At 43.6% G+C, this 57,671-nt stretch carries 50 protein-coding genes (2 of these 50 running past the window's edge); 44 read left to right on the top strand and 6 right to left on the bottom strand.

The window, feature by feature from the left end:
• A protein-coding gene (dnaK, locus tag V202x_RS14120; protein ID WP_145175947.1) for a molecular chaperone DnaK crosses the window boundary here: on the top strand, positions 1-1,427 show its 3' portion. It extends 484 nt beyond the left edge of the window; 1,427 of the gene's 1,911 nt are visible here — the last part of the coding sequence; its start codon lies off the left edge, out of view; it ends in the stop codon at positions 1,425-1,427.
• A 293-nt stretch (positions 1,428-1,720) separates the two neighbouring features.
• Positions 1,721-4,336, top strand: a complete 2,616-nt coding sequence (clpB, locus tag V202x_RS14115) for an ATP-dependent chaperone ClpB (protein WP_145175943.1) — start codon at positions 1,721-1,723, stop codon at positions 4,334-4,336.
• A 66-nt stretch (positions 4,337-4,402) separates the two neighbouring features.
• On the opposite strand, the gene V202x_RS14110 is transcribed toward clpB, so the two are convergent.
• A complete protein-coding gene (locus tag V202x_RS14110; RefSeq protein ID WP_145175940.1) occupies positions 4,403-4,789 on the bottom strand; it encodes a VOC family protein in 387 nt (128 codons plus the stop codon).
• Positions 4,790-4,876: 87 nt separating this feature from the next.
• On the bottom strand, positions 4,877-5,047 hold the full coding sequence (locus V202x_RS27475) for a DUF6800 family protein (protein ID WP_197992865.1): 171 nt from the start codon (positions 5,045-5,047) through the stop codon (positions 4,877-4,879).
• Positions 5,048-5,428: 381 nt separating this feature from the next.
• Here V202x_RS27475 and V202x_RS14105 point away from each other — a divergent pair, with 381 nt between their 5' ends.
• The gene (locus tag V202x_RS14105) at positions 5,429-6,457 is read left to right on the top strand and encodes a DUF6268 family outer membrane beta-barrel protein (protein WP_145175936.1); all 1,029 of its coding nucleotides are present in this window, start codon (positions 5,429-5,431) and stop codon (positions 6,455-6,457) included.
• Positions 6,458-6,460: 3 nt separating this feature from the next.
• On the opposite strand, the gene V202x_RS14100 is transcribed toward V202x_RS14105, so the two are convergent.
• Positions 6,461-7,564, bottom strand: coding sequence for a Gfo/Idh/MocA family protein (locus V202x_RS14100; protein WP_145175933.1), 1,104 nt, complete (start codon positions 7,562-7,564; stop codon positions 6,461-6,463).
• A 47-nt stretch (positions 7,565-7,611) separates the two neighbouring features.
• On the bottom strand, positions 7,612-8,880 hold the full coding sequence (locus tag V202x_RS14095; RefSeq protein WP_145175930.1) for a CCA tRNA nucleotidyltransferase: 1,269 nt from the start codon (positions 8,878-8,880) through the stop codon (positions 7,612-7,614).
• 257 nt (positions 8,881-9,137) lie between these two features.
• Between V202x_RS14095 and V202x_RS14090 the strand changes: the two genes are divergently transcribed.
• The 8 genes from V202x_RS14090 to hemA all read left to right on the top strand — a co-directional run bounded on the left by V202x_RS14090 (position 9,138) and on the right by hemA (position 19,505).
• Positions 9,138-9,542, top strand: a complete 405-nt coding sequence (locus tag V202x_RS14090; RefSeq protein ID WP_232098513.1) for a hypothetical protein — start codon at positions 9,138-9,140, stop codon at positions 9,540-9,542.
• Positions 9,543-9,807: 265 nt separating this feature from the next.
• Positions 9,808-10,470 carry a TetR/AcrR family transcriptional regulator gene (locus V202x_RS14085; RefSeq protein WP_145175927.1) on the top strand — a complete coding sequence of 221 codons (663 nt, stop codon included), beginning with the start codon at positions 9,808-9,810 and terminating at the stop codon, positions 10,468-10,470.
• 199 nt (positions 10,471-10,669) lie between these two features.
• Positions 10,670-12,112 (top strand): efflux RND transporter periplasmic adaptor subunit, encoded by a 1,443-nt coding sequence (locus V202x_RS14080; protein WP_197992864.1) that lies wholly within the window; start codon positions 10,670-10,672, stop codon positions 12,110-12,112.
• Positions 12,109-15,327: an efflux RND transporter permease subunit gene (locus V202x_RS14075; RefSeq protein ID WP_145175920.1), complete on the top strand. Its 3,219-nt coding sequence runs from the start codon at positions 12,109-12,111 to the stop codon at positions 15,325-15,327. The genes V202x_RS14080 and V202x_RS14075 overlap by 4 nt, the downstream gene beginning before the upstream one ends.
• Before the next feature lie 133 nt (positions 15,328-15,460).
• On the top strand, positions 15,461-15,841 hold the full coding sequence (gene panD, locus V202x_RS14070) for an aspartate 1-decarboxylase (RefSeq protein ID WP_145180586.1): 381 nt from the start codon (positions 15,461-15,463) through the stop codon (positions 15,839-15,841).
• Positions 15,842-16,166: 325 nt separating this feature from the next.
• Entirely contained in the window at positions 16,167-17,207 is a 1,041-nt protein-coding gene (locus V202x_RS14065; protein WP_145175917.1) for a sigma-54 interaction domain-containing protein, read from the top strand.
• Between the two features lie 112 nt (positions 17,208-17,319).
• Positions 17,320-18,228 carry a cytochrome c biogenesis protein CcsA gene (gene ccsA, locus V202x_RS14060; protein WP_145175914.1) on the top strand — a complete coding sequence of 303 codons (909 nt, stop codon included), beginning with the start codon at positions 17,320-17,322 and terminating at the stop codon, positions 18,226-18,228.
• Positions 18,225-19,505, top strand: a complete 1,281-nt coding sequence (gene hemA, locus V202x_RS14055) for a glutamyl-tRNA reductase (RefSeq protein ID WP_145175911.1) — start codon at positions 18,225-18,227, stop codon at positions 19,503-19,505. Before ccsA ends, hemA begins: the two co-directional genes overlap by 4 nt.
• A gap of 9 nt (positions 19,506-19,514) precedes the next feature.
• Here hemA and V202x_RS14050 read toward each other — a convergent pair whose 3' ends face one another.
• Positions 19,515-19,991: a hypothetical protein gene (locus V202x_RS14050; RefSeq protein ID WP_145175908.1), complete on the bottom strand. Its 477-nt coding sequence runs from the start codon at positions 19,989-19,991 to the stop codon at positions 19,515-19,517.
• A gap of 362 nt (positions 19,992-20,353) precedes the next feature.
• On the opposite strand from V202x_RS14050, the gene V202x_RS14045 reads away from it, so the two are divergent.
• Positions 20,354-23,401, top strand: coding sequence for a PVC-type heme-binding CxxCH protein (locus V202x_RS14045; protein ID WP_145175905.1), 3,048 nt, complete (start codon positions 20,354-20,356; stop codon positions 23,399-23,401).
• Positions 23,402-23,414: 13 nt separating this feature from the next.
• Here the strand turns inward: V202x_RS14045 and queA are convergent, their stop codons facing one another.
• Positions 23,415-24,470 carry a tRNA preQ1(34) S-adenosylmethionine ribosyltransferase-isomerase QueA gene (queA, locus tag V202x_RS14040; protein WP_145175902.1) on the bottom strand — a complete coding sequence of 352 codons (1,056 nt, stop codon included), beginning with the start codon at positions 24,468-24,470 and terminating at the stop codon, positions 23,415-23,417.
• A gap of 237 nt (positions 24,471-24,707) precedes the next feature.
• Between queA and V202x_RS14035 the strand changes: the two genes are divergently transcribed.
• The 32 genes from V202x_RS14035 to V202x_RS13880 form a co-directional block, all read left to right on the top strand.
• A complete protein-coding gene (locus V202x_RS14035) occupies positions 24,708-25,829 on the top strand; it encodes a glycosyltransferase (RefSeq protein WP_145175900.1) in 1,122 nt (373 codons plus the stop codon).
• A 200-nt stretch (positions 25,830-26,029) separates the two neighbouring features.
• Complete coding sequence (gene mraZ / locus V202x_RS14030) at positions 26,030-26,485, top strand: division/cell wall cluster transcriptional repressor MraZ (protein WP_145175897.1); 456 nt, start codon at positions 26,030-26,032, stop codon at positions 26,483-26,485.
• A gap of 621 nt (positions 26,486-27,106) precedes the next feature.
• Entirely contained in the window at positions 27,107-28,018 is a 912-nt protein-coding gene (gene rsmH / locus V202x_RS14025) for a 16S rRNA (cytosine(1402)-N(4))-methyltransferase RsmH (protein WP_232098512.1), read from the top strand.
• Positions 28,019-28,109: 91 nt separating this feature from the next.
• Positions 28,110-30,002 carry a LysM peptidoglycan-binding domain-containing protein gene (locus V202x_RS14020; RefSeq protein ID WP_145175889.1) on the top strand — a complete coding sequence of 631 codons (1,893 nt, stop codon included), beginning with the start codon at positions 28,110-28,112 and terminating at the stop codon, positions 30,000-30,002.
• A gap of 97 nt (positions 30,003-30,099) precedes the next feature.
• Positions 30,100-30,414 carry a hypothetical protein gene (locus tag V202x_RS14015; protein ID WP_145175886.1) on the top strand — a complete coding sequence of 105 codons (315 nt, stop codon included), beginning with the start codon at positions 30,100-30,102 and terminating at the stop codon, positions 30,412-30,414.
• A gap of 112 nt (positions 30,415-30,526) precedes the next feature.
• Entirely contained in the window at positions 30,527-32,311 is a 1,785-nt protein-coding gene (locus V202x_RS14010) for a peptidoglycan D,D-transpeptidase FtsI family protein (protein ID WP_145175883.1), read from the top strand.
• Positions 32,312-32,660: 349 nt separating this feature from the next.
• Positions 32,661-35,264, top strand: coding sequence for a tetratricopeptide repeat protein (locus V202x_RS14005; protein ID WP_145175880.1), 2,604 nt, complete (start codon positions 32,661-32,663; stop codon positions 35,262-35,264).
• Positions 35,265-35,423: 159 nt separating this feature from the next.
• Positions 35,424-35,810, top strand: coding sequence for a hypothetical protein (locus tag V202x_RS14000; RefSeq protein ID WP_197992863.1), 387 nt, complete (start codon positions 35,424-35,426; stop codon positions 35,808-35,810).
• Between the two features lie 57 nt (positions 35,811-35,867).
• Complete coding sequence (locus tag V202x_RS13995; protein WP_145175874.1) at positions 35,868-37,319, top strand: sigma-54-dependent transcriptional regulator; 1,452 nt, start codon at positions 35,868-35,870, stop codon at positions 37,317-37,319.
• A 39-nt stretch (positions 37,320-37,358) separates the two neighbouring features.
• Complete coding sequence (locus tag V202x_RS13990; protein WP_145175871.1) at positions 37,359-37,823, top strand: flagellar basal body rod protein FlgB; 465 nt, start codon at positions 37,359-37,361, stop codon at positions 37,821-37,823.
• Positions 37,824-37,877: 54 nt separating this feature from the next.
• Positions 37,878-38,291, top strand: coding sequence for a flagellar basal body rod protein FlgC (gene flgC / locus V202x_RS13985; RefSeq protein WP_145175868.1), 414 nt, complete (start codon positions 37,878-37,880; stop codon positions 38,289-38,291).
• Positions 38,292-38,352: 61 nt separating this feature from the next.
• Complete coding sequence (gene fliE / locus V202x_RS13980; protein ID WP_145175865.1) at positions 38,353-38,667, top strand: flagellar hook-basal body complex protein FliE; 315 nt, start codon at positions 38,353-38,355, stop codon at positions 38,665-38,667.
• A gap of 65 nt (positions 38,668-38,732) precedes the next feature.
• Positions 38,733-40,349, top strand: a complete 1,617-nt coding sequence (locus V202x_RS13975) for a hypothetical protein (RefSeq protein ID WP_145175862.1) — start codon at positions 38,733-38,735, stop codon at positions 40,347-40,349.
• A gap of 56 nt (positions 40,350-40,405) precedes the next feature.
• Positions 40,406-41,401 (top strand): flagellar motor switch protein FliG, encoded by a 996-nt coding sequence (gene fliG, locus V202x_RS13970; protein ID WP_145175859.1) that lies wholly within the window; start codon positions 40,406-40,408, stop codon positions 41,399-41,401.
• A gap of 139 nt (positions 41,402-41,540) precedes the next feature.
• Positions 41,541-42,203 (top strand): FliH/SctL family protein, encoded by a 663-nt coding sequence (locus tag V202x_RS13965; RefSeq protein WP_197992862.1) that lies wholly within the window; start codon positions 41,541-41,543, stop codon positions 42,201-42,203.
• 15 nt (positions 42,204-42,218) lie between these two features.
• The gene (locus tag V202x_RS13960) at positions 42,219-43,589 is read left to right on the top strand and encodes a FliI/YscN family ATPase (RefSeq protein ID WP_145175853.1); all 1,371 of its coding nucleotides are present in this window, start codon (positions 42,219-42,221) and stop codon (positions 43,587-43,589) included.
• Positions 43,590-43,643: 54 nt separating this feature from the next.
• Positions 43,644-44,096 carry a flagellar export protein FliJ gene (locus V202x_RS13955; RefSeq protein ID WP_145175850.1) on the top strand — a complete coding sequence of 151 codons (453 nt, stop codon included), beginning with the start codon at positions 43,644-43,646 and terminating at the stop codon, positions 44,094-44,096.
• Positions 44,093-44,743, top strand: coding sequence for a hypothetical protein (locus V202x_RS13950; RefSeq protein WP_145175847.1), 651 nt, complete (start codon positions 44,093-44,095; stop codon positions 44,741-44,743). The genes V202x_RS13955 and V202x_RS13950 overlap by 4 nt, the downstream gene beginning before the upstream one ends.
• A 200-nt stretch (positions 44,744-44,943) precedes the next feature.
• Positions 44,944-46,851 carry a flagellar hook-length control protein FliK gene (locus V202x_RS13945; RefSeq protein ID WP_145175843.1) on the top strand — a complete coding sequence of 636 codons (1,908 nt, stop codon included), beginning with the start codon at positions 44,944-44,946 and terminating at the stop codon, positions 46,849-46,851.
• A 30-nt stretch (positions 46,852-46,881) separates the two neighbouring features.
• Positions 46,882-47,313: a flagellar hook assembly protein FlgD gene (locus V202x_RS13940; protein ID WP_145175840.1), complete on the top strand. Its 432-nt coding sequence runs from the start codon at positions 46,882-46,884 to the stop codon at positions 47,311-47,313.
• 189 nt (positions 47,314-47,502) lie between these two features.
• Positions 47,503-49,194, top strand: a complete 1,692-nt coding sequence (locus tag V202x_RS13935; RefSeq protein ID WP_145175838.1) for a flagellar hook-basal body complex protein — start codon at positions 47,503-47,505, stop codon at positions 49,192-49,194.
• A gap of 66 nt (positions 49,195-49,260) precedes the next feature.
• Positions 49,261-49,455 carry a flagellar FlbD family protein gene (locus V202x_RS13930; RefSeq protein WP_145175835.1) on the top strand — a complete coding sequence of 65 codons (195 nt, stop codon included), beginning with the start codon at positions 49,261-49,263 and terminating at the stop codon, positions 49,453-49,455.
• Between the two features lie 90 nt (positions 49,456-49,545).
• Positions 49,546-50,328, top strand: a complete 783-nt coding sequence (locus tag V202x_RS13925; protein ID WP_144986864.1) for a motility protein A — start codon at positions 49,546-49,548, stop codon at positions 50,326-50,328.
• Positions 50,329-50,390: 62 nt separating this feature from the next.
• The gene (locus V202x_RS13920) at positions 50,391-51,119 is read left to right on the top strand and encodes a flagellar motor protein MotB (RefSeq protein ID WP_145175832.1); all 729 of its coding nucleotides are present in this window, start codon (positions 50,391-50,393) and stop codon (positions 51,117-51,119) included.
• Between the two features lie 160 nt (positions 51,120-51,279).
• Positions 51,280-51,825, top strand: a complete 546-nt coding sequence (locus V202x_RS13915) for a flagellar basal body-associated FliL family protein (protein WP_145175829.1) — start codon at positions 51,280-51,282, stop codon at positions 51,823-51,825.
• A 28-nt stretch (positions 51,826-51,853) separates the two neighbouring features.
• On the top strand, positions 51,854-52,576 hold the full coding sequence (gene fliN / locus V202x_RS27470) for a flagellar motor switch protein FliN (protein ID WP_197992861.1): 723 nt from the start codon (positions 51,854-51,856) through the stop codon (positions 52,574-52,576).
• A 61-nt stretch (positions 52,577-52,637) separates the two neighbouring features.
• Positions 52,638-53,534: a FliO/MopB family protein gene (locus V202x_RS13905; protein ID WP_197992860.1), complete on the top strand. Its 897-nt coding sequence runs from the start codon at positions 52,638-52,640 to the stop codon at positions 53,532-53,534.
• A complete protein-coding gene (gene fliP, locus V202x_RS13900) occupies positions 53,527-54,492 on the top strand; it encodes a flagellar type III secretion system pore protein FliP (protein ID WP_232098511.1) in 966 nt (321 codons plus the stop codon). The genes V202x_RS13905 and fliP overlap by 8 nt, the downstream gene beginning before the upstream one ends.
• Positions 54,493-54,542: 50 nt before the next feature.
• Complete coding sequence (fliQ, locus tag V202x_RS13895) at positions 54,543-54,809, top strand: flagellar biosynthesis protein FliQ (protein WP_145175821.1); 267 nt, start codon at positions 54,543-54,545, stop codon at positions 54,807-54,809.
• A gap of 38 nt (positions 54,810-54,847) precedes the next feature.
• Positions 54,848-55,837, top strand: coding sequence for a flagellar biosynthetic protein FliR (locus V202x_RS13890; RefSeq protein ID WP_145175818.1), 990 nt, complete (start codon positions 54,848-54,850; stop codon positions 55,835-55,837).
• A 22-nt stretch (positions 55,838-55,859) separates the two neighbouring features.
• Positions 55,860-56,939 carry a flagellar biosynthesis protein FlhB gene (gene flhB / locus V202x_RS13885; protein WP_145175815.1) on the top strand — a complete coding sequence of 360 codons (1,080 nt, stop codon included), beginning with the start codon at positions 55,860-55,862 and terminating at the stop codon, positions 56,937-56,939.
• Between the two features lie 223 nt (positions 56,940-57,162).
• Positions 57,163-57,671 carry the beginning of a PP2C family protein-serine/threonine phosphatase gene (locus V202x_RS13880; protein ID WP_145175811.1) on the top strand. 835 nt of this gene lie beyond the right edge of the window, so 509 of the gene's 1,344 nt are visible here — the first part of the coding sequence; its start codon is at positions 57,163-57,165; the stop codon falls past the right edge of the window.

Here is a 57,671-nt window from a genome sequence, read left to right as displayed (position 1 = left end):
TTTCTGGTTTGGAAGTTTCGCGAATTATCAATGAACCGACAGCCGCTGCACTGGCCTACGGTTTGGAAAAGAAGAACGACGAAAAAATTGTCGTGTTCGACTTTGGGGGTGGAACGTTTGACGTTTCCGTTCTGGAAGTCGGCGATGAAATCATTGAGACTCTGAGCACGAATGGTGATGGTCATCTGGGGGGGGACGACTTTGACGAAGAGTTGATCAATCATATTGCAGATGCGTTCAAGAAAGAGCAGGGAATAGATCTGCGAGATGATGCAATGGCATTACAACGTTTACGCGAAGCCGCTGAAAAAGCGAAGAAAGAATTGTCTTCTTCTCAATCAACAGACATTAATTTGCCTTTTATTACTGCAGATAGTTCAGGCGCAAAACACTTGCAAATGGCGATCACCCGTTCTGAGTTTGAGAAGTTGATTGATCCTCTTGTAGAGCGTTGTCGAAAGCCTGTTGAACAAGCAATGAAAGATGCAGGACTTGATTCGAGTCAAATCGATGAAGTTGTGTTGGTTGGTGGATCAACGCGTGTTCCCAAAGTTCAGGAATTCGTTAAGAAAATCTTTGGGAAAGAGCCACACAAGGGAGTGAATCCTGACGAAGTGGTTTCTATTGGCGCTGCTATTCAAGGTGGTATTATTTCTGGCGACGTCCAGGATGTTGTGCTGTTAGATGTCACTCCGCTGTCTTTGGGAATCGAAACCGAAGGGGGCGTAATGACGAAACTGGTTGAACGTAACACAACCATTCCTGTGACCAAGGACCAAGTATTTTCGACAGCAGCCGACAACCAAACTGCCGTTACAGTCCGCGTTTTCCAAGGAGAACGGCAGATGGCTACCGACAACCGTTTGTTGGGGCAGTTTAATCTGGAAGAAATTCCACCAGCACCTCGTGGAGTTCCACAGATTAAAGTGGTATTTGATATTGATGTAAATGGAATTTTAAATGTCTCGGCAAAAGATGTTGCTACAGGTAAGGAAACTTCTGTCAGGATTGAGCAGTCCAGTGGTTTGTCTGAAACCGAAATTGAAGAGATGCAGAAACAGGCAGAAGCCCACGCCGATGAAGATAAGAAAAAATTCGAGTTGGCTGAAGCCAAGAATAATGGGTCTCGACTGATTTATGAAGTAGAGAAACTGTTGAAAGAACACGCTGAGAAAATTGATGATTCTTCCAAGTCAGCGATTGAGGCATCAGTGAAAAAAGTGAACGATGCGATCGGTACTGAAGATGCAGCGGCAATCAACTCTGCCTGCGAGGAATTACAGCAGGCAACTCATGCTTTTACAGAGCAGATGTATAAAGAGAGTCAGGCTGCAGGAGCCGATAGTACTTCCGCCGAGGGCGGAGACGCTGCTGCTCCCGCTGAGGAAGAAGATGTAATTGATGCAGAATTTGAGAAAAAAGACTAGAACAGATTTCGTTTTAGTGCTTTACCGAGAACAGGAGGCGGGAGCTCAGGTTTTATTCTGAGTTCCCAACTTCTAAGTAAATAAGACTTTTTCTACTTAATATATTTTGTTTTACATAATAATTTTTTTGTAGTCATGTAGATTAGCAGGTTCATTTTTTCCCACCTCACTGGGCCTGTTCCTTAAACAAAAAACTAAATTCCTAAAAACATTACTTGTCAGCTGGTTATTCACAAAGATAATCCAAGCTGTTGAGTTGCTGCGCAATATTGGAAAAGAATTGGAGGAGCATTATGGCGTTTCGATTTGAAAAGTTGACTGTAAAAGCTCAAGAAGCAGTACAGCGTGCCCAACAAACGGCTGAAGATTTTGGCCAGCAGGAAATCAAGCCTTTGCATTTGCTCAAAGCGCTGTTGGACGAAGAGCAGGGCGTTGTGAAACCTCTGATTCAAAAGATTGGTGCCAATCTTCCTCAGCTTCAAAAAATGGTAGATGACGAAATTCAACGCTTGCCAAAAGTAACCGGAGCGATGACCCAGGTGGGGATTGGTCAGGCATTGCTTCAGGTCCTTCAAGCTGCTCAGGATCGTGCTGATCAGATGCAGGATGATTTTGTCTCGACAGAACATCTGCTGTTGGCTTTTACTACTGTAGATGATCAGGCAAAACGTCTTTTAGAATTAAATGGCATTGAAGAAGGCGATGTGTTGTCTGCTTTGCAGGCTGTGCGAGGTGGTCAACGAGTGACTGATCAAAGTCCCGAGGAAAAATACCAATCGCTGGAGCAATACGGTAAAGACCTTGTGGAACTGGCACGGCAGGGAAAAATCGATCCTGTGATTGGCCGCGATCAGGAAATTCGACGGGTCATTCAAATTTTATCCCGTCGTCGAAAAAATAATCCGGTTTTGATTGGTGAAGCGGGAGTTGGAAAAACAGCAATTGTTGAAGGGCTCGCACATCGTATTGTGATTGGCGATGTCCCCCAGAATCTTAAGAATAAACGGGTGATTGCTCTAGATATGGGGGCACTTATAGCGGGCACGAAATACCGTGGTGAATTTGAAGATCGTTTGAAGGCAGTTCTTAAAGAAATCGAACAGGCCAAAGGGGAGATCATCCTGTTTATTGATGAATTGCATACGGTTGTAGGAGCAGGGGCAGCAGAAGGGGGCGCGGATGCTTCCAATTTATTGAAACCGGCATTAGCGCGCGGAGAATTACATTGCGTGGGAGCCACGACTCTCGATGAATACCGCAAACATATCGAAAAAGACCCCGCTTTAGAGCGACGTTTTCAGCCGGTGATGGTACAGGAACCGACTGTGGAAGACACAATTTCCATCTTGCGTGGCTTAAAGGAACGCTACGAAACGCATCATGGAGTGCGCATTATGGATGATGCGTTAATCAATGCAGCGACATTATCGGACCGTTATATCAACGATCGTTTTCTACCCGATAAAGCCATCGACTTAGTGGATGAGGCAGCCAGCCATTTGCGGATGGAAATGGATTCGATGCCTGCTGAAATTGACGAGGCAACTCGTCAGTTAACTCGAATGCAAATTGAAGCGACGGCTCTGGCAACGGAAACGACGGCGGATAGTAAAGAGCGTCTGGAAGAATTAAGAAAACAGATCGCCGACCGTGAGGAGAGCGTCAATGCGCTAAAGACCCGTTGGGAAACCGAGAAGGAAGCCTTGTCTGGTTTACAGCCATTGAAGGAAGAGATTGATCGATTGAATACAGCTTATGAACAGGCATTTAATCGAGCGCAACAAACAAATTCCAATGAAGACTTTACAACTGCTTATAATGCAGAACAGGAGTTAAATACAGCGCGGAAACGCTTGTCAGAAATGGAAGAACGGGTTGCAGAACTCGGTGATGTCGGTGGCGAACGCTTGTTGCGCGAGGAAGTGACGCCGGAAGATATTGCCAAAGTGATCAGTATGTGGACCGGGATTCCCATTTCGAAAATGTTACAGGGAGAACGTGAAAAGTTATTGAGAATGGAAGAGGAAATCCATCAGCGTATGATCAATCAGAACGAAGCTGTTGAAGCGGTTTCCAATGCGGTCAGGCGTTCTCGTTCCGGCTTACAGGATCAGAATCGTCCCATCGGTTCATTTATGTTCCTGGGACCCACGGGAGTGGGAAAAACGGAATTATGTAAGGCACTTGCCGGATTTCTGTTTGATGACGAACGCAACATGATTCGTATCGATATGAGTGAATTCATGGAGAAACATTCCGTGGCAAGACTCATTGGTGCGCCTCCAGGATACGTCGGTTACGAAGAGGGGGGGCGATTGACGGAAGCGGTACGACGCCAGCCTTATTCTGTCATCTTGTTGGATGAAGTAGAGAAGGCCCACCGTGATGTGTTTAACATTCTCTTGCAATTACTCGATGATGGACGATTGACAGATAGCCATGGGCGAACTGTAGATTTCTCAAATACAATTGTTGTGATGACGTCTAACATTGGCAGTCAGACGATTATGGATTTATCTGGTAAGGAGGATGAGCAGTTGATCCATAACCGTGTGATGGATGCACTGCAGCGCGAGTTTCTACCTGAATTTTTAAATCGAATTGATGAAGCGATTGTCTTCCATCCGCTCGGACGTGAAGAAATTCGCCAGATTGTGGAATTACAATTAAAGAATTTAGCCGCTTTAGTGGAAGAGAATGGGTATACATTGGATGTGTCTGATGCCGCTAAAGATTTGTTAGCGGAAGAAGGTTATGACCCCACGTATGGAGCGCGTCCTTTAAAGCGTACGATTCAGCAGAATATCCAAAATGAACTTGCGAATAAGTTACTGTCGGGAGAATTTTCAGAAGGTGCCACAATCTATGTGAATGCTCATGAAGGATTGTACCTGTTCTCTGAAAAGTAACGGTTCATGATCAGTTCGATTATTATTTGAATCGTCGTTTTGTGGTGAGTCTCTTAAGCCACAACTTTATTCGTCAGTATTAGAATGTAACGCAAGACGATTTCCTTCGCTATCGAGAATGAGGGCTCGAAAGCCGTGCGGACCAATAGAGTGAATCGGTTCGATCACTTTTCCTCCCTTGGCTTCGGCCTGTGTTACTGCATCCCGAATGCGATGATCGACATTCATATAAACCAGGATCCCTTTGTCAGCAGAGATTGCCGATTCATCAAGGATCAGACAAGCACCATTGCCTTGTTCATGATCCAAAACGCCGAATCGAGTTTCATTGAATTGTTCGCAATGAACTTTTACGGAAAGAACTGCTGAATAAAATGCTGCAGCTCGATCAAGGTCAGCCACGGGTATATCGAACCAGACAGCTCGGTTGTGAGTTGAATTGAAGTCTGCCATTTCAATGATCCCCTCAGCGCAAGAAAAAATGACGCTCACTTCAATAAAACGAGCGTCTACTTCAATGATCGATTATAAGAAGGGATCTCAGGCAGATTCTTCTAATACAACAAAAGGGCTGATTTTGCGAACTTTTTCTTTGATCGCTTCTTTTTCCGCAGAGTCTTTTGCCTTGGCGAATTTTTCCCGAAGTTGTTTCAGTTTATGCTTCCGGATTCGACGTTGGGCCAGTTCGCGCCCCTTTTCAACACGTCCCATTTCTTGTGTATTCCTGGTAAAAATGAAAGTATGGTATTGGTCTTATGTATATGTTCTGTCTTCGTTAGCTGATTTTAACATCTATTGAAACAGGGGGCAACGATCAGAGCAGGGCATTTTTCAGAGTCCTTAAGAGAAGCGTATGCTCTGGATTCGGGTTGACCCATTTGTGTTTCCTTGATATTTCTTGCCTCTACATCTCTCTATTCTTTTGACCTCTCCCCATTAATTAATTCTGACATCTGCCCATGGTGGGTGAACTCCACCAGATAGAATCTACATACCTACTTCATTATTCATTTGGAAGACTCAGTTATGCCATTTCAGTCTTTGAGGGCTGTTTTTCTCCTGATAGTTACATCAGTGGTTGTATTGAGCAGTATGACTGGTCGTTTTGCTTATGCTCAGGGACGACTTTCTGAGTTGGGAGCAAAGAAAGCAACAAATCGTGAGTCTTATCGTCGTCACCAAACGATATTTGCACCGCGTGATCAGGATATCAAGCAAATCAGCCAGTCGCCTCAAGTTCCCGAAGTTTTAGATGCTGAAGCTCGTGAGGCGTTAGGAATTCCTCCCCAATTATTGGAATCCGATGATTCCTGGAGTGAGTCGGAAGATGAATGTCTCGAATGCGAAACGTTTGTGCCATTAATTTCTCATAAACGTGCCACGGCTAATGTGACCTGGTTACCTGGTACAGGTGATGATTTAGGAATTTTCAGCCTGAGTTTATCCGAAGCTTTGGAACTACCTCGTTATGAAGGATTCACCATCACACCCCGGTTTGGCGTGCATTATCTGGATGGTCCTGTACGAACTGATTTACCAGCCAGGGTCTACGATACCTCGGTTGCCTTTCGTTGGTTCAATAAATTCAACGAGAAATGGTCATATGAACTCGAAGTAGCACCTGGGGTTTATAGCGACTTTAAAAACGTGACGACTGATTCTCTCAGAATTACCGGAAGAGGGCTCGCCTATTATATGCACTCTCGTTCCAAACAGTTTGTGTTTGGGGTGGTTTATATCGATCGTGAAGATCTCAAATTATTACCTGCTGCCGGTATGATCATGTGGTTTAGTGAAGGATCACGTCTAGAGCTTATTTTTCCAAAACCCAAGTTCACTTATCGTATCGAGAAGAGTGAGGCGCGAGAACGTTGGTTGTATGTAGCTGGTGAATTTGGGGGTGGTTCGTGGGCGATTCGTCGCGCAGGAACGGCAGTTGATGACGTTGTGACATACAACGATCTAAGATTGATTGGCGGAATCGAGACAAAGCATACCAATGGAATGGTGAGCCAGTTTGAAATTGGTTATGTGTTTAATCGTAAGCTGGAATATTTATCGAACAACGGCAATTATGACATCTCTCCCACGGGGATGATTCGCTATCAACTCACATTCTGAAACTTATAAATCGCATTGAATGTCGATCCATGTGCGTTTCTCAAACGATTCCAGTACGGAGTCAGCGACAAGTTGAGCTGAAGCCCCATGATCAAATCCAGGGATGGCGTCCCGTTCTTCCACAATGGCTGATACAAATTCGTAGGCCAAATCGTAACGGAATACGGTACTGGGTACACCCTCATGTGGCTTGCGTGGACTGCCTTCAATAACCAGAAATTCATCCGGTACCGGAAGTTTTTCCATTGTTTGTCCAGGCTTACCGATCAAGATGTTATTGGGGTCTGTCAATTGATAGGCGGCGGAACCTTCGGAGCCATTTACTTCTGCCCATTCATAACCAAAACCATCATTGTGATAGCCTTTCATTAACGTACTCCCTTCCCAGACTCCAACTGCACCATTTTCGAATTGTCCTATTAAGGAAGACCAGTCATCAACTTCAGATGGTTCGCAAGGTTGACCTTCTGCAGTTTTGTCTCGCGGAACAAATTGCGCAACTGCACCACAAATGCTTTTAATCGGACCAAGTAAATCCTGGGCAAAGTCGATGCGGTGAATAGTCATATCAAACAGGTCACCTGCTCCGGCTAACTTTTTACTTTGTCGCCAGCCCCAACTTGACTCAGGCCAATCGAGAAAGCGTTGGCTACGGAAGTGACGGGGAGTCCCCAGTGCTCCTGATTCCACAAGATGTTTCACATAACGCATGGAAGGGGCAAAGCGATATGTGAATGCCGTCATATGTCGCAGGTTGGCATCGCGAGCGGCCCGATACATTTCAGCCGATTCTGTATAATTTAATCCTAAGGGCTTTTCACACATCACATGTTTTCCCCCTCGAATGCAAGCCATTGCGATTTCATGATGTGTAAAGTTGGGAGTGGCGATGATGACCGCGTCGATTTCAGGATCTTCAGCAATTTCTTCATACTTGGTAGAGGCTTTGGTTTTTCCCCAATCGGATTGGCGCTGTGCCAGTAGTTCTGAGTTAGGATCACAAATCGCAGCCAGTTCTGCTCGCGGATCGAGATCGATGCCGGGGACATGGTGATAATCAGAGACGGCACCAGCACCAATAATGCCGATACGAATGGAGTCTGTCATAAATACGCCTTTAGTGTGATGTTGATTTGAATTAGTAGAATGCTCGTTTAGTCCCGGTGCAATCGGGAAAGCAGGGCAAAGGCTTCCTCTTTTGTATGAATGATTTCATCTAGCTGCGCATCTTGAATTTTAGTGAGTAGTTCCTTGAATTCAGGACCTGATTTGATTCCAAACTCGATCAAGTCATTACCTGTGATGAGCGGAGGAGGATTCAAAACTTCGGTGGGTGTATGATCTCGATACTGACAACAAAATTCAAGGTCGTCCAGAGGTTGTTTTTGAGAAGTAAGATCCGCTTTGACCAGTTCAATCAGGTAGGGACAATTTTTATGAGCCAAAAGTCGTTTGAGTCGTGAGAGCTTGAATGATGGGGCGCTTTCCAGACTGTTTCGATGCTGAATCAACCAATAAATCAGAGAGGTTTCATGATTGGAAAAGCGAAGTCGTTTGCAAATATCATGAATGATATCGAGCTGATGGGTGCTATCTTCGTGAGGCAAATCCAACAATAAGGTAGCGAATGACAACTCAAAATTGATGAGTGTGAGACCTTTCAGACGAAGAAGCGTTTGGTCCCACAAGGGCTGTTTTTCTGAATCTTCCCATAAGGGAGCTAATTCAGGAATAATTGATTTTAACAATTCGGAACTCTGAACAAGTTCTATTGCATAACTGCGATTGGGGTGAAGCAGCATTTTTCTTAATTCACCGGAAATCCGTTCCGGGCTCACTACACAGATTTCATTCGCCATTGTTTGAATTGCTTCAAATGTGACCTGATCCAGACGAAACTGAAGTGTGGAAGCAAAACGAATCGCGCGTAGCAACCGAAGTTTATCTTCCTGCATCCGTTTCAGCGGATTTCCAATGGCACGAATGATTTGTTGATTAAGGTCAGATTGTCCTCCCACGTAATCATAGACTGATTCAGTTAGGGGATCATAAAACATGCCGTTGATGGTAAAGTCACGACGGTGGGCATCTTCTTCAGCTGTTGTAAACGTCACGTGTTCTGGACGCCGCCCATCAAGATAGGGGCCTTCACTACGAAACGTAGCTACTTCAACATCACAGTCTGAATGTGGACCGCGGACGATAATGACGCCAAAACTGGCGCCTACGGCTAAAGTTTGCCGTTTCCCAAACAAATTACGAACTTCATCTGGTAGAGCATTGGTTGCGACATCGTAATCCTGTGGTTTTTTCCCCAGTAGCAGGTCGCGAACACAGCCTCCCGCCCACAGGGCTTGGTAACCTGCATTCCGTAATTTGCGGACAATGTCCAACGCGACCTTGTATGGTTCAGTTTGTTTCATGGATCTTGGATTGATTAAATGCGCACGACTTTTTTGAGTATGTGTTTAATAATAGCAAGTTCTGGTGAGTTATCGACTTATGATCGTCTTTTTTTGTTATATATTGCCGGGTCTCTTATGGATACCGTTTAAATCAGAGGTTTGTAGGGACAGAAAAGTGGAGCAGGGGTTCATAAAACGGACTTCGCAAAAATGAGTCGATTCCGTATGATTGATCGTTCGGTTTAGTTCTTCAAGAACAATAGAGTCATTTTTCAATGAGACTCAGAATCATTCAATTTGTTGCAGGATTAGAAGTTTTGAGAGGTACTCACAGTATTCGCTTTGATGGAACCTGTTTTTGGGTTCTTCATCGCAGGAAGGAGTTTGGTCCATTCGATTATGAATGGAGCAAAGACTTCTCTGGTGTAGAGTTTATGTACTCCGGCCATAAATTTGGCGAATACTGTAGTGCGGATGAGATCTTCGCAGACCTAAAGCAGTTTTCGCTTCCGATGAGCGTGGTCGAAGTTGCCAGCTTAACGATCGGTACGGTCTTATATGGTGTATTGAATGGTCTCCGAGAACCGCTCTGGAAAGAACTCTTAAGGCAGCGCCTAGATGCGAGTGGTTTTCAACACTTTTCGATTCGGGAAGATGGCCCTGAGCGGCTGACTGGCTAAAAAGCGGGAATCGACATTTTTTCAATATTCGTCTTCCGCATTCGAATTCAGAGTGTCTCGCAAATTTTCTCTCTTTAAGCTTTTTAGAAATCGTCATATGTGTATATTTTGATTTGAGATAAGTTGCATTTTAAAAATTGCAATTGATTTTAAACGCTTGTTTAATACAATTGTTTGAAACAGTGTTTTAAATATCATTCTTTATCGATTTAGATTGTGTGGTCAAGTTGAGTCTCATGCGCTAAAAAGAGATGGAACTTTCTATATGTCATCATTTAATGTTCGTGACAAATTACTTGAAGTAGCAGGACCCGTTTTTTCAGAAAAGGGGTTTGAAAAAGCGACTGTGCGCGAAATCTGTCAGAAAGCAGACGTGAATCTTGCTAGCGTGAATTATTACTTTGGAGATAAAGAACAACTTTATCTGGAAGTGATCCGTCTCGCAAAAGAGATGGGGATTTCTCGTGCACCGCTTCCAGAGTGGTCCTCTGACACTTCTCCCGAACAAAAACTTCGAGACTGGGTCACTACATTGGTGATGAGGATGTTAGGAACGGATTCCTGGAGTAATCATTTGATAATGCGTGAGGTATTGGAGCCAACCAAGGCCTGCGAGCATCTTATTCAAGAACACTTTCGTCCTTTTGTAAATATTGCAGATTCCATATTGCAGGAGATGCTGGGCGAAGAAGTCCCTGAGTATCGTCGTATGCAGTGTGTTTTCAGTATCGCTGCTCAATGCCAGTTTTACCGTGTCTCTGAAAGTCTGGTGACATTGATGCTAGGCAATGAAGAAAAAACCGCTCATTACGATGTCGAATGTTTAATTGAACACGTTCTACAGTTTTCTCTTGCAGCAATCAAAAATTTGAAACAGGAAATGGCTCTTTCCGAAATGGAATCTTCTTCAACCGTTCATAAAATCTGAATCTTATCAAACGAAAATAGAGTAAATAAAAATAAAAAAATTTCTAAGAAAAGCTTTTTGAAATTTTAGCAGGTTGTTTTGAGATGATCGCCTTGGCATCATCCTTTTCGAAATAATACACATCTACTTGAATTCACAAATGGTAATTGACTCATTCCGTCAATTACCACTGTGATGCGTTTCAATATAGAAAATGGTCATGTCAGATTTGAAAACTCAAAAATCAAGAAGTTTATTCAACAAGCTTAAACACATTCTGTTACCAGTGGTCATTATCGCCCTTGGTGGTGGAAGTCTGGTTGTCCTCATGGCGATGAAAAAAGAGCCTGAGAAAAGTGAAAATACACTTGCCAGTTTGGCGCCATTGGTTTCGACTGAAACCATCGATTTTTCTGATAAAGGAATCACGATTACCGTTGATGGGGTTGTTGTACCTTCCAGAGAGGTCAAACTCGCAGCAGAAGTTTCTGGGAAAGTGATTTACACTCAGAATGGCTGTAAAGTTGGAAATATTGTTCGCAAGGCAACCGAACGACAAGATGCAAATACACAAAATTTACTAATTCAAATCGATCCTGAGAACTATGAACTGGAAGTAAAGCGTCTGACTCAGGAACTTGCTCAGGCACAGAATGCCATCGATGAATTAGAAGTCGAAATCGATAATGAAAAAGCGATGATTGACTTGGCGCATGAAGAGGTGCTCCTACAGAAAACTCATCTGAATCGCGTCGAAAAACTACGTACGAAAAATGTCGTTTCAGACTCTGAATATGATGAAGCCAAACGGACAGAACTTTCAGCTCGTAATTCGCTACAAAAATTAACCAACCAGACAGATCTACTCAAGTCACGCCGAAAACGAATGGAACACGCCCGTGATCTGGTGGGAGTTCAACTGGCCAGAGCGAAACTGGACCTGAGTCGTACGCACATTTATTCTCCCATTAATGGTGTTATTGTAGAAGACTCTGTCGAAAAAGATGGTTATGTTAAAGCGGGCGATCCATTAGTTACAATTGAAGATACTTCTGCTGTGGAAGTACGCTCGAACCTGCGAATGGAAGAGTTATACCAACTCTGGCAGCATGCCGCTCAATCGGCAAAAAAAGGTCAGTTATCCTCAGCGGAATCTCAGGGTAACCGACATGATTTAGGCTATCAACTTCCTCAGCTTCCCGTTAACGTCACTTATGAATTGGGAGGTCGAAAATTTATCTGGAAAGGCAAACTCTCTCGCTATGATGGGATTGGCCTGGATGAAAAAACGAGGACTGTTCCCTGTCGTATTGTCGTTTCAGATCCCAAACCATCTCAAATTTTGGTAAATGGCCAACCGGCAAGTAAGATTGTTGGTGCGCCTCCTTTAACACGTGGCATGTATGTCTCCATTGAAATTCCCCTTAAAGGAAATGTTTCTTTATTGAAAATTCCTGAAACAGCAATTCGCCCGGGCAATCTGGTCTGGGTTATTAGAGAAGGAAAACTGCATGCGGAAAAGATCCGCGTTGTGGATACGAGCGCTAACCAATTGCTGGTTGAACTGGGAGCTTCCGGGTTAAGGCCGGGGGACCAAGTTGTTACATCCCCACTGAGTGTTGCGAATGAAGGTATGCTGGTTCGTAAAGGAGAGGTTGAATGAGGTCAATCATCAAATGGGCGATCAATAACTCGCCTGCAATGAATACTTTGATGGTTACCGTTTTGGGGGTAGGGCTTGTCTCATTAATGTTCATGCGCCGTGAAGTCTTTCCGGAGTTTGAACTGGAAATTATTCTGGTATCCGTTCCTTATCCAGGAGCAAGTCCTGATGAAGTCGAAGAGGGTATCTGCCAGAAAATGGAAGAAGCTGTCCGCTCGATTGATGGTATCAAAAAGATGACCTCGATTGCCAACGAAGGTTCAGGATCATTGGTTCTAGAATTACGGGCTGATGTACCTGATGTCCAGAAAGTGTTAAACGAGGTTCGGTCTGAAATTGATCGTATTCCCAGTTTTCCTGAACTAGCTGAAGATCCGGAAATCCAGCAAGTTACGTTCAGGCAGGTAGCGATTGAAGTAGCCGTTATTGGCCCTGATAACGAAGGTGAGGACAGTGGCTGGGAGCTACGTGCTGTTACCGAGCAAATTCGAGACGAGTTATTACAATTAAAGTCAGTCTCGCAGGCAAACATTGCAGGCGCTCGTGATTATCAGATAGATATTGAAATTCCTGAAGCGACGCTCAGAAAATACGGACTTAATCTGAAAGATGTGGCGCGGACTGTTCGCAGAGAAAATCTGGAACTACCTGGCGGAAAGTTGATTACCGACTCACAGGTTCTGTTACTGCGCGGAAAGAATAAACACCTAATCGGAAGTGAAATCGAGAAAATACCACTAGTAACTGAAGAAGGGGGAGTTGTCTTAACGGTTGGCGATTTGGGACGTGTTCAAGATGAATTTGCTGATACAACCATGGTCAGTGAAATCAATGGAAAACCTGCTTTGTCAGTTGCTGTAGAACGAACTGCTCAGGAAGATCTGCTGGCAATAGTCGAAGAAGTTCGTGACTATGTAAAAACTGCCAATTTACCTCCAGGTTATTCATTGAAACTGTGGAAAGATCAATCGGTTGACGTACGTGATCGTATGCAATTATTAAGTCGTAACGGATTGCAGGGGCTGCTTCTGGTTTTTATTACACTGGCTATCTTTCTGGAATTTCGTCTCGCCTTCTGGGTTGCTCTCGGCATTCCAATTTCGATGTTTGGTGCCTGTATTGTGCTTTATTATACTGGGCAAACGTTAAATATGCTTTCCATGTTTGCGTTCTTAATGGCACTGGGGATCGTCGTTGATGACGCGATTGTTGTCGGGGAAAATATCTATGAGCATCGTCAGATGGGTAAATCAAAGCTGAAGGCCGCCATTGATGGGGCGACTGAAGTATTGCCTTCAGTTTGTGCGTCTGTGACAACAACAGTGATCGCATTTATGCCTTTATTGTTCGTTTCAGGAATCATGGGAAAATTTATAGCAGTAATGCCAATTGCCGTAATAGCGATGTTGGTGATTTCCCTTTTAGAAAGTATTTTTATTCTCCCTTGTCATTTAGCGCATGGAAAATTGAGTACAGAAAAGAAAGTTAGCTATGTTGGGCAAAAGTTAAACTCGTTCATTGATCGGTGTTACACACCTGTCTTAAGATCGGCATTGAATTACCCCTCTTCAGCTTTAGCGGTAGCAGGAGCGCTGATGTTAGTGTCTGCTGGACTGATTTTAGGGGGGTTCGCTCCGTTTAATATCTTTCCCAAAACTGATTATCGCATGATTGAAGCGACTGTTGAATTTCCTGATGGAACTCCTCAAGCAGTAACAGGAGACGCAACACTTCATATTCAAAAGACATTTGAAGAGTTCAATCGAGATTACCAAAAGCAGCATGGAAATTCTTTGATCAAGTTGGTCCGTAGAAATATTGGTTTTGGGACTAGAGACGAATCTGGCGGTGCTGTTGGTGGATCTGTGGAAGGCAGTCATGTTGGCAAGGTCAGTGTTGAGATTGTAGAAGCCCACGAACGGACTCTTGGTAGTGAAGAGATTCTTGATCTCTGGAGAGAAAAAGTGGGTGAAATTCCTGGTGTGGATCGTCTCACTTTTAAATCTCCCTCGATGGGACCTGGCGGCAAGCCGATAGAATTTAAGCTATTGGCAAATGGAGAACATCTGGATGAACTAGAAGCCGCCGTCGAAGAAGCAAAGCAGGAACTTGCGAAATATCCGGGGGTCAAAGATATTAACGATGACTCCAGTCCCGGAAAGTGGGAGTTTCAAATTAAAATCAAAGACAAAGCACGCGCTATGGGAGTTCCATTGGCGGATGTGGCAGAGACTGTGCGGGCAACCTATTACGGTGAAGAAGTAATGCGGCTGCAACGTGGTCGACACGAAGTGAAGTTAATGGTCCGTTATCCGGAAGAAGAACGACGATCGTTGATGGGGTTTGATGACATTCGAATTCGGACCGGAGACGGTGCGGAACGACCTTTAACAGAATTAGCTGAAGTAACCGTGAAACGAGGTTACTCGGAGATCAACCGGATCGATCAACAACGCTCTATCACTGTATCTTCAGATTTGAATGAGAAAAAAGGGAACGCCAGCGAAATCGTCAAGTCATTGAAAAAGCCGGGAGGCTTTATGGATCAGTTGATGGCGAAATATCCTGATGTGCGTGTACGCTGGGAAGGGCAGCAAGAGCAAACAGACGAATCAGTGGATAGTTTGATCATCGGTCTTCTTATTGCTCTGGCGTCAATGTTTGCGTTATTGACAATAGAATTTCGTTCTTATGTTCAACCTCTCATTGTTCTCGGGATCATTCCTTTTGGAGTGATCGGTGCCGTCTTTGGACATGCGCTACTAGGTATGGAATTGACACTGTTTTCCTTATTCGGCCTGGTTGCTTTGACAGGTGTGGTAGTCAACGATTCAATCGTACTGATCGATTTCATCAATCACCGCATTGCAGATGGACTTCCTTTAAAGGATGCATTAATTGATGCGGGGCGTCGTCGTTTTCGACCTGTGTTATTGACATCAATGACGACAATTGTTGGATTGGCGCCGATACTCAAAGAGACTTCATTTCAGGCACAGATCCTGATTCCGATGGCCGCCAGTCTCATTTTCGGATTGATATTAGCAACAGGTCTGGTTCTTTTCTTAATTCCCACCTATTATTACCTCTATGCACGGTTCATGGGAGCAAGTCCTGATGAGCCTTGGGACCGAAAAATTGATGACTCGGTTAAAAGACAAGAGTATAATACCAACGAAAGTCAAGTGATTGAGATTGCACCATTGCAGTCTTAAGGTTTTGCTGTGTGGTCAAATGAATACACTCTTGCTTATCAATAAGATCTCTGGTTAGTATACGCCGAGAATTATAATCGAAGAGTCTGTCTATACAGGCAAAAAGAAGTCCATCTTCTTTCAGGTTTGAATGATGAAACGCGTTTTACTTAAGTCAAAAATCCATCGCGCTACGGTTACTGAGGCCAATCTGGAATACAATGGAAGTGTTACCATTGATCAGGAACTGATGGATGCTGCTGACATCGTAGAGTATGAGCAGGTACAAATTTATAATATCACTTCCGGAACTCGTCTAACCACGTATGCGATTTCAGGCGAGTCTGGTTCAGGTGTGATTTGTATCAATGGTGCTGCTGCTCACTTAGTTCAGCCTCAAGATTTAGTCATTATCGCCAGCTACGCCGAGTACAAAGTCAAGGAGTCTGGTAAACACCAGCCGAAAGTGGTTCTGGTAGATGGACAAAATCATCCTGTTCCAGCAGAGATGCCCATTGCTTTTGGTTCCAAATGAGTGGATAGCATTAATTTTAAGCTGATTTGCTGATTTTGCTAGCAGCCTTATCTAAATATACCGAATGAAGTAAGCATTGGTTATTGTTTATCAAAAAATGTAAGTCTGCCTCTTCCTAAGTCCCTTGTTACAGAATATCATAGTAGAGCGTTCGCCACCTTTTTGTGCATGTAGGTGCAATGTTTTCATGCTAGATTAGCCGGGACTCAGTCCAAGTTTGCTCTTTTAAGCTAACCTCAACGAGTTTATCTGACACACTTTTGCTCGTTTATTGAGTGCTCTAAATTGTTTCCCTGCGGATACATAGGATTTTCTGATACAACGAATGGAAGACGATCGCCCCATATTAGAAGACATGGTCGGCAATAGCCCGGCTATGCGAAATGTATATCGTTTGACTCGTCGTGCTGCCAGTACATCATCCACAGTATTATTAACGGGTGAAACGGGGACAGGAAAAGAATTAATTGCCAGGGCAGTTCACGAGTTAAGTCCTCGTGCCACAGGACCTTTCATCCGAGTGAACTGTGGTGCGTTGAGCGAAAGTCTACTGGAAAGTGAACTCTTTGGGCATATTAAAGGTGCTTTCACTAGTGCTGTAGAAAATCGGACTGGTCGTTTCGAAGCGGCACATGGTGGAACGATTTTTCTCGATGAAATCAATTCTGTGAGCTTTACTTTGCAGGTGAAATTATTACGAGTGCTGCAGGAGCATGAATTTGAGAGAGTAGGGGATACACGATCAATTCAAGTAGACTGTCGAATTGTTGCGGCAACGAATCGTGATCTAATGGATGAAATTGAAGCAGGACGATTTCGCGAGGATTTATATTATCGTCTGAATGTCATCCCAATTGACTTGCCCCCATTACGAGATCGTGCTGATGATATTCCGGAATTGATACACTTTTTTGCAAAACAGTTTTCAGCTGTAGAAAAAGTTGCATTACCTCATTTTTCGGAGGAGGTTTTGTCGACTTTTAAGAATTATGCCTGGCCAGGAAATGTCAGAGAACTGCAAAATTATGTGGAACGTCTAATTGTGCTATCGGGAGAAGAGGGGCCATCCCTCGATTTATTACCAGGACATGTCACAGGGAAAGCGGTTCCTCGTTCACTACCTTCCAAAACACAAGACCCCGAATCTTTGTGTCGTGAACTAGTGAATTTGCAATTACAGGATGTAGGTGAATCCTCAACCAATGTGCATGCTCAGGTTGTTTCTCAAGTGGAAAAAGAGTTGATTTTGCAGGTTTTACGATCTTGTCAAGGTGTTCAGACGAAAACCGCCACCCGTTTAGGAATTAACCGGAATACACTTCATAAAAAAATATCTGAGTACGAATTAGAATCTGAGGCAAGATGACTTGCCCTAAACTTGCTGAACAGGCCTATAATAGATAGCCATTCTGATATCCATCAGTAATGAATAGGATGATTCTATTTTTGCTTCGGTCGTATTAATTAAAGTATCTACTATGTTGTCGAACGTGACGGTTTTCTGTTTTATGGCCAGTTATCTGGTCGCTTTCGGGTTGGAAGTGGCTAGATTCAAGCGTAAAAAAAACAGGTATTTTCGACCTTTGATCTTTTTGTCTTCCCTCGCGGGTTTGGTAGCACAGACTGCCTACATCTTTAATCGCTCTCGAGAGACACAGTTACCACCATTATTAAGTTCATCACACGATTGGTTAATTGTGTTTTCATGGCTATTAGTGGCGATCTTCCTGTTCGTTAATCTAGTCGATAAAGAACTCGCTATTGGTTTGTTTCTGTTTCCTCTGGTTCTAGCTTTAGTAATTGCATCCTACTTTGTGGATAACGCCAAAAATATGCTGGTCGAACCAGCCATTCAATCCTGGGCAATGTTGCATGCCTCCTTACTAGTCTTAGGGGGCGTGGGAATTGTACTTTGTTTTGTGATCAGCGCCATGTACCTGATTCAACACCGTCGATTAAAGCAGAAACAGAATTTTTCAGAAGGTTTCAACCTTCCCAGTCTTTCAAAATTGGCACGTTTGAATCGCTGGGCCTTGATGATCTCTGCTCCACTTTTAACTGTCGGTATGGGAATCGGGATTGGTTTGGGGGTCTATGTGCAAAAAGGACCGCATTCGATCTCCTTTTTCGATCCGGTAATTATCGTTTATGAAATCGTGTGGGTGATCATGATGATCAGTGTGATTTTCATCCTCAGAACAAAACGGCCTAATCAAAAACATATTGCGCAATTAACTATCTGGACCGGTGGATTGCTACTCTTGACTGTCATTGGTATTCAGATATTGACGAATGCTCGCATACTGGATTTCGATTCCTGGCACTCGCAATATTCATCTCCGTTATGGGAATCTCAGAGATCAACTGCAGGAAGGATCGTTTCGTGAACCTGCAAGTGGTCTATTGTAATCATCAAACAGCAAGATTGGATATTCGCGAGAAACTGGCTTTTTCTTCGAACGAACAGCTGGATAGCGCCTATTCTGAGCTGAAAAAATCTTATCCCGATACGGAAATGGTGGTGATTTCAACCTGTAATCGTGTTGAACTTTACACTGTCAGTCAGGAGTCTGAGACAGGACCCTCTCATCAGGACCTGGCAAAATTCTTTTCCGAATTTCACCAGGTTCCAGTCAGCGATTTTTTTGAAGATTTTCTTGAGAGAACAGGTCCGGATGCGGTAAGGCACCTGTTTCAGGTTGCTTCAAGTCTCGACAGTATGGTGTTAGGCGAGCCACAGATTGTCAATCAGGTTAAGGAAGCGTATCAACGCGCCACTCAAAATGCCTTATGCGGTCCGTTAACACATGCATTATTCCAGCAGGCAATTCGCGTTTCTGCCCGTGTACGGACTGAAACTCAACTTGCTGAAGGGCGAGTTTCGATTGCTAGTGTCGCTGTCGGAACGTTTGGAAAGGGAATTTTTGAATACTTCGATGACAAAACGGTTTTAATTATCGGTGCCGGCGAAATGGCAGAAGAGACGCTGACCTATTTAAAAGATGAAGGTGTAGAACGCATTATTGTTGTCAATCGCAGTTTTGAAAATGCGCAAAAGCTGGCGATGAAAGTTGGTGGCGAGGCAAGGCCTTGTGAGCAATTGGAAGACTATCTTGCCGAGGCTGATGTAATTGTCAGCACGACCGGCGCCACCGAGCCGATTGTTGATGTGGCCTGCTTCGAACGCGTTTTACAGAAAGCAGGGAATAAAACGTTTTTCATACTCGATCTGGGGGCGCCTCGCGATTTCGAGCCTGCTGTGGGCGAACTCAACGATGATATCTTTCTTTATGATATCGATGATTTAGAAGCGACGTGCGAAGAAAATCGCCGAGCACGACAACAAGAAGTGGAAAAAGCGCTGGAAATCATTGACGAAGAAACAGAACGGTTCATGCACGGGGTCTATCATCGGGCCACAGGTCCGATTATTAAACAGCTCAGAGAACAATGGCACGACGTGCGCGAGCAGGAAGTTGAAAAGCTATTCGGAAAACTATCGCATCTGGATGAAAAAGATCAAGAATTAATTGAACGTTCCATCGAACAAATCGTGAATAAACTTTTACATCCCCCTCTGGAAGTGCTAAGACATGAAGCGAGGGAAGGGACCCCGCATGGTTTACTTGACGCGCTGAAACAGTTATTCCACATTCGAGACTAAGAATTCGTACTAGGATTCGATTGGTCTTTGAGGTTTCACAGGAAGATTGATTAAAACTGCAGCAATCAGGCTCAGCAATATGTTGATGCTGTTAACATATTTTGAGGCTTGGTGGTACACGCGAAAGTTAGCTGGGCGTGGATTTCCGGGGGGAGTGATCATCGTTTCTAAGGGAGAGTAGATCCAGATATAATCAACCAGACTCATTCCTAGAATAATCACCACCAGGCAGAAAATGAGATTTGCCCTACCGGGAGAGATCAACTCTTTATTTCGTATTCCCAAACAACCCAGAAATGTTCCCCCTAATAAGATCCATGCCATCGTATAATAAACGGGGAAGTGCAGAGAGATGAGTTGATCTCTCGTCAGAGAGTCAAACGGTTGATAGGTGACGTCTTGAACTCCTGTAATGACAAAGATGACTGCTGCTCCAACCCAGGCTGAGAGGCAGAATCGTATTAAAACCAGGCTGGTAGACTGCATATTATACTTTAATAGATAAAAAATAATTCTAATGGGGGTTCAGTTATGATTCTCAAACACATTTTGTGATAGATCAGGGTAAACGATTTTGTAGAGAACATAAAACCCATATAAGCTGCTGAGCCCGGGAATTCCCCAAATAGATGATGTATACATGGATTTTTTTAAACAGTTTGCCAATGGTGATCGCTCTGGCCTACTCTAAACGTTAATATTGTTTATAAATTCGATAGATTCCAATAAAACATGCTTTGGGGGAGATAGAGAATCCTTAACATGTCAGGTACGATGGATCTATTACTGTTTATATGATTTCGTAGTTTAAATAAGTATTTAGTTTGTAATTGATACGGTGATTCAAGATGAAACGAGCCAAAATTTTTACGTTAGCACAACGTTTATTAAGACGGGATCAGATAATTTCGAGAGTAAAATCTTACGGGATGCAAGTGGGCTGTTTGATTTTGGCGATTAGTGTAGGAAGCCAGTTCATGTCTGCCGCAGATCAGGTGAGTCAGGTACCGAAATCACCATTATCTCCCGAGGAGTCGCTCAAACAGACTGTGGTTCACCCTGATTTCGAAATGCAGGTGGTAGCGGCTGAACCCCAGGTGATCAACCCCGTGGCGGTTGCATTTGATGAGTCAGGATCATTGTGGGTTGTTGAAATGACAGACTACCCCCATGGGCCTCAACCAGGGGAAGATCCTAAAAGCCGGATTAAGTTATTGCGCGACAAGAATGATGATGGTTATTACGAGACTGCAAAGGTCTTTGCGGACAAGTTGTTATTTGCCACAGGAATTCAACCCTGGAAGGGGGGATTGATTGTAACCCTGGCAGGTAAAGTACAATTCATGAAAGATACCACTGGTGATGATAAAGCCGATATTGTTGAAACCTGGTTTACTGGATTCAAAGAAGAAAACTCTCAACTTCGTGCAAACCATCCCACGTTGGGTTTAGATAATCACATTTATATAGCGAATGGCCTTCGAGGTGGTTCCGTAATTGCCACACATCCACAGTGGAAAAAAGAAGCGAAACAAGTCCCTATTAACGGGCTTGATTTCCGCTTTCAACCTCTGAGCGGGCATTATGAATCGATTTCTGGAATTGGCCAATTTGGTTTAACATTTGATGATTACGGTAATCGATTCGTTTGTTCTAATCGAAATCCGAATAAGCATATCGTCCTTGAAAATCGTTATCTTAAACGAAATCCATATCTGGCAGTGAAGTCGGTTTTTCATGATGTTTCACCGAGTGCAGAAACGTCTAGAGTTTACGCCATCAGTCGTACCTGGACGACCTCGACACTCCACGCCGGGCAATTCACCGCCGCCTGTGGTGTGACCATTTATCGTGGAGGTTTGTTTCCAAAAGGATTTTATGGCAATAGTTTCACTTGTGAACCGACAGCAAATTTGGTTCACCGCGATGTAATGACACCCCAGGGCGCAACTTATGATTCAAAATATGGTCGTGATCAGGTTGAGTTCCTTGCCAGCCGCGATGAGTGGTTTCGTCCTGTGAACATGGCAAATGGCCCCGATGGGGCTTTGTATCTCTGTGATATGTATCGTGCGGTAATCGAGCATCCTCAGTTCATGCCTGTGGAATTGAAAAAGCGTTCCGATTTGAATGATGGAATTGATCGTGGCCGGATTTATCGCATCGTTCCTAAAGGAGCTAAGATTAATAAAGGTGCATATACCGCCTTGAAAGATGCGACTCTTGAACAGTTGGCGGCGGCACTATCTTCAAGAGATGCATGGCAACGGGAGACCGCATCGCGGTTAATCTTTGAACGTCAAGATCCTGCAATCCAGCCTTTATTGGAAAAACTTATATCTGAAGGAAAGTCTGAGCATGCACGTATTCATGCATTATGGGCTTTGGAAGGTTTGGGAAGACTAAACGCATCTGTTTTGAAGACGGCATTAAAAGATTCATCTCAACGTGTTAAAGAACAAGCCATTCGTTTGAGTGAACCGCGATTGTCTCAAGATCCGAAGTTGAAAGAAAAGGTGCTCTCACTTGTTGATTCCGCCGATGCCCGGTTGCGTTTTCAGTTGGCAATCAGTCTGGGAGAAGCCAAGGAAAACCGGGCGATAGTTGATCAGTTAGCAAAATTAATGCTCAAGGGAGCCAATGATTCCTGGACACGCGCTGCCGTACTCTCTTCTGCCTCTGATTCTGCGGTGACGGTGCTTGAATCTTTCCTTAGTCAGTTGAATGCCGCCTCGAAAAACTCAGGTATCAATGATGCGGTTCGAGAAATGACGGCTGCCATCGGACCCCGTTTGAAAGCGGAAGAAATTCAAGAGACGCTTTCATTGATTGCGGGCTTGGATTCCGGTCAGCAATTAGAACTTCAAATTGCGGGCATTGAAGGATTAGGGACTAGCCTCAGACGTCGTGGAAAATCAATCGCACAGTATCAAAAACAGTTATCCGCTGATGATCAGAAGAAGTTGAGGGATTTCTTTCAGAAGATAGTCGATATTGCAGCTGATTCCAAAACTCCATTGACTCAAAAACTGAATGCGATTGCTGTATTACAATTCGTGGGGTTTGACATGAATGGCAAAACACTGCTTTCCCTGATTCAAGATCATCCATCACAGGCTGTTAAGATCGCAGCGATTGGGGCAATCAGTCCGTACGCCGACGATCAGATAGGCGCCGTTTTGATGGATGGATATGCAAAACAGACACCCGGCATGAGACGAGCCATTCTGGATGCGATGCTGGCAAATCAAGGTCGAACTAATTTACTGCTGGATGCGATCGAGAAGGGAGAGATCAAGATTTCAGAGTTGGGCCCTTCACGTTCAACACGATTGAAGCGACATCGTGATCCAAAAATCAAGAAGCGAGCGGCTGCACTATTTGCTGCCGCTATTCCAGCAGACCGCCAAAAAGTACTTGCCGCTTATCAGGCCTCTCTGAAATTGAAGGCGAATCCATTGCATGGAAAGCAGGTGTTTGTCAAGAACTGTGTGACCTGCCACAAAATTGGAGAGATCGGTGTGAATGTCGCACCTGATATTGGTGATTCACGCTCGAAAACACCAGAGTATCTTCTCACAAATATTCTGGATCCCAATCGTGCCATCGATGCCAATTTCTTTAGTTATACGATCATTACCATTGATGGAGTCGTTCATACTGGAATTATTTCTTCTGATAGTGGTGCTTCGATTACGTTAAAGCAGCCTGAAGGGAAAATGGTTACTGTACTCAAGGAAGAAATTGAAGAAATGAAATCTAGTGGACTTTCTTTAATGCCTGTCGGATTGGAGAAGACTATCAATCCACAGCAGATGGCAGATTTGATTTCATTTATTAAGAACTGGCGTTATTTGGATGGCCAGGTTCCCAAAGAAATAGCCAAACCTCAATAATTTCCAAGACGGGCTATAAAATCAACATGGCATCGCCATAGCTAAAGAAACGATATTGTTCTTCGACTGCTTTTTCGTAGGCTTCGCGTATTAATTCAGTACCAGCAAAGGCGCTTACCAGAACTAATAAAGTTGATTTTGGCAAATGAAAATTGGTCAGCAGACAATCGACGGCTTGAAACTGATATGGTGGATAGATGAAGATGTCTGTCTCTCCTCGCCAGGCATTGAGCGAGCCCTGTTGTGCTACTGTTTCGAGGGTACGGACACTTGTTGTCCCCACGGAAACGATTCGACCTCCCTTTTGTCGGGTTTCGTTTAACAATACGGCAGACTCTTCCGATAACTCGCACCATTCAGAATGCATCTTGTGTTGATCCAATGTTTGCACCAAGATTGGTTTAAATGTTCCAATACCAACGTGCAACGTGACTTTCGCAATCTGAATTCCTTTTTGCATACACTCATTCAATAGGTCAGGAGTGAAGTGCAGACCTGCTGTTGGCGCTGCCACTGCGCCGGGTTGGTTGGCATAAACGGTTTGATAGCGCTCCCAGTCGATATCCGTTGCCAGCTCACGTCGCATATAGGGAGGCAAAGGCATCGTCCCAAAGTGTTCCAATATGGTATGATGGTCTTCATCTGATTGAACTGCGGCAGTCCAGTAACCCTCTGCATCCTTGCTTTGCATTTGAAGTGAGATTTGCTTTTGTTCCTGCCTTGGATGGGCAGGTACCAAATCAATAGTCTCTCCCGAAATCAGCTTGCCTCTTGTTTTACTCATCAATTTCCACTGGCCTGATTCATCAGATCCCAGATAGAGGCCTTCCCATTTACCACCCGTTGATTTTCTGACACCAAATATCCGGGCTGAGAGCACACGCGTATCATTCAAGACCAGACAGTCATCAGAATTTAAATATAGGGGTAGTTTAGAAATCGAGCTATGGATAATGGTATTTGCTTGGCGGTCTACTACTAACATCCGAGATTGATCTCGCTGCTGTGTCGGTTGGGTGGCGATTAATTCCGGAGGAAGCTCGTAGTCAAATGTGTTTAATTCGGTCATGAAGCAAGTTTCTGAAGGGATTAATTTAAAGAGGGATTAATTTTGTTTGCTAAAATTTATTGGAAACCGTTGAAAATGGCGGATTTTAACGAAGATTTTTATTTTCTCTTAGCATATTGAGCACAATTTCGAAATCTAAGCTTGTCGGCAATTTCAGCCTTCGAACAATGGAATTCAGGTTATGACTGACTCTATCAGTCGTATGCTGACCTTTTGTTTCCTAAAGAGGAAAAATAGTTGTCTGACGATGTCTTTCCCACTCCGATAGCTTTTTGTATTACCGGGCTACAGCCTGGTGGAGCGGAACGTGCGCTCGTTCAGATTGTAAAACGCTTGAATCGTGAAAAATGGTCTCCCGTTGTTTATTCTCTGACAGGCACGGGACCACTGGCTGATGAACTCCAATTGGCGGACATTCCCATAGAGGTCTTACACGCTCATTCGCCTTGGGATGCTCGCATTATCTGGCGACTGGCAAAAAAGTTCAAAGCACAGAAACCAGTTTTACTCCAAACATTTTTATTTCATGCCAATTTAGCCGGTCGACTTGCTGCGCGCATTTCAGGAATACGGCATGTCGTTTCTGGCATTCGTGTTTCAGAAAAACGACAGAATGGTCACCTCTTTTTGGATCGTTGGACTAACGGTCTTGTAGATTTGAATGTCTGTGTCAGTCAATCGGTGGCACAGTTTTCTATTCGGCAGGGTAAGCTTTCAAAATCTAAAGTGAAGGTAATTCCTAATGGCGTAGATTTCGAATTGTTTGATAGCGCAGAAGCGATAGATTTGAGCCCGTGGGGCATTCCTGCCGGTGCGAAGGTGATTCTGTTCGTGGGGAGATTAGATCCTCAGAAGGCCCCCAACGATCTTCTGACTGCATTTACTTGCTTTGCGGAGCAGGCTCCCGATTTTCATCTCCTATTTGTTGGTGAGGGGCCGTTGAAAGCTAAATTGGAACAACAATCGTACCAATTGCCGTGTGCTTCACGGATTCATTTTGCTGGTTGGCAGTCTCAGATTCCTCAATTGATGAAGGCAGCCAGTTGTTTGGTACTTCCATCGTTATGGGAAGGGATGCCAAATGTGGTTCTTGAGGCGATGGCCTCTGGTTTGCCTGTCATTTCAACGGATGTGGACGGCGTTTCTGAATTAATACAACATGGTAAACAGGGTGTTCTAGTAGCTCAGGGTAGTTCTGCTGAGATTCAACAGGCATTACGAGACTTCAGTCATGAACCTGCAATGTTTCTCGAGATGGCCAGAAATGCGCAAATTATTGTCAAAAAAGAATTTACATGGGAAGCAATAGCCCAGAAATATGACCAGATTTACGAGAACCTACTGATAAAGCATCGCTGAATTGACGAAAATCGAGCATCAAATTTGATTCAAATCAATAAAATATAAAAAACTAAAAAATCACAATTCCAATCGTGATAAGTATCTAGGTCATTTCGAGTTCTTTGTTTTCTACTCAACGAATCAATCATGCTTGACGATTCCGATCTGGCTGATAAATTCATCACTCTGTGGTGAATAATGGTGGCAAGTGGGGATCAATGGCGTTAACTGGAACATTCAACAAGACTCTGGACGGAAAACGTCGTTTGGCAATCCCCAAGCGAATCAAAGAAGAACTTGTTAACAAACAATTTACACAGGTTTATATTGCACCAGGCACGGAAACATCTTTGTTGCTTTTTTCTGAGAAGGGATTTGAACAGCAAGCACAACGTTTAAAAGAGTATTCCAATAACGTCCCGGAGGCAGCCCGCTATCTTCGATTGTATTATTCGAGGGCTGAGAAAGTGGAAGTGGACGCTCAGGGACGCATTTGTATTCCGGAACGTTTGGCTAATCTGGCTAGCTTGGAAGCAAAACAGGAAGTGATATTGATTGGAGTTCAAGATCATGCAGAAATTTGGAGTACAGAGCGTTGGGAAACCTATCTTAAAGATCATGGACCTCATTTTGATGAGATGGCCTCTCAAGCCTTTGGTCAAATGCCCTGGTAGAAATCGAGCAGAGATGGAGCGTTTAATCAATGTCTTCCAGTAGTAAGCGCAGTTTAGCAACCAAATAAAAAACAGTATTGTTCAAGGAGGAAATAATGGAACTCTTCCGCTGGCTACCGGGCTTCGCGGATTGAAGGTGAAATGGAATTCACCTGTGTGTGCTCAGAATACTTCGGTTGGGCCACCGGTCGTTCGTCTCCGCACTTAAGTAGAAAGGAAGCTACTTGAGACGGATGGCTTCAGGGTTCCCTCCTTGAGCAAAGAAAGTTAGCGAGCAAACGGAATTTTCTCACTGTTTGCTGAAAACTTATAAAATCAGATTGATTCAATTGCTTTCTATCAGACGACTTAGCACTTTTGCGCAATTGCTTTTCAAAAATCTTTAACTGATCTTGTCAAAAAAACGAGATTTTTCTAGACTTCTCAGGCTTAAAATTCAAGCTGGTTCTTCAACCTAACTCTTAAGCAAACAATCTCTCAGAGTTTCATTTCAAAAGTCTCTACCCCCTATCTTTACAATCAAATCAAAGAGCTAATATCAATCGCACAATGATTGCCTGTCTGGCTGCCGTACGATTTAGGTCATTTTTATTTAAAACTATTACCAAGTGAATGTCACGCATGTCCGGTGATCAGAAGAAGACGATTCATATACCGGTTCTGTTACGTGAGGTTATTGAGCAACTTGATTTATCTCCCGGGCTGGTCGTTGTTGACGGAACGGTAGGAGCTGGAGGCCATAGTCAACACATATTGAGAAAAATTGGTACAGAAGGAATCTTAATTGGTCTGGATCGTGATGAGATGATGCTCAATTTTGCAAAAGAAAAATTACAGTTAGAAAAATCATCAGTTGGGCAGTGGCATCTCAAACAGGCGAGTTATGCAGAGCTATCTAGAGTCTTGGATGAACTGCAACTGAAGTATATTGATCGAATTCTGTTAGATTTGGGATTGTCTTCAGATCAATTAGGAGATGTCGAGCGTGGTTTTGGATTTGAGTCGTCAGGAGAATTAGATTTACGGTTCGATACCAGGTCAGGAGTTCCAGCCTGGAAACTTCTGGAAACACTTTCAGAATCAGAATTGATTGAAGTATTCGAAGTTTATGGTGAGGAGCGTTTCAGTCACAGAATAGCGGCTCAGATTGTCAAGCAGAGGAAATCAGCACCGATCAGGATGGCAGTAGATTTGACAAAAGCCGTTCATGAAGCGGTCCCGCATAAGGCATTGACTTCAGCAAGGAAAAATCCGGCGACACGTGTATTTCAGGCATTACGGATAGCAGCAAACAAGGAACTCGAACAATTACAAACCATGTTGGAAACGGTTTTACCACAGGTTCTGAAACCAGGAGGACGAGCTGCGATTATCAGCTTTCATTCGCTGGAAGACCGATTAGTCAAGCAGGCTTTTAAGAACCAAGCTATCTGGAAGAGCTTGACACAGAAGCCCATTGTTGCAACTCAGGCAGAACAGCGTGTCAATCCACGGTGTCGTACTGCGAAGTTAAGGGTTGCGATCAAGACATAATTTTCACTACTAAGTTTAGTTGGCAGGCAAATAGTTTTCTATTGGTCTGAAGAAGACATTTTTTACGTTTTATTGGAATTGGTTCAGTGCCATGACTGAAGAAAAAAAAGCAGAAAAGACAGCCGAAGAAGACTGGGGAATTGAAAAACCTAAGTCTGGGATTGCCATTGAAACCAAAGTGGGACTTTGTCTGATTTTTATCTTGCTGAGTGCCTTTGGTTTAGTCGTTTATCAGAAAATTAATCGACCGCAGGAAGATCTCGCTGTGAATAATCCTGCAGAGGTTGAGTCCAAGGAGAAGTTGCCAGAAGCAGATCCGAATCAAGAAGTAGATCCTTTTGGAGAGGGGAATTTGCAGCCTTCCTCTTCTGATCAGGTTGTCGATCAGTCGAATGGTTTTGGTTCGAATGGAAGCAATTCGGGATTTTCTACTCCACTGGAAGGGCAGGATCAGGATAATTCTTTTGCGATGCAGCAATCTGGGGCACAAGGTACGGATCAGTTTTCCCAAAACACATTCGAAAATCAGACTGAACCTCAACAGTCTTCTGAATTTGCAATGAATCAGACAGATAATGGATTCCAGCAGTTTGATTCCTCGTCAAATTCGAATAATGAATTTGAAAATCCCACTCAAAATGAATTTCAGGCGGGCATGCAGAATCAGTCTGAGCCCGCTACTTTTGATAATTCTCAACAGGAATTTGGAGCAGAGCAACAAAACCCATTTTCACAAGAGAATCAGTTTGCTCAACAGCCAACACAGACAGCTCAGCAATCTAACGATTTCAATCTGGAATCACAAACCGGATTGCCACCCGATCCAGTGGCAGGAAATTCGGGATTGAGAGAACAGCCTTCTGGTAATGAGTTCGATCAATCAGCAGAGGTAACTACCAATGCATTTCAAGCAGAAGAAGATCCATTTGGTGGATTAGCACAGCAAGGACAAACTATGCAGGCAGAACCACAGCAGTCTGCAGAGAATGAGTTTGAAAACTTTGATCCCGCAAATGAATTAAATTCAGCTCAGATGCAAAACCCGGAAGAATTTTCTGACAATACAGCGAAGATCAATATCACAGACATTTCCACACCAGCTGAAGCAGGCGAGTTTGATGCTGCCGAATTTTCGCAGGGTAAACCCCAATCATCAATGGCTCAAAATGAGCAGTCATTCAATCAGGAATTCGAACAGCCAGAAGTTTCAGAATTCAATGCAGACTCTGCGAATCAGGGTGAAGGCCGTTTTGGTAATTTTCGTCCGGAAGAATTTTCAGCACAACAGGCAGAGAGTGTCACGACGGTGAAAAATCCGTCAGCGGCAATTGATACTAGTACATTTCACAATCCAGGGGCCATGACAGAACAACAAGCGCCCCAGGCTCAGGGGCTGTTTGATCGTTCTGCACCAACTAGCGACAATTCCATTCAGGAATTTGGTGCTTTACAGGAAGAGTCATTCCAACAAGAGCCTGTCATGAATTCACGCGGTGAATACACAGTACAACACGGCGAGAATTTCTGGACGATCTCTAAGAAATTGTATGGTACCGGCCGTTATTTTCAACTACTGGCAGAGATCAACAAAAATCGGGTGAGTGATCCACAAAAAATGAGGCCAGGTACGAAACTGATTGCCCCGGATCGAACGGCGATTGATGCTCGATATCAATCGCGGCACAAATCGACACAGACTATTGCCAGTAAGTTTTCCGGAACAGGGGCAGTGCGGAAATCAAGCAAGCCATCTGGCTTTTTTATCAGTCAAGATGGACGTCCGATGTATCGTGTGGGGAGTAATGATACATTAACCGATATTTCACAGAGACATCTCGGACGTTCTTCTCGCTGGTTTCAGATTTACCAGATCAATCGTCAAAAACTGCAGAACCCAAATAAGCTAAAAATTGGCACCGAATTACAGCTCCCTTATGACGCCAGCCGAGTCAGTCTTGTTCCTGGAAACACATCCAGCCGATAGTGAAATTAGACACATGTGTTCGTCTTTTTTCATCAGAGTCTAAACCAGTGGTGAATTGATTGATCATCAATCGGCTGGCTTGGAAAGGCTGAAGTCGATGTTATTCCGTTTCGGAAGTGCAATCTTGTTAGCGGTTGCGATATCGCTGATCGGAATTGCGCTTGAAAAAGAGAGTTTGGAGCTTAAACGCCGAGTCAGTCGTCAACATTATCAATTGGATGTGTTAGTCGATGTCCATGCGAAAATGAAACTGGCTACTCAACAGGCCGGTTCTCCCGGACAGGTCTTGAATTCTATCGAGCGAGGTGAACTTGACGTGCAATCCACTCAACATCCTTCATCAACGAATCGACGTGAAATGCCTTTACTACAATGGCATTTGAATCGTTCCTCAAAAGTGGTTGAAAAATAATGTGAGCGAACTTCGTCACCGCGAATTGTGGTTCATTTGAATCTGGTTCGAGAAAACTGGCTTCAGGCACGGAATCTTATTTGAACGATCATTACTGAAAGTGAGAAGTGTTTTGAGTTCCACAAAGTTTGATCGACATATAAGTTGGCGAACCTGGAGCCTTGTGATCCTCGTGGTATTGGCATGGATCGTGATTTCCGGGCGGCTCATTTATCTTCAATATATCGGGCACCGTCAGTTTGCTTCTGTTGTTGTACGACAGCAGGTTTATAAAGAAAAAATACCCGCCAGGCCAGGGGATCTCCTTGACAGGAATGGACGGCTGTTGGCAACAACGATTGTGACAAGCAGTTTATTTGTTATTCCGCAACGTCTAGAAAATCAGAACGATGTTGCACAGATCTGCAAGTTGCTTGACCTTGATGAAACGCATTTTCTCAACCGGCTAAAACAGAATCGGAATAAGCTCTTTCTTTGGGTTAAAAGACGTTTAACCGATCAGGAACTACAAGACATTAGATCGCTCAGTCTCTCTGATGATGTCTGGGGCTTTCGACAGGAATATCGTAGAAAATATCCTCAAGGTGCTTTAGCCGCACATGTTCTGGGACTACGGGATATTGATGGAAAAGGACAGGGGGGCATTGAAGAGGCTTTTGATCACATGATATGTGGTCAAGATGGTTATCGGTTTCAGATTCGCGATGCACATGGGCGTGTGATTGAAGTTCGCAATGATTCTCGAGTAGCAGCGCGTAATGGAGAAAGTTTGGTGACGACTTTGGATTCGATCATTCAGCTATATACCGAGCGACAATTGCAAGCAATTGTTAAGGAATGGCAGCCCAAAAGTGCGTGTGCCATAGTGATGGGGGTCAAAACGGGTGAAGTACTGGCCATGGCTTCTGTACCGACCTTTGATTTGAATCATCCTGAGAACATTTCTGAGTCTGCCTGGAAAAATACGGCAATTGCATCTATTTATGAACCAGGTTCGACCTTGAAACCCTTTATTGTAGCGGCAGCACTTGAGAAAGGGATCTTAGAAAAAGAGGAAGAGTTTGATTGTGAAAATGGTGAGTATCGCATGAGTAAGAGAGTGCTTCACGATCATCACAGTTATGGAATGTTGAGTGTCACCGATATTCTGGTTAAGTCAAGTAATATTGGGATGGCGAAAATTGGCGAGCGACTGACTAATCCCGGTTTGTTCGAAGCAGTCAAAGCGTTTAGTTTCGGTCAGAAAACGGGGATTCAGTTACCTGGTGAATTAAATGGGATCGTCAGACCTTTGAAAGAATGGAATATCTATTCGACCGGTTCCATCCCAATGGGCCAGGAGATTGCAGTGACTCCAATTCAGCTAATTTCTGCTCATGTGGCTCTCGCCAATCAAGGGAAACTGCTAAGTCCTCGCTTGATTCGAGATCAGATCGATCACAATCATTTTCCCCGTTCTGATGAAGAACCTGAACAAGTCCGACCTTTGGTTTCGACTCCCATCGTCTCATCAGAAGTTGCTGACTGGCTGGTTAGAGTGCCGATGCTAGAAACTGTCAGGCGGGGAACCGGGCGAAAAGCGATGCTAGAAGAGTATGCTGTGTTTGGGAAGACGGGAACTGCGCAAAAACCTGATCCCAAAACTGGTAAGTACTCATCCCAGTTACATGTGAGCTCTTTTATCTGTGGTGCGCCAGCACATGATCCCCAGATACTGGTACTGGTTGTGGTAAATGAACCCTCAGTCGGGCCAAACCATTATGGTGGGACCATTGCAGGCCCTCCAGCTGCAGAGATTCTAAAGCAGACATTAATTTATCTGAGAGTTCCCTTTGATAGGAATTATCGACAGCATGGCAAACAGGCTGCGGGTGGGCTTCGCAATATGTTGCGTTGATTGTTGTTAAAATTATTTTCCTATGTTTCCTATTCTGTGCTATTTCTGGTGATGAGTAGCTGTGGTGACTCATAAGCTTGAATCGATATTGACAAAAAAACAACTTTTTTTGTATTAAGACTCAAGATTCACGTCTCTCATTTTCACTTCTTTACATTCACACAAAAAGACTCTCAATTTTGATTCTGCAATTGCGTGACAATCATTCCATTTCACTGGAATTCTGTTTGTGATCGCGATCATTCTATCACTATTTCTGAATACCAATTCCAATACAAATCTAAGCTTTTCACTTCAACTGACAATTCAGTGTAACGAATCTCCCGTCTACAAGATGGGCTACTAAGTCATGGCAGAAGAAAACAATAATCAAACAGAATCAGACGAGGTTGCTGACGTTGCGGTGAAAGAATCACGGGCAGACGGTGCTGAAGAAACTGCTGTAGAAGGTGCAGAAACCGAAGAGCTTTCATTACGTGACAAAGTTACAAAAATTGCTCGAGCTCATTGGAAGCCTTTGGGAATTACTGGCTCTGTGCTGGTTTTGCTATCTCTTTACTGTTTGGCAATTAGTGGCGAACCAGAAAAAACGCCCAAAGAAATTTTAGCTGAAGCATTAGATATCTTGAAATCGGCAAAAGATAATAATACCCGGATTCAAGCTCAGAAAATAGCATACGATTTGAAGAAACAGGATTACCAGGATCCTGATTTTCCAGGAGCTTTGTATTTTATTTTTGGGATCGTTGCCTTTGAAAATGCAGAAGGACTTACCGGAGAATCACAGGAACATCAGTATTTGATCGCTAGCCGTTATCTTAAAGAAGCTGAGAGAAGAGCGATTGACCAAGAGTATCGTCCACAATGGAGTTACGCGCTGGGAACATGTTCTTATTTATTGGGTTCTATGAAAAGTTCACGCCCACTTTTAGAAGAAGCTGTTGAGACACATCCGCCTGGAAAATTGAAGGCCTCAATGTTACTAACAGATATCTATCTTGATCATAAAGCGGATACTGTTTTAAAGAAAGCATTCGAGTTAAATACGGAAGCTCTCAAGCTTAAAGATTTGGCTTCATTGACACGGGATCGATTGTATTTACAAAGGGCACAGATTTTTCTGGCACAGGGCAAGAATGAGCAGGCCCAGCAGGTTTTGTCAAAAGTGAAACAGAGAGAATCTGTGAATCAGGTAACAATCGTCTTTCAGGCACAAACGCTTATGGCAGAAGAAAAGTATCAAGAGGCTTTAAGTATGCTGGCGCCTGTGAAAGACAATCTGGGTTTAGAGCGAAAGTTTTCCCGACAGGCCTCATATTTGATGGGATTGTGTGCTGAATCGTTGAATGATACAGTCGCCGCCATCGATTTATATGAACAAACAACTCATCGTTATGCCGGAACTCATGAAGGTCTGGCTGCTTATTTACATCTTGCTGAACTGTTACGAAAGAATGGTAGAACGGAAGAAGCACTCATTGCCTATCGTGCTGCACTACGTTCAATTAAGAGTCCTGAAGAATTTCGTAATCGTTGGATTGGTCTGGATCGGGTTCAGACTTATGTGCTCGATGCCTGGAATGATTGGGTTGATGAAAAAAATATTAAAAATGGCGTGACCTATTTTAATGCCGCCATTCAATTGTCAGATTATCTACCACCCTTGTTATCGGAAGTTCAAGCGAAAGAATTAGCAGCGAATGCAAATCGTCGCTGGGCAGAATATTTGGAACGCGTTTTTGATGAATCTTCAGTGAGTCAACAGCTAAGTTTGCAGCCTGAGTTGAATGAACGTTGGAAACAAAGTGGTAAAGCTTATTATGAGCTTGCCCGACTTTTGACTACCTCTGATCGTTATGGAGAAATTTTATCGATTTCTGCTGAGCACTTCCATAAAAGTCAGGACTTTGAAACAGCATTAAAAGTGCTCACTCGATTTATCAATACAAATCCAAGTAAAAAAATGCCACAGGCTCTTGTTCGGCGTGGTGAAATCTTACTCGAGCTTGATCAGCTTGATGAGGCGATCGATCACTTTGAGCGAGTGATTATCGGGTATCCGACCGATGTCGCAGCATTTGAAGCAAAATATTTGATGGGGGTCTCTTATCTTGAGAAAGATGATCTTGATCAGGCTGCCTCTATCTGGAAAGAAATATTGGAATCAAGCAATTTGACGCCGAAAGCGAAGCAGTGGCAGGATTCATTATTCTCTTTAGGCAAACTAAATTTTCATCGTGGAAAGATTGCAGAGTCTCAGAAAGAAGAAGTCAAAAACGAACCACAGACTGATCAGAAACGAAAAGAATCAGCAAAGATTGCTTTTCATGAAGAAGCAACGAAGCGGCTACGAGAATATGTCGATCGTTACCCTGAATCAGAGAAAGTGTATGAAGCACGTTTTCTATTAGCGAGATCTCTTCAAAATTTGGCAGATCAACCGTTTCAGGAAATGAAACATGCAAAAACAGATAATGCACGACAAGAGTTGAAAAAAAAACAGTTTGAATTTTTGAATATGGCCATTCAACAACTCAAAGAATTAAATCGTGATCTGCGAAAACTGGAAAGCGAAGATCGCCTGGATTCTTTGGGAAAAAGATTGTTGAAGTCAACCTGCTTTGGTACTGCGCATTTATTGTACTTGACGGAAAAGTACGAGGACGCAATCAAATCTTATCATGATGCCGTTAACCGATATCCTCAAAGTACAGAAGTTCTGATTGCGTACATGAAAATGTCAGGGTGTTATGAAAGTTTGGGGAAAAAAAATGAGGCCAAAAGTATGCTGGAACAGGCAAAAATTATTTTGAAGCAGATGCCGGATAAAGTCTTTGAGTCCAGGGCAACGAATTTGGGACGCGAAGAGTGGAACCGCTGGTTGGATTGGTCACGAGAACTACGCAACTCTGATAATCGTCCGAACCAAATTCAGACAGGTAGTGGTGTTTAATGTTGTAACAGCAAAATAGAAATCCATTCAGGAATTATTATTTGCCGTGTGGCGTGTTCCTGGTTTTGTTTAACCTAAATTAAATCTAGTTTTTTAACCTCCCTAAAAATGATCGATTATCCCAAACTATTTTCTGTTCGCTTGGAATATTCAAAAAGATTGCTAAAGCTTTCGTTTAAGCAGCAAAGTTTGATTGACCAGGATGACTATTCCGGCTTGCTGGACGTTTTAGGGCAAAAACAAAGGTTGTTTGGACAACTGGATCAATACACCAGACAATTGCCTAAGCTTTGGGAAAAATGGAGGAGTGAGCGAGATTTGTTGTCAGCTGATCAACGCGAAGCATGCGAACAAATATTACAGGAGTCTGAAGAGATTCTTGCAAAGTTATTAAAGAATGAAGACACAAGTACCCAGTGCATGGTAGATCGACGTAACCGTACGAATCACCAGATTCAGTCATTAAATCAGGGAGAGAGAGTTGGTGAAGCCTATCGGGACAGTTTGGCACCGGTCACTCATCGCCACCTAAATATTGATCAATAGCTTGATCTATTTTGAATACAAATCACATTTACCTTTCAATTAGATGGGTTTTGAATAATGAATATAAAACAAAAACATAATTCCGCATTAGGTGGAGTGATTCAGGTTGTTTCCCAGGATCGTATTCGTCGGCTAGAGGTGTGTACCCAGTTTTCAAATTTAGGGTATACCGTAATCCCTTTAGCAGAAGCCAATTTTTCACAATCACCGCTACGTTCCGGAGCGGATATTTGTGTATTGCTTGATCAAAAGATAACATCGGAGTTTACATTCGCGGTTGATCATAAGAAGCAGCAGAGTTTGATTCCTGTGCTATTTTATTTTCCAGCATTAACCAATGAAACTCAAAAAGAGGTTTTGAAATCAGGTCAAACGATTTTCCATGAATCTATCGTTCCATTTGCAGAGCTGAAACCTCAGGATTCCGTTGATAGTATCAGGCGGCTACTCGACTCTGCTATCAAATATGCTCGATTATCAAAAGAATGTACTGACTTGATTTCAGAATTAAATGAACGCTCCAGTCGCCGGCTCATTGGCTATAGTCAGGTTGTACAGACATTACGGGATCGTATTGCAGACATCGTTCATCTGAAATGTCCGGTATTAGTGCAAGGCGTACCAGGTTCAGAGCTATCTCTGGTTGCTGAGATCATTCACGATTCCATGTTCATCGATTCTCACCCACTCATTAAAGTGAATTGTAATACTCTGACTACAGAAAATGTGGAACGGGAACTGATTGGTTTTTATTCACATGAAGATAGCAGTTATTCGGACGAACCCGTTTGGAATCCAGGACGCATTGAACAGGCAGAGGGAGGAACTTTGATTCTCGATCAGGTAGATCTGGCTTCATTACCTGTTCAAGGTATATTGTTGAAGATTTTTGAAAACGAAACATACCTTTCATCAGAAGAAAAACAGCAAAAAAATGTAAATTGTCGAATCATTTCCACGAGTCATGTTTCACTCAAAGATCTGGTATCGCAAAATCAATTTAAGAAAAAATTGGCAGCGATCCTCTCAGAATCAACAATTTCTGTTCCCCGGTTGAATGATCGTAAAGAAGACTTGGCATTATTGGCAGAGCATATCATTAGTGAAGTTGCTAAGGCAGAAGGTATGGCTCCCAAACTATTAACATTAGATGGTTTGGAAATGTTAAAGAAACATGATTGGACTGGGGATGTCCAGGAATTACGAAACCTGATTCGCCATGTGAATCTGGTTGACGGTAGTCCTCGCCTGGATGCCTCAAGTTTATCACCTTGGATTGGTACAGAGATGATATCAAATACAGATTCTCTGGTTGGGATGACTTTACGAGAGATGGAGCAGAAGCTCATAGAAAGTACTTTTGCCCGTTGTGGAGGAAATCGTGAACATACGGCACAAATGCTGGAGATTGGTCTACGAACACTTTCGGGAAAGTTGAGATCTTACGGATACCCACCTCGGGGAGGCCCAGATTCGAAACGAAGGTTTACGGTCAAACGAGCTGCGTGACTGACAGTGGTGTGTTAATTATTTTGTAAGGTGAATTTTATGATAGATCAAATTCTGAATTCGAATTCGTTGCCTTTATTGGAAAAAATGGCCGCGTTCGCAGAACGTAGGCAGGAAGTTCTTGCAGGAAATATTGCCAATATTGACACACCATCTTATAAAATGCGCGATTTACCTGTTAAAGATTTCCAGCAGGCATTACGTGAGGCGGTTCAGTTGAAAGATCATGTACCAAGGCCTACAGCTCAGCAATCTTTAGGGATGCCAGTTTCTTTAGCAAATAACCAATCAGTTAAATCACAACTAGAAAACTTATTTCCCAAAAGTTTATTTGAAGCGCAGGAAGCCTCTCCTCAAAATTTGACATTTCAAGACGCCAATAACCGGAGCATGGAGTCACAAGTCATGCGAATGACAAAAAACTCGCTAATGCAGCAATTCGCTGTTGAAGTTATGATGGCGCAGATGAATCAGTTGATGACAGTGATTTCGGAACGCCCCTAGTTTTGATTGAAAACACAAAAAATAGATAAGTTAAATAGCAGTAAAGGACATGTTATGTTTAAGGGAATTGACATCAGTTCGAGTGGTCTGGTGGCTCAGCGACAGCGGATGAATACCATTGCTGGTAACATTGCCTCTGTGAATGTATCTCATGATCCTAATAGTGGAGAATCTCCTTTTTACCGAAGATTAGTTACTTTTCAGGCAGATACAGAAAGCCTGGGGCAGGAGCCATCAGGTGTTGGGGTCAAATATAAGGTCGAAATTGATACAGACAGCGAATTGCGAAAAACATACACTCCAGGACATCCTCATGCAGATCAGGATGGTATGGTGACGTATCCCAATATTGATGTTACGACAGAATTCGTGAATGCATTGGAAGCGGGTCGTGCCTATGAAGCGAATATTTCTGCCATGGATATTACAAAAGAAATGTTTACTACTTCGTTGCGAATTCTGGCATGATTTCCAGATTTCCGATAATAAGTAATTTCAAATTTCATCTGATCTCAGGGAAGGGAGCAGAATGACTGATTCCATAAACCAAATAAGCAATATGTTTTCACCCGGAATTCCGCCGGTGGGATTCAATGATAATACTGCAAATAGCGTTGCAAGCGACGTTTCCTTTAAAGATATGATGCTTCAGTCTTTGGAAAATGTGAATCAGATTCAGGCGCAATCTCAGCAATCGATTGAACGGGGATTGTTAGGGGAAGACATTACACAGGCGGAAGTCTTCTCTTCGATTAAGAAAGCAGATCTTGCTCTGCGAATGATGGTGCAGATGCGGAATAAGCTTCTGGAAGCTTATAATGAGATTCAGCGGATGCAAATGTAGATTGAAAATAGACTCAGTTAGTTATTAAACCATTTTGACACGGATCGGTCGATTGGTCGCACGGTATGGATACGATAAAAAAAGTATATCAACAGTTTAACGAATTACTCCAGTCAATGTCTGGCAGCCAGCGTGCTATTTTGCTGGCAGTTCCATTATTGATGATGATTGCATTTGGAGTGCTCTTTTTTCGAGATAACAATTCCAGCTATGTCTCTCTTTCGCTCGGAAAAGACTTTACGACTCAGGAAGTGATTCATGCAGAGGAAGTTCTGTTACGGGCTGGCCTGACTGATTTTAATCGTAAAGGCCAGAGAATCATGGTCCCTCAAAATGAAGTCCCGCGCTACAATGCCGCATTAATTGAAGGGGGCGGATTACCGACTGACTGGGCTTCAGAATGGCAGGAACAGTTTGAAAAATCAAGTATGTTTGTCAGCAAGGACCAACTGCAGGTCATGCGTGATATTGCACTGGGAAACCAGTTGCGTCGAATGATTCGAGCCATTCCAGCGATAGAAGACGCGAGCGTGATGTGGGCTCGCTCCAAGAAGCGATTACGCTGGAATAATACTACCCCTGAAGTAACTGCCACAGTCATGGTCAAACCCCGTCCCGGTAGAGACTTGACGCCAGTACTAATTACGAGCCTGCGTGCAGCCGTTTCTACGATGGTTCCTGATTTAACCGCTGATTCAGTAACGGTATTTGATCAATCGACGGGGACATCTTACACAACGGAAGATAAAAATAATGCCTTCGATAGCCAATTCATTACGTGGGTCAATAAACATACCAAAAACTATCAGGATAAAATACATGATTCTCTGTCATACATTCCTGACGTCTTAGTGAATGTGAACGTCGATGTTGAGAATCTGAAACGATATGTTGAGCGAAAGCAGGAAATCAGTACTGATGCCAAAGTGACCTTGCAGTCAAAAGAGCAGTCTAGCGAACGTAGTATCAGTTCTAAACCGGTTAAGTCAGAACCAGGTGCACGCTCCAATCAGCCTAATTCTCTAGCTGTCGCTCGTGGTAATGAAAAAAATGAAAAAGTCACTGAAACGAATAACGAATCGATTACCGCCCCATCTTTCACCTGGACTGAGAAAGAATTTGTGGCAGCCATGCCCAGTACTGTGCAAGTCTCTGTTTCTATACCAGAGGACTATTACGAAGCGGTTGCTGTTAAACGTGGTACAAAAAAAGGAGAAGCTGAAGCTGATATTGCCGCATTCAAACAGGCAACAGATGCTATTAAAACAGAAGTTGAGGTAAGTATCCAAAAGCAGGTGCAAAAACTCATTCCCTCACAATCAGCGGTTGATGCCGTTAGTATTACTTCCTATGTACGTGTTGATCCTGATGTTCCAGAAGTCGCGTTACCCATTACAGAGAGTGTTGGCGAATTTATGAGCCAATGGGGAAGTACGATTGGTTTGGGATTATTTGCGATCTGGGCACTGTGGATGCTCAATAAAAGTATGCCTCAAGTGAAAGAAGTTGATCAAGACTTAGTTAATCCTCTCGCAGAATTGGCAGCACATTCTCCGCAAGAAGAGGAAGAAGATAAACCGACCGCTGAGCCCACACAACGTGATGAAGTTCAACTCCTGGTACGAGATAATCCAGAAGTCGCAGCAATTGTATTAAGCAAATGGATTCAGTCGAAAACATAATGCAAAAGTAGATTTGAAATTCGAGTTGGTAACTCAATTAAACTTTGGACGAGAAAATGGATGAATTACAAAAAGCAGCGACTTTGTTATTGAGCTTGGATAAAGCGCTTGCTGCTGAGGTACTCAGCTTAATGCCCAAGGAAGATGTCGAAAAAGTCACTATGATGATAGCCAGCATGCAAGATGTTTCTAAAGAACAGCAAACGAGTGTATTGAATGAATTCACAGCGTTGCGTAGTGAACAAACCAATATGGAACGAGGTGGGTTGGATGCAGTCAATGAACTTCTTGAACAGTCATTAGGCAAAGAAGGTGCGGGCTCAATTCTCGACAGTATCAATCAGACCATGAACTCAGTTCCGTTTGGGTTTTTACAGAAATCTGGTGCAGCGAATCTATTGACGTTCATCATAGAAGAACATCCTCAGACAATCGCCATGATTATGTCGCACTTATCAAGTAATTTGGCTGCTGAAGTTCTGGCTGGACTACCCTCTAATAAACAGATGGATGTGATTAAACGGATCGCAAACATGGAACAAACCAGTCCAGAAGTAATTCGTGATGTGGAAAAGAGTCTCGAGCATCGCATGAAAAACACGTTCAGTCAAGGAATGGAAAAAGCAGGTGGTGTTGAGCTTGTGGCAGAAATTCTGAACGTAACTGATCGAATGACGAATAAGGGGATTTTGGAAAGTATGGATCAGGACACACCGGATCTGGCTGATGAGATTCGGCGTTTGATGTTTGTCTTTGATGATCTAATCAAACTGGATGGTAAAGCAATTCAAGCCTTGTTGAAAGAAGTGGATACCAATCAGTGGGCGATCGCACTCAAAGGTGCTTCTGATGAAATTAAACAGAAAGTTCTCAGTAATCTGTCACAACGAGCAGCAGATATGCTTCGGGAAGAAATGGAATATCTAGGACCGATTAAAGTCAGTGACGTTGAAGCAGTACAACAACAAATTGTTGATAGTGTGCGGCGATTAGAAGATGCAGGTGAGATTGAAGTCGCCGCCGGAAATGAGAGCGAACAGTATATCACATAGGTCACTGTCAGCAGTGATTTCGTATGAAAGAAACGTAATCTCGCTGAGATTAGAACTCAAAATTTTTTTATTAATCAAAGTTGTCAGCATGGTGGAACTGGAAACGGCAAAATTACTGAAGGCTGAAGCATTTCGGTCGTTGGGTTCGAAAATTGCTTATAATTTTAATGACATTGAAAAACGTTGTGAAGAGTATATTCTAAATGTACGTAATCAGACACGTCAGATGATTATCGATGCGCATCAAGAAGCGGAACAGATTAAACAAGAGGCATTTCTTGCAGGTAAACAACAAGGTCTTGAGGAAGCTCAACATGAAGTGGAAGCATCAATTCAATCCCGATCTGAAGAGATAGCCAGCCGGAGTGTTGAGGAGAGGCTGGGGACGATTTATCCTGCAATGCAGGCCGCTGTTGAGGGGCTACAGAATGAGCAGGTAAACTGGCGTAAAACATGGGACGCTATGGCTGTTGATATTTGCCTTTGCATTGCCGAAAAACTTATTCGCCACGAACTCAAGTCCCATCCCGAATCTGTGAATGTAATGATGAGTGAGGCTCTCAAGCTGGCATCAGGTACGCAGCATATCAGATTTCATATGAATCCTTCTGATGTTGCTCAACTTGGGGAGGGTACGAAAGCATTTATTACCAATCTTACTGGATGTCAGTCCTGTGAAGTGATTGAGGATGAATCGATTTCTTCTGGGGGGTGTTTTATTGAGACACAACATGGAACCATTGATGCTACCATTGAAGCTCAATTGGAGAGGATTTCTCAAGAGTTAATTATCCAAAATTAGGACTAACTGAAATCTATGTTTGATGTCTCTCAACAAATAAAACAGGTAGTACCTTTTCGTCTTACAGGCCGGGTCACCCGAATTGTAGGTTTAACCACTTCTGTTTCAGGGTTCCCGGCGCCTTTGGGAGCAGTCTGTGCTATTGATAGAGAAAACGGTCGACCTGTCGAAGCGGAAGTAGTTGGATTTCAGGATGAGGAAACTTTATTACTGCCTTATGAAGAGTTAACGGGAATTCGTCGAGGGGATCGGGTTTCATTGATTCAATCGGTACCTGCCGTCGCAGTGGGAGAGGGGATACTTGGAAGAGTATTGGACGGTCGGGGACGTTGTATTGATGGAAAAAATCAGGCAATGCTATCGCATCGTGCAAACCTGAAAGCGAAACCAATTTCTCCATTGGAACGTCCACGGATTGACTCTCCCTTGAGTACAGGTATCAGAACCATTGATGGGTTCTTAACATGCGGAAAAGGGCAACGTCTGGGAATTTTTGCTGGTAGTGGTGTTGGTAAAAGTACATTGATGGGGCAAATGGCCAGGCAAAGTTCGGCCGACATCAATGTTGTGTGTCTAGTAGGCGAACGGGGCCGCGAAGTACGTGAGTTTCTGGATCGTGATCTTGGACCTGAAGGATTGGCGCGTAGCGTTGTCATTGTGGCAACCAGTGATGAGCCTGCACTCATTCGACTTCGTGCAGCACATCTGGCAACCGCGATTGCCGAGTTCTTCCGTGACCAGGGACAGGATGTACTCCTGATGATGGATAGTGTCACACGTTATGCGTTAGCGCAACGAGAAATTGGGTTGGCTGCTGGAGAACCACCGGCAACAAGAGGGTATCCACCAAGCGTGTTTTCCCTCCTGCCCAAGCTACTTGAACGTAGTGGTCGCACTAATTCAGGTAGTATTACTGGTTTCTATACGGTTCTCGTTGAAGCCGACGATGCCAACGAACCGATTTCAGATACGGTTCGAGGTATTCTGGATGGGCACATCATGCTTTCTCGAAAGCTGGCGCATGAATCTCATTGGCCCGCTATTGATGTATTACAAAGTATCAGTCGTTCTATGAATGATATTACCGGTTCTGAACATCAAGAATCGGCTGCGGTGATCAAGAAACTAATGGCCGCTTATCAACAGTCGGAAGATTTGATTTCGATTGGTGCTTATCAAGCGGGTTCAAACCCTGAAGTCGATCTTGCAATTCGATTAAAGCCACTCTGGAATGAATATTTGAAACAGGGAAGCACAGAAAATTCAAATTATGAAGACGCGGCGAAGGGGCTTGAAAATTTACTAGCTCGCTCGCGACAACTCGCGTCAATAAGCCATGACTCTGAAAGCGAGCAGGAAGTTGAGACAGTTAGAAATACAAAATAGGTGAGATTTATCCTTTCCCTATTTTGTTAATCGAGATGCGATAACGAGTTCAGTATGAAAAAATTTCAGTTTCAATTTGAGTCCGTCCTCAAAATGCGATGTCATAAACGAGGTTTATGCCGCCAGTTACTGGGAGAGGTAATACAGACAGATCAACGTTTAAAACAACAAAAGCGGAATTTAGAGGAATTGAGGACAAAACAGTTTCAGGAGATACGAATACGTCAATCAAAAGGTGCCGTTGACATTGATGGTACTAGCAGCCTGCGATTTTATGCCGGACAACTACAGGCTCAGATTCAGACGCTCATAGCAAATCGTAAGATTGTAGAAAAACAGATTCACGCCTGCCGACAGGCACTTGCAAGTGCCGAGCAGGAAGTGAAAGCAATGGAAAAGCTGTCTGATAAGCATCGTGAGCAGTTTCTTTATGAGCAAAACAAGAGAGAATCATTTGAGCTGGAAGAAACCTGGGCAGCAACTCAACAAATGAGGGTTTTAAGATGATCCGTTCTTTAGCCATTATTGTCAGTGTGTTTTGTGTAGCGACCATTATGTCAGAATTACTGGGCATAGGTTTTTTGTGGTTTAGAGGGCATCTTACAGCAGATTCTATGAAAGATATCCGTCTGATCGTTACAGGGCAGTCGTTGGATGATGTAGCGATTATAGAAGATGTTCCCATGTCGCCATCACGCGACGAGATTACATTGAAGCGTGAGATGCGCATTTTAGAATTGGCATCACGCGAAGATGAAATTGAGATGTTAAAAAGTTCCATCACTCAGTCTTCGGATTCGCTAAAAAAAGATCGTCTTAATTTTGAAGAAGCGAAGAAAGAGTTCGAAGAGGAACTAAAACTCATGAAAGAACAAAGCAAGAGCACTGCTACTAAAAAAACTCAGAGTGTCCTTGTTGCACTACCTCCCGGTGATGCTGTTCAATATTTAATGCAGCTCTCTACCGAAGAAAATATTGAGCTTCTAAAAGGCATGGATGGGAAGTTTATTGCGAAGCTATTAAAAGAATTCCTGGTGATGCCCGATCCTCTGGTCATAAAACGTGGAAAAGAGATTTTTAAACAAATTTCGCAGGATGAACGGTTCCGCAACCTTTCTGAAGAGACACTCGGGAAGCTTTCGGAAAACAATTGAGGTTTTCCACGCAAGCCTAATACAATTTTTCGCTAAAATTGGTTTATTTTACGTATTCTTACGTGATGTCTGATACCTCATTCTGACGAAAATGATACTGATGAAACAGTCGAAACTAACTGTGATCTTCACTGCGCACTCCTAAAAAGTATGCGAAGCGATTGTAAACAGAATCATTTTCTTATCTGAGGTACTGAGAAATGTCTAATTCTCAAAAGATTTCTATTCTCGACCTGCAAGCACCTGATTTAAGTCAATACGGGAAAAAAAATCTCGAGATTAATCCGGGATCATCTCGCAGTGCAGATTCTAGTTATCGCAGACAGTTAAGCGAATCTTTATCTAAGAAACAATCGGATTCGACAGTCGATCGAAAACAGGGACCAGAGTCGAGATCCATTGATTTCCAATCAGATCAAAAAAAATCTTCAAAAACAGACTCTCATTCCAGATCGAGTGCTGATTATCGTGAAGGTCAAGTGCAACAGCGAGAGAGCCGTCGAGATAGTAATGTCGAAGCCTATCAGGAATCAAAGTCAACATCAGAGTCTACACAAACGGCTCAGGAATCCCAGTCGAAAGAGAACTCAAAATCAGTTGAGTCGATTGAAGAAAATGACCTCAATACACTACAAGAAGTAAAATTGCCCGAAAACGAAGCAAAGGGGCAAGTTTACTCACTATTCGAATCAACATTCGCCACTCAAACCGAAGATCAATTGGCTCAGGAAGTTACAATTGGTGATGGCGAGCTTCAACCCCCCGCCAATTTCCAATTTGCTGAAGATCAAACTGATCTTAGTCTGCAGACTGAAGTGACAGAAACCGGTTCATTAGAGCCATTACCCATTCCGGAAGGACTGGCCGACCTTCTACAGAAACAGGTCGTTGATACTTCCCAAACTGAGATCAATCAACAACTACAAACAGACGAAACAAATGAGTTGAATTCTGCCTCACAGAAAGTTGACACGCTGCAGGCATTGACTGAAGATGATGAGGCAGTTGCTGAAGCAAATGCTCTGTTAAACTCAGAAGAATTTCTTGGAATTCAAATTACAGAAGAATTAAAAGCAGCTATTGAAGAATTTGAAGCGCAACATTCGGATCATTCTCCAGGTTCTACGGAAGAGAGTGAAGTCAATATACAAGCGGTCTTGCAACAACGTTATCTTCGTTCCAAGAATCAAGAGCAATCGGAATCCGCTGCGGAAGAATCTGGCCAAGGAGAGTTAACGTTAGATAATGAGTCGATTCAAACGATCTCTGAAACAGTAATTGAGCAAGTTCAACCCGAAGTAAATTCAGAACAAACCGATATCACAAAAATTGTGAATGAAAAAACGCCCCATGACTCTGAAGGTGGAGAACAACAAACTGAAGAAGTGGCCACGGTCCAGGGAAGTCAGAATCTAAATCCAGGTTTAGAAATCCAAAGCCGAGCTCAAACAGATGCTACAAAAGTCGGCTCCATTTCACAGGAACCCGCTACAACAAATGAAAATAACCAGCCCGTTCCACAACAGATAGGGCTTAATCAGACTGCTACTGTGACTGGAAATCAAGCTGCGGCTTCTGTAGGGCCAACCGTAGATGCGAATCAGGTTGAGCAATTAGTGGAGCGAATAAGTAGCTCAATCCGACAGTCACAATCCACGGGACAGCAACTCAAAATTCGTCTCAGCCCTCCTGAATTAGGAACACTACAAATAGAAGTTTCATTGAAAAATGGTGAATACCTGGCGAAGTTGGAAGTGCAAAACAATCATGCACAAAAAGTGATCAATGACAACATCGCTCAGTTGAAAGAGGCGTTAGCAAAAACTGGGGTTTCTATTGATCGTATCGATGTACATATCAATACAGATGCGAGCGAAGATCAGCGTTCTTCAAATTCGGATGCGCAATCTCAAACAGGGAATGATTTTGATGCCAATCAGTTCTCTGAGAACTCAGAGGAATCTGATCAGTGGCAAGAAGAGCAGGCTCAGACGGATGAGTCTGTGACGCGTGAAGATGCTGAGATAGTAGAGCAAAATAGCCCACAAGTTGTGCGTTCACAAGGAGTCGAGTCGGAGAGCGTAGAAGAAATCGATGTACAAATCTAAATAAATTTAGGGATATAAAGGGGTGATAAGATGGCTGTGGATGGAGTCGGTGGTACAAATAGTGCAACAACAGTCAACGTTGTTGATAAAGAGGATACCGGATTTAGTGGTCTTACAGCGGAAGATTTCTTGAAGCTATTAATCACTGAGTTGCAAAACCAGGATCCGACCGAACCTTTAGGCAATGAACAGTTATTGGCTCAGCTCTCCAGTATGCGAGAATTACAGTCCAATGTCGAATTGTCAGATACTCTTACGGAAATCACACTCGGGCAAAGTCTCACCCAGGCGGCTGGTCTCATTGGTAAAGAAATAGAGGGACAGGCAGATGATCAGCCTGCTATAGCTGGAATTGTTGACCGTGCTTTCGTGCGAGATGGTAAAGCCTATGTAGCAGTAGGGGATACTGAACTTCCCGTCTCCGCAATTACGAGTGTTCAAGAGCCTGCAAGTGCGGCTTGATTCCAATTTTATAGCCATGTTTCACTATGAGCTAAAGTAAACGTAATCAAAAACACAAAAAATAGAACATGATCAGACTTAGTTTAGACGATAGATAAAGTAGAGCTGTAGCACAGTTTTGGCTGATGCTGCGCGATTAGAACCAAAGGATTAGGTTTTTAACCTGGTTGATTCGACCAAGGAGTAGTCATGGGATTGACATCTGCATTAAATACATCGCTCGGTGGTTTGTCTCTTAATGAAACAAGCATCGATGTGTTAGGAAACAATATTGCTAATGCCGGAACAAACGGCTTCAAAGCATCTAATGTGCTCTTTACCACTCAATTGTCGCGAACTTTGAGCGTGGGATCACGTCCCACAAGTACAAATGGTGGTACGAACCCTCGTCAGATTGGATTGGGGGCTTTAAGTGCTTCGATTCGAAAGGACTTCACTCAGGGAAGTGTGACCAATAGTACCAGTCCTTCAGACTTAGCTATTCAAGGTGATGGTTTCTTCATTCTGGAAGGTTCCGATGGTCAGGCTTATTCACGAAATGGTAACTTTGAATTGAACAGTTCGAGTTTGCTGACGAATCAGAGTGGTTTCCGGGTTCAGGGATACGGTGTTGATGAAGATTTCAATCTGGTGACTACCACTCTTACAGATATTGAAGTGCCTCTCGGAGATTTAAACGTTGCTCAGGCCACCAGAAATGTAGAGATCGGTGGCGCTCTCTTACCTACAGGAACCATCGGAACACTGGGGTCAGTATTAGCGACCGGAGCCCTCACAGATGCCGGTAATGCGAATGCTGCCATTACGGGGGCTACATTATTGACGGACGTAGAGGCCAGTATCGGAACTCCCTTGTTTACACTAGGTGAGACACTCGAATTTACGCCCAGCAAAGGGGGAAGAGCCCTTGATCCGTTAACATTGGTGGTGGGGGCAGGTACAACTGCCGCAGATTTTGCTACCTTTTTAGATTCAACATTAGGTATTCAAAGTGGAGGTGCCATTCCCAATGATGGTGGTACTGGAGGTCAACCAGGAGTGACCATCACGGGGGGAGGCGCGTTTCAGATTGTCGGTAACGCCGGAGATGTAAATGACATTACAGTGACCATCGGTAATTTAACTTCGAATGGTGCCACTGTCGCTTTACCATTTACGAAATCTCAGACTGCCAATGGTGAAAGTGCCATTACTGACTTTGTAATTTTTGACTCTCTAGGCGAGCCGGTTACCATGAAAATGACGAGTGTTCTGGAATCTCGTACGTCTAATAATACGGTCTTTCGTTATTTCCTCGAAAGTGCTGATGATAATGATGGTGATATCGCGGTTTCTAATGGAACGATTACCTTTGATAGTAAAGGAAATGTGACCAACTATTCGCCAACCACATTCGGAGTGAGTCGAGTCTCATCAGCGGCAGATGAAATGGATGTGAATATTGATCTGTCTAACATTTCTGGTATTTCCTCTCAGTCTGCTGGTAGTACTTTAAAGTTAGACTTGCAAGATGGTTCAGATCCGGGAACACTCTCCAGTTTTGTGATTGATGAAACCGGAATCATTAATGGTGTCTTTGATAACGGCATCATTCGTACTTTAGGGCAAGTAACATTAGCACGTTTTGCGAATCCGCAAGGCTTATTGGAATCAGGAAACTCAACATTCCAAGAAGGGGTCAGTTCTGGTCCTCCGTTCCTGGTGACTCCTGGTAACTTTGGTGCAGGTACCATTCGTGCTGGTTCCATTGAATTGTCTAATACAGACGTCGGACGGAACCTGGTAGACCTGATTGTGGCTTCGACTAACTATCGAGGAAATGCCAGAGTGATCAGTTCGGTGCAACAATTGGTAGACGAGCTTCTGGTTCTGGGACGATAGCAAGAGCGTCATGATGATTCCTTGTGATTTGAACAAAGATATTGCTGTGCTAAGGAGGATGGCAGCATGATCAAATTGACCAAGCTAAATGGTGAGGAATTAGTGATCAATGCAAACTTGATCCAGTATGTCGAAAGCAGGCCAGACACTTTTATTACTCTGACATCGGATGATCGGTTGATAGTAAAAGAAAGTGTCGAAGAAGTAGTCAAACGCTCGATTGCCTATTCGAGAGCAATTCGCCTTGTACCTGGCCTTTGAATGCAATTTATGACTGGGACCAATGGCTTTTAAAGCGTTGTTTATTCAAGATTACCCGACAGCCATCATTCTTCAGGAATTTTCGTAGAAATGGATAAGGCAACTGCTGGTGGACTTGTGGCAGGAATTGCATTGCTCTTACTGGCAATTGCAATTGCACCTGGTTCAAGCTTTGCAGCCTTTATTGATATTCCCTCTGCTGCTGTTGTCGTCGGGGGGGCTATTGCCGCCTCGTTTATTGCGTTTCCCGGCGCGGCGATGCTTATTTTTCCAAAAGTTGTCAAGAAAATATTTTTCCCTAATCAACAAGCTTTGGGGCCTGTCATTCTGCAAATCGTGGAATTTGCTGAAATTGCGCGTCGTGATGGTATATTAGCTTTGGAAGCCAAAACAGAAGAGATTCAGGATCCCTTTATTTTGTTGGGAGTCCAGATGGCCGTCGATGGTACTGATGTGGAATTGATGGAGCAAATTCTAAGAACGGAGATGGAGGCTGTTGCGGGCAGACATAAAAATGGAAAATCTCTGATGGATACCGTGGGCCGTTATGCACCAGCCTTTGGAATGATTGGTACATTAATGGGTTTGATCATCATGTTGGGGAATATGGACGATCCTGAAGCCATTGGCCCAGGTATGGCCGTAGCGTTAATTACGACGCTATATGGTGCTGTTGTTTCCAATCTGTTTTTTCTGCCCTTTGCTGACAAGCTGGCTTATTATAGTAAGCAGGAATTTCAGGTGAGGGAAGTGATCATAAAAGGCCTGATCGCCATTCAGGAAGGAGATAATCCTCGAGTGATCGAGCAGAAATTGAATACGTTCCTTCCTATCGATCAACGAGTTGGTAAAGATAGCCAGGCTGCAGCGTGATGCCGTACTTACAATATATGGAACCGTCGTGATTTCTTGTATGACAAAAGGAGTGTTCTCAGATGGCGATGCCGGAAGATGATGGACCTCCAGGCGTTCCAGAATGGGTAGTCACCTATGGTGATATGATGTCTCTCTTGTTGACATTTTTCATCATGTTGGTTTCGATGAGTGAAATTCGTACCGATGAAGGAAGCGTGCGCGCCATGCTGGATTCTTTGCGGGAGCGCTTTGGTTCAGATCCCGGTACTGCTGCTGTACCAGGGAAAAATTTGGAACCTACCAGCAATCAGAAAAAGCCGGCTTCTAAGGGATCAAGTTCTGATGGGGGGACTAAAGCCGGCAAAGAAAAATCTGCTGGTGGTGGCGGGCCTAACAAAACAGTAGAGCGCATCAACAGCGGAACGGAAGTAACGTTGGGAGGCGGTGCTAGTTTTGGGAGGTTTTCTGCTGAATTAAACCCTGAAATTAAGCGCAAGCTGGATATCATTGCAGAGATTCTCGCACCCAGGCCAAATCGTCTTGTTGTCCGTGGGCATGCTTCTCCTGAACCTCTCCCAAAGGACTCAAAATTCCGAGATTCTCAGGAGCTATCGTTTTATCGAGCAAAAAATGTTGCTGAGTACCTGGAATCTAAGGGAATTGCTCCTGAAAGACTAATCGTCAGTTCATCAGGTGATGCAGAGCCACAGACCATCACACGAAATCCAGAAGAACAATACTTGAATCGTCGGGTTGACGTATTTTTGATTGATGAGTATACAGTCTCTCCAAAGACAGGCAATCGTTAATTAAGAACGATACATTTGACCCTACTAAATGAAATTGTTGTTTCATTTGGTTTCAAATATCAGTGCCTGTGAAATAAAACGTTCGTACGCAGCGACGTGTTTACAAGACAAAGGATTTGTCTTTACTCAAACAAAGTGCGAGAGTTCAAGGAGGAGACTCGTGGCAACAGACACCGAAACAGAAGATCCTGGTGTCGATTCGGAAGCAGATGCGTCCACCGAAGAGACGGTTGTCTCAGGTAATAACTCAAAAGCAAAGTTGTTGAAGGTGGGCGGGCTACTGCTGCTTGTAATTACTCTCCAGATCGGTCTTTCCTATTGGCTGCTGGCACCAGAACAACCCAGTGAGCTTCCAGATGAACCGCTTGCTGAAGAACAGACCGATACAGCAGAAGTCCCCATTGATAATTTCAGTGTGACGAACAACATCGCTGAACCAGGGGCAACAATTCATGTTACATTTAACCTTGTGGCTCTGGTTGGTGAGGGAGCAGCATCAGACTTTGGTGGCATGGTCAAAGAAAAGAGTAAAGCACGTGTCAAACAAGCTGTCATTCAAGTGGTTCGAAAATCGAGTTTATCGGATCTTAATGATCCTCAACTGGGTACGATGAAGCGCATGATGAAAGAGGCGATTAATAAAGTTCTCAAGAAAAGTTATGTTACTGAAATCGTAATCAGTGAATACCGCACAATGACACAATAATGCATGGTTAAGAAATCAAGGCGCAATCGTGGCTGAAGAGAATGATGATCTTTTAGATCCCTCTGAAATCGAAAAACTGTTAAATGCGAAGGAGGAAGGTACGACTTCGGATGATGCCGCGGCAGAGACTCCTAAAGAAGAACCTGAGAGTGCAACGAGTGATCTTCTTGATCCTTCTGATATCGAAAAATTGCTCCAAGGAGCCGCATCAGAGGATGGTGGCTCTGAGGCAAAGGCTAATGAGGCTGAATCAACAGAAAGTCAAGTTGTTAATAATGATGATATTGGATCACTTTTTGATGAGCACGCATCTCCACCTGCTGATCAATCAGGCATGCCAATTTCTTCGCACGAAGAAACCGAAGCATTATTGAATCAGGCAGAAGCAAATCTGGCAGCAGCGATATCTCCAAATTTGGGACCCGGAAGTGGAATCCCCGCGGATCTGGGAGGGACCAAGGAATTTGAATTTCCAAACTTTGAGTCGATGGCTAGTAGTCCTGAAGAGGCAATGGCGCTATCTTCATTGCAAAATGTTGAGCTGGACCTGTGCATTGAGCTAGGCAGAACAGAGCTATTAATCGAAGAAGTATTAAAAATGAAAGAAGGGGTTGTTGTCCCATTAGATAAATTGGCTGGTGATCCCGTGGATATTTTGGTTAATGGCCGAATTATCGCCCGGGGTGAAGTTTTGGTTCTAAATGATAATTTCTGTGTGCGAGTTGCCGAGATTATTTCACCGGAATTGTAAGAGCGAGTCAGGAAAACAGAATTACCTGTTTATCAATACGATTGACGACGAAAAGGATTTGATGATTCGACTTTTCTACTTATTTGGACTGATAGTAGTCTGTAGTGTGCATTGTGTTTCGAATGCAATGTCAGGAGAAGTGAGTACGTCTGCGCGAAATAATGGCTTTCGTCAGCCACGAGCAAATTTAAATAACACGACTGCTTATAAACCTCGGTCACGGCCTGTTGTCGAACAAAGAATCCAGGGAAGGGGAGAGCTTCAATCTACTTCCAGCCAGTCTATTCAGCCGGTGGCCTCGCGATCATCACGGATGACAGATATCAAAGCTGATTCTACAAGAGTCAACAATAACATATCACGTTCCAATCCGATTACGCCTGTAGATCGACAAACTCAGGACACAAATGGTCAAGTTAGGGATGGCTTACAAAAACGATCTCCCTCCCTTTGGGGAACATTAGGTGCGTTATTTGTCGTAATTTCAATTATTCTGATCTGTGCAAAAATTTTTAAGAAACATTCTCCCCTGGCATCTAAAAACTTACCTCGCGAAGTGATGGAAGTTCTAGGAAAAAGGCCATTGGATGCACGTCAGACGATTCATTTTGTACGTTGCGGTTCCCGAATTTTGATTTTAGGATCTTCGCCCGCCGGTCTCGAAATGCTCAGTGAAGTTTTAGATCCAGTCGAAGTCGATCTCATAACCGGTATGTGTCGGGAACGTGAACAGGCTGAACGCTCAAATTCCACATTTTTAAAACTATTTCAGTCGACTCAAAACAAGCCGGATCGAGCTGTGGACCGTTTAAAACAGAAGGTAAGTACCGAACCCGAACAATCTTCCAGATCACCAGAGCATGGTGATTACGATGTCGCTGTTTCTCGACTGCAACAGAAGTTGCTACATACCTCTCGACAATCTCTGAATGAGAGTTCGGAGTCCGGGCATGCTTAGAAGGTGGCTTCAGCAAATAAGGACCATTGCTTTTACTGCTCCTTTTTGTCGAGCGGCAATTTGTGTTGTGGTAGTTTTGCTGACACTGGTTGCAGAATCAGTGCAAGCTCAGTCAACAGCCGTTAATCAGGCACTCTCAAATCAAGGAGCCGCCAATCAGAATTCACAAGTAGCACAGGGGCCATCTGCATTAGCAGAACAGTCCACAGGAAACAATCCATCCGGCGTTCCTGAGATCTTTAATGTCGAAGAGATGACATCTCCTCAGGGGCTAAATTCGACTCTGAAAGTATTTTTATTATTGACGGTTCTGAGTTTGGCGCCCTCCATTCTCATCATGACAACGAGTTTTATTCGATTCGTCATTGTATTCGGGCTATTACGGCAAGCATTGGGCACGCAGCAGTTACCGCCAAATCAGGTGCTCACATCCCTTAGCCTGTTTTTGACAATTATGGTGATGGCGCCCATTTGGGAAAAAGCATATGAAGAAGGAATTGTCCCGTATACGAATCAAACTCAACAAAAGCCAGTTTCTCTGGAAGATGCGTTTCAAAAAACCGTTGCACCTCTGCGGAAATTTATGAGCGATCAAATTGAGTTGACTGGAAACAGTGATACGGTTTGGATGTTTTTGGAGTATCAACAGCCGATTCCCGGAACTCCGGGGGCGGAAAAATATCAACCGCCCAAAGACTATGATGAAGTGCCGCTGACAGTTTTATTACCAGCCTATATGATGAGCGAAGTAAAGACAGCTTTCCTAATTGGTTTTCAATTGTACCTGCCTTTTATTGTGATTGATATGGTCATCAGTTCTATCCTGATCAGTATGGGGATGATGATGCTTCCTCCAGTATTGATTTCGCTGCCTTTTAAAATCCTCTTGTTTGTTTTAATCGATGGTTGGCTGCTCACCGTAGGAATGTTACTGGAAAGCGTCAGGATCGTTGGTTGAATGCAGCGCTACCGTTGCGCTCACATCATTCAAAATGACAGGTAAAAAGTATGGACACTTCAACGGTATTGGATTTGGGACGTGAAGGATTGCTGATTATGCTGGAAGTCAGTGGTCCGGTGATGTTGACGGCCGTCGTTGTGGGATTAGTCATCAGCATCGGACAGGCAGTCACTCAGATTCAAGATCAAACAATTAGTTTTGTTCCTAAAATTGTGATGATGGTACTGGCGATTCTTTATACATTGCCATGGGTTACTGCATTAATGGTGGAATACAGCACAAATCTGATAAGAGATATTCCATCTCGCCTCTGATTCCTTACCGCCATTGAAACTGTGAAAAAGAGAAACCAGTGAGTGCACTTCTCGATCAATACTTGATGAATCCTCTACTGCAAGTGGCTCCAGCCCAGGTTTTGCAGTGGGCCATGTTACAGTTTTATGCTTTTACTTTGGTGATGGTTCGCATTAGTGGTTTGATGATTATCGGCCCCGTTTTCGGTCAGCCGATCTTTCCCACGAACATACGCATATTATTGATTCTCAGTCTTTCGATTCTCATCACACCAACATTGCATGATCAGGTGGCTGTTGGTTTTTATGAGCTCGATGCAGATCAGAATCAGCGGCTGAGTAAAGATGAAGTTCCAGAACATCTACAAGATCGCTTTGATAATTTGATTATCAATGCCGGACGCCAGGGGATACAGGAATTAACTGTCGATGACTATAAATTTGTGGTTAACATGCCAGCTTCATTGTTGGATTATATCTGGTCGATTTTAGGAGAATTGACGCTAGGTTTTGCACTGGGCTTGGGCGTTTACATAATATTGTTAAGTCTGCAAATGGCGGGACAGATGGCTGATCAACAAGCGGGGATGGCTTTAGGAGAAGTATTCAATCCCGGATTTGATATGAACGCCTCACTCAGCGGTCAGTTTCTTTATTTTGTGGGGATTTCGATATTCTTAGTCATGGAGCCGATTAACGGTCATCTATTAATGCTTTCGACTTTGATTGACACGTTTCAAATATTTCCGGTGGGTGAGGGAATCGTATCTACCAATACGCTAGATATGCTTCAGAACATCATGCATCAATCATTAGTGTTGTCGGTGAAAGTTGCTGCACCTCTATTGGCAATTAGTGCTCTAGTTTCCTTGGCTATGGGCTACCTGGGGCACACAGTTCCACAAATCAATGTATTGGTAATTGGTTTTCCGATTCGTGTGGTAGTGAGTGTGGCAGTCCTCGTATTTACTTTAACGGGAGTCGCAGACATCGTGATCGAATCTGTTCCGATGGCGATAGATCAATTAAGTCGTAGCACGGTTATGTAATATAGATTGAGCCACTACTGATATGGCAGAGAATGATTCAGGAGAAAAAACCGAGCTGCCCACAGATCACCGGCGCAATGAAGCCCGTGAGAAGGGGAACATTGCGAAAAGCACCGACTTGAATGCGGCTGGCATGATGTTGGCCGCTGCCGCTGTTCTCTATTTTTTTGCCATCACTATGAACAGCAATATGAAAGACCTGATGGAGGTTACATTGACTGCTCCAATGTGGCTGCAAATGGAGCCCGCAATGTTAATAGAACGCTGCGAAGCGGTGATCAAATTGTTTTTAGGTGGGACAATAGGAGCTATGTTGACGCTCTTTATCTCTGCCATCTGCTTGAATATTGTTCAAGTCGGTTTTATGGTTTCCCCCGATGTGTTGCAAATCAAATGGGAGCGGCTCAATCCCATTGAGGGGGCCAAACGCATTCTTTCCATTCGTGGATTGGTCAAACTCGGCATCAGTCTTGGTAAGATTTTTTTGCTGGTTTTGATTGCAATCTGGTTTAGTTATATCATGTTTCCTAACTTTCTGGCTTTAATGGGAGCCGCTCCGGAAACCATCATGCATGATATTTTTATTGCATCGGTTGAGTTGGGGGTACTGCTCGCTTTAGCCTTAATCATTTTAGGGGGACTGGATTTCGCATTTCAGAAATGGAAGCATGAAAAAGACCTGATGATGAGCAAGCAGGAACTCCGCGAAGAGATGAAATCCATGGAAGGTGATCCCCTAATTCGTCAACGACGTAAAGAGGCACATCGGAAGCTGGCGATGTCTCAAGAGCTTTCCAAAGTAGAAAGCGCAGATGTGGTCATCACTAATCCAACACATATTTCAGTTGCGATCAAGTACGATCCTGAATCAATGCCTGCACCGGTTGTGGTTGCCAAAGGGGCCGGTGAAATCGCATTTCAGATTCGAAAAATTGCAAATGAGCATGGAATTCCAATTATCGAACGCAAAGCACTGGCACGGCAGATGTATCGTGATATTAAACCCGGTCAGGAAATTCCCTTTGAGTTATATGAAGTGTTTGTCGAGATCATGGCCTATGTTTACAATCTGACCGGTAAAACGATGCCTGGGGAAAAATAGCCTTGAGGTAAATTCATTCACTCAAGAAATACAACCGTAGTACTACTATTCAAGTGAGCCGTTCTATCGGACTTTGAATAGAGCGTTTTCGTTAAATTTCAATAACAAAAACGAGTTTTCTTATAGTGTGCTCTGGTGTTTGATCCCATTTCTTTCCAAGATATTAGGTAGTACGATTAGAGGTTAGAATCTGCAGTTTCATGACTTGTTTTAAGGAGAATCAATGCGTTGGGAACATCCGGTTCAGTTCGCATCGCAGAGTGATGTAGGCTTTCGACGGAGGAATAACGAAGATTCAATTTCTGTTCGCATTTGTAAAGATCAGGAGAGCTGGCGCGATCATGGCCACTTCTTTCTTGTCGCTGATGGCATGGGAGGACATGCTGTGGGAGAATTGGCGAGTAAAATGGCTTCAGAGACTGTGCCGCATACCTTCTTTAAAAATAAACCGGGACCTGTTGCCAAGTCGTTGAAGTCGGCCATTGAAGTTGCTAATCAGGCAATCAATGAACGCGGAATGGCGAATCGCGAATTCATGCGAATGGGAACGACCTGCAGCTCAATTTGTCTCTGTCCAGAAGGAGCGGTAATCGGTCATGTGGGCGACAGTCGTGTTTACCGCGTTCGTGAAAATCGCATTGATCAGCTCACTTTCGATCATAGTCTTCAGTGGGAGTTGATCCGTCAGGGGAGAATGAAACCCGAAGAAGTTTACTTAAATGAGCCTCGTAA

The organism is Gimesia aquarii (genome assembly GCF_007748175.1).
Lineage (GTDB): Bacteria > Planctomycetota > Planctomycetia > Planctomycetales > Planctomycetaceae > Gimesia > Gimesia aquarii_A.
This window is presented reverse-complemented; position numbering and strand designations above follow the sequence as displayed.

Excerpts from the sequence above, each read along its gene's own strand:
- V202x_RS14005 (WP_145175880.1), top strand. The coding sequence starts at position 32,661 with ATGGCAGAAGAAAACAATAATCAAACAGAATCAGACGAGGTTGCTGAC.
- fliE (WP_145175865.1), top strand. The coding sequence starts at position 38,353 with ATGACTGATTCCATAAACCAAATAAGCAATATGTTTTCACCCGGAATT.
- mraZ (WP_145175897.1), top strand. The coding sequence starts at position 26,030 with ATGGCGTTAACTGGAACATTCAACAAGACTCTGGACGGAAAACGTCGT.
- V202x_RS13945 (WP_145175843.1), top strand. The coding sequence starts at position 44,944 with ATGTCTAATTCTCAAAAGATTTCTATTCTCGACCTGCAAGCACCTGAT.
- V202x_RS13940 (WP_145175840.1), top strand. The coding sequence starts at position 46,882 with ATGGCTGTGGATGGAGTCGGTGGTACAAATAGTGCAACAACAGTCAAC.
- V202x_RS13975 (WP_145175862.1), top strand. The coding sequence starts at position 38,733 with ATGGATACGATAAAAAAAGTATATCAACAGTTTAACGAATTACTCCAG.
- V202x_RS14045 (WP_145175905.1), top strand. The coding sequence starts at position 20,354 with ATGAAACGAGCCAAAATTTTTACGTTAGCACAACGTTTATTAAGACGG.
- fliP (WP_232098511.1), top strand. The coding sequence starts at position 53,527 with ATGCTTAGAAGGTGGCTTCAGCAAATAAGGACCATTGCTTTTACTGCT.
- V202x_RS13905 (WP_197992860.1), top strand. The coding sequence starts at position 52,638 with ATGATTCGACTTTTCTACTTATTTGGACTGATAGTAGTCTGTAGTGTG.
- V202x_RS13990 (WP_145175871.1), top strand. The coding sequence starts at position 37,359 with ATGATAGATCAAATTCTGAATTCGAATTCGTTGCCTTTATTGGAAAAA.
- flgC (WP_145175868.1), top strand. The coding sequence starts at position 37,878 with ATGTTTAAGGGAATTGACATCAGTTCGAGTGGTCTGGTGGCTCAGCGA.
- V202x_RS13960 (WP_145175853.1), top strand. The coding sequence starts at position 42,219 with ATGTTTGATGTCTCTCAACAAATAAAACAGGTAGTACCTTTTCGTCTT.
- V202x_RS14075 (WP_145175920.1), top strand. The coding sequence starts at position 12,109 with ATGAGGTCAATCATCAAATGGGCGATCAATAACTCGCCTGCAATGAAT.
- queA (WP_145175902.1), bottom strand. The coding sequence starts at position 24,470 with ATGACCGAATTAAACACATTTGACTACGAGCTTCCTCCGGAATTAATC.
- ccsA (WP_145175914.1), top strand. The coding sequence starts at position 17,320 with ATGTTGTCGAACGTGACGGTTTTCTGTTTTATGGCCAGTTATCTGGTC.
- V202x_RS14095 (WP_145175930.1), bottom strand. The coding sequence starts at position 8,880 with ATGAAACAAACTGAACCATACAAGGTCGCGTTGGACATTGTCCGCAAA.
- V202x_RS14065 (WP_145175917.1), top strand. The coding sequence starts at position 16,167 with ATGGAAGACGATCGCCCCATATTAGAAGACATGGTCGGCAATAGCCCG.
- V202x_RS14105 (WP_145175936.1), top strand. The coding sequence starts at position 5,429 with ATGACTGGTCGTTTTGCTTATGCTCAGGGACGACTTTCTGAGTTGGGA.
- V202x_RS14090 (WP_232098513.1), top strand. The coding sequence starts at position 9,138 with ATGAGACTCAGAATCATTCAATTTGTTGCAGGATTAGAAGTTTTGAGA.
- V202x_RS14080 (WP_197992864.1), top strand. The coding sequence starts at position 10,670 with ATGTCAGATTTGAAAACTCAAAAATCAAGAAGTTTATTCAACAAGCTT.
- flhB (WP_145175815.1), top strand. The coding sequence starts at position 55,860 with ATGGCAGAGAATGATTCAGGAGAAAAAACCGAGCTGCCCACAGATCAC.
- panD (WP_145180586.1), top strand. The coding sequence starts at position 15,461 with ATGAAACGCGTTTTACTTAAGTCAAAAATCCATCGCGCTACGGTTACT.
- V202x_RS14110 (WP_145175940.1), bottom strand. The coding sequence starts at position 4,789 with ATGGCAGACTTCAATTCAACTCACAACCGAGCTGTCTGGTTCGATATA.
- V202x_RS14020 (WP_145175889.1), top strand. The coding sequence starts at position 28,110 with ATGACTGAAGAAAAAAAAGCAGAAAAGACAGCCGAAGAAGACTGGGGA.
- V202x_RS14100 (WP_145175933.1), bottom strand. The coding sequence starts at position 7,564 with ATGACAGACTCCATTCGTATCGGCATTATTGGTGCTGGTGCCGTCTCT.
- V202x_RS13955 (WP_145175850.1), top strand. The coding sequence starts at position 43,644 with ATGAAAAAATTTCAGTTTCAATTTGAGTCCGTCCTCAAAATGCGATGT.
- V202x_RS14050 (WP_145175908.1), bottom strand. The coding sequence starts at position 19,991 with ATGCAGTCTACCAGCCTGGTTTTAATACGATTCTGCCTCTCAGCCTGG.
- V202x_RS13920 (WP_145175832.1), top strand. The coding sequence starts at position 50,391 with ATGGCGATGCCGGAAGATGATGGACCTCCAGGCGTTCCAGAATGGGTA.
- V202x_RS13950 (WP_145175847.1), top strand. The coding sequence starts at position 44,093 with ATGATCCGTTCTTTAGCCATTATTGTCAGTGTGTTTTGTGTAGCGACC.
- V202x_RS13935 (WP_145175838.1), top strand. The coding sequence starts at position 47,503 with ATGGGATTGACATCTGCATTAAATACATCGCTCGGTGGTTTGTCTCTT.
- V202x_RS14015 (WP_145175886.1), top strand. The coding sequence starts at position 30,100 with ATGTTATTCCGTTTCGGAAGTGCAATCTTGTTAGCGGTTGCGATATCG.
- V202x_RS13995 (WP_145175874.1), top strand. The coding sequence starts at position 35,868 with ATGAATATAAAACAAAAACATAATTCCGCATTAGGTGGAGTGATTCAG.
- fliQ (WP_145175821.1), top strand. The coding sequence starts at position 54,543 with ATGGACACTTCAACGGTATTGGATTTGGGACGTGAAGGATTGCTGATT.
- V202x_RS14085 (WP_145175927.1), top strand. The coding sequence starts at position 9,808 with ATGTCATCATTTAATGTTCGTGACAAATTACTTGAAGTAGCAGGACCC.
- clpB (WP_145175943.1), top strand. The coding sequence starts at position 1,721 with ATGGCGTTTCGATTTGAAAAGTTGACTGTAAAAGCTCAAGAAGCAGTA.
- V202x_RS27475 (WP_197992865.1), bottom strand. The coding sequence starts at position 5,047 with ATGGGACGTGTTGAAAAGGGGCGCGAACTGGCCCAACGTCGAATCCGG.
- fliG (WP_145175859.1), top strand. The coding sequence starts at position 40,406 with ATGGATGAATTACAAAAAGCAGCGACTTTGTTATTGAGCTTGGATAAA.
- V202x_RS13925 (WP_144986864.1), top strand. The coding sequence starts at position 49,546 with ATGGATAAGGCAACTGCTGGTGGACTTGTGGCAGGAATTGCATTGCTC.
- V202x_RS13930 (WP_145175835.1), top strand. The coding sequence starts at position 49,261 with ATGATCAAATTGACCAAGCTAAATGGTGAGGAATTAGTGATCAATGCA.
- rsmH (WP_232098512.1), top strand. The coding sequence starts at position 27,107 with ATGTCCGGTGATCAGAAGAAGACGATTCATATACCGGTTCTGTTACGT.